This window comes from Micromonospora sp. DT228, assembly GCF_049841595.1.
In the GTDB taxonomy this organism is placed as follows: domain Bacteria; phylum Actinomycetota; class Actinomycetes; order Mycobacteriales; family Micromonosporaceae; genus Micromonospora.
The window spans coordinates 57,672-114,742 of sequence record NZ_JBNCKO010000018.1; the positions used below are offsets into that span (position 1 = coordinate 57,672).

The 57,071-nt window shown below is 71.3% G+C and carries 49 protein-coding genes (2 of these 49 cut by a window edge); 22 read left to right on the plus strand and 27 right to left on the minus strand.

Annotated elements, in window-relative coordinates; genetic code table 11:
• Together argG and ACLQ29_RS28595 are read left to right on the plus strand one after the other, a co-directional pair.
• A protein-coding gene (gene argG, locus ACLQ29_RS28590) for an argininosuccinate synthase (protein ID WP_393362751.1) crosses the window boundary here: on the plus strand, nucleotides 1-1,366 show its 3' portion. Its footprint begins 86 nt before the window's first position; only the last 1,366 of its 1,452 coding nucleotides appear in the window; the start codon falls outside the window, past its left edge; it ends in the stop codon at nucleotides 1,364-1,366.
• A 235-nt stretch (nucleotides 1,367-1,601) separates the two neighbouring features.
• Nucleotides 1,602-3,380, plus strand: a complete 1,779-nt coding sequence (locus ACLQ29_RS28595) for a PucR family transcriptional regulator (RefSeq protein WP_425774528.1) — start codon at nucleotides 1,602-1,604, stop codon at nucleotides 3,378-3,380.
• A 117-nt stretch (nucleotides 3,381-3,497) separates the two neighbouring features.
• On the opposite strand, the gene ACLQ29_RS28600 is transcribed toward ACLQ29_RS28595, so the two are convergent.
• Nucleotides 3,498-4,847, minus strand: a complete 1,350-nt coding sequence (locus ACLQ29_RS28600; protein ID WP_425774529.1) for a hypothetical protein — start codon at nucleotides 4,845-4,847, stop codon at nucleotides 3,498-3,500.
• Between the two features lie 82 nt (nucleotides 4,848-4,929).
• On the opposite strand from ACLQ29_RS28600, the gene murD reads away from it, so the two are divergent.
• The gene (murD, locus tag ACLQ29_RS28605) at nucleotides 4,930-6,276 is read left to right on the plus strand and encodes a UDP-N-acetylmuramoyl-L-alanine--D-glutamate ligase (RefSeq protein WP_425774530.1); all 1,347 of its coding nucleotides are present in this window, start codon (nucleotides 4,930-4,932) and stop codon (nucleotides 6,274-6,276) included.
• Nucleotides 6,277-6,362: 86 nt separating this feature from the next.
• Here murD and ACLQ29_RS28610 read toward each other — a convergent pair whose 3' ends face one another.
• Nucleotides 6,363-7,328, minus strand: coding sequence for a hypothetical protein (locus ACLQ29_RS28610; protein ID WP_425774531.1), 966 nt, complete (start codon nucleotides 7,326-7,328; stop codon nucleotides 6,363-6,365).
• A 73-nt stretch (nucleotides 7,329-7,401) separates the two neighbouring features.
• Between ACLQ29_RS28610 and ACLQ29_RS28615 the strand changes: the two genes are divergently transcribed.
• Nucleotides 7,402-8,271 carry a hypothetical protein gene (locus ACLQ29_RS28615; protein ID WP_425774532.1) on the plus strand — a complete coding sequence of 290 codons (870 nt, stop codon included), beginning with the start codon at nucleotides 7,402-7,404 and terminating at the stop codon, nucleotides 8,269-8,271.
• A gap of 85 nt (nucleotides 8,272-8,356) precedes the next feature.
• Entirely contained in the window at nucleotides 8,357-9,172 is an 816-nt protein-coding gene (locus ACLQ29_RS28620; RefSeq protein ID WP_425774533.1) for a hypothetical protein, read from the plus strand.
• 150 nt (nucleotides 9,173-9,322) lie between these two features.
• On the opposite strand, the gene ACLQ29_RS28625 is transcribed toward ACLQ29_RS28620, so the two are convergent.
• Both ACLQ29_RS28625 and ACLQ29_RS28630 read right to left on the minus strand, forming a co-directional pair.
• Nucleotides 9,323-10,147 (minus strand): SDR family NAD(P)-dependent oxidoreductase, encoded by an 825-nt coding sequence (locus ACLQ29_RS28625; RefSeq protein WP_425774534.1) that lies wholly within the window; start codon nucleotides 10,145-10,147, stop codon nucleotides 9,323-9,325.
• Between the two features lie 289 nt (nucleotides 10,148-10,436).
• Nucleotides 10,437-11,423: an N-acetylglucosamine kinase gene (locus ACLQ29_RS28630; protein ID WP_425774535.1), complete on the minus strand. Its 987-nt coding sequence runs from the start codon at nucleotides 11,421-11,423 to the stop codon at nucleotides 10,437-10,439.
• Between the two features lie 207 nt (nucleotides 11,424-11,630).
• On the opposite strand from ACLQ29_RS28630, the gene ACLQ29_RS28635 reads away from it, so the two are divergent.
• From ACLQ29_RS28635 to ACLQ29_RS28655, 5 genes are read left to right on the plus strand one after another with little or no spacing between them, the layout of a single operon-like run.
• Nucleotides 11,631-12,635 (plus strand): MurR/RpiR family transcriptional regulator, encoded by a 1,005-nt coding sequence (locus ACLQ29_RS28635; protein ID WP_425774536.1) that lies wholly within the window; start codon nucleotides 11,631-11,633, stop codon nucleotides 12,633-12,635.
• On the plus strand, nucleotides 12,632-13,381 hold the full coding sequence (locus ACLQ29_RS28640) for a sugar isomerase domain-containing protein (protein WP_425774537.1): 750 nt from the start codon (nucleotides 12,632-12,634) through the stop codon (nucleotides 13,379-13,381). Before ACLQ29_RS28635 ends, ACLQ29_RS28640 begins: the two co-directional genes overlap by 4 nt.
• 26 nt (nucleotides 13,382-13,407) lie before the next feature.
• Nucleotides 13,408-14,844, plus strand: a complete 1,437-nt coding sequence (gene ngcE, locus ACLQ29_RS28645; RefSeq protein ID WP_425774538.1) for an N-acetylglucosamine/diacetylchitobiose ABC transporter substrate-binding protein — start codon at nucleotides 13,408-13,410, stop codon at nucleotides 14,842-14,844.
• A gap of 18 nt (nucleotides 14,845-14,862) precedes the next feature.
• On the plus strand, nucleotides 14,863-15,771 hold the full coding sequence (locus ACLQ29_RS28650) for a carbohydrate ABC transporter permease (protein ID WP_393362721.1): 909 nt from the start codon (nucleotides 14,863-14,865) through the stop codon (nucleotides 15,769-15,771).
• Nucleotides 15,771-16,697 carry a carbohydrate ABC transporter permease gene (locus ACLQ29_RS28655; protein ID WP_425774539.1) on the plus strand — a complete coding sequence of 309 codons (927 nt, stop codon included), beginning with the start codon at nucleotides 15,771-15,773 and terminating at the stop codon, nucleotides 16,695-16,697. The genes ACLQ29_RS28650 and ACLQ29_RS28655 overlap by 1 nt, the downstream gene beginning before the upstream one ends.
• A 4-nt stretch (nucleotides 16,698-16,701) precedes the next feature.
• Here ACLQ29_RS28655 and ACLQ29_RS28660 read toward each other — a convergent pair whose 3' ends face one another.
• Both ACLQ29_RS28660 and ACLQ29_RS28665 read right to left on the minus strand, forming a co-directional pair.
• Nucleotides 16,702-18,399, minus strand: a complete 1,698-nt coding sequence (locus ACLQ29_RS28660) for an ABC transporter ATP-binding protein (protein WP_425774603.1) — start codon at nucleotides 18,397-18,399, stop codon at nucleotides 16,702-16,704.
• Between the two features lie 50 nt (nucleotides 18,400-18,449).
• Nucleotides 18,450-20,177, minus strand: a complete 1,728-nt coding sequence (locus tag ACLQ29_RS28665; RefSeq protein WP_425774540.1) for an ABC transporter ATP-binding protein — start codon at nucleotides 20,175-20,177, stop codon at nucleotides 18,450-18,452.
• A 120-nt stretch (nucleotides 20,178-20,297) separates the two neighbouring features.
• Here ACLQ29_RS28665 and ACLQ29_RS28670 point away from each other — a divergent pair, with 120 nt between their 5' ends.
• Together ACLQ29_RS28670 and ACLQ29_RS28675 are read left to right on the plus strand one after the other, a co-directional pair.
• Nucleotides 20,298-22,007 (plus strand): bifunctional 3'-5' exonuclease/DNA polymerase, encoded by a 1,710-nt coding sequence (locus ACLQ29_RS28670; RefSeq protein ID WP_425774604.1) that lies wholly within the window; start codon nucleotides 20,298-20,300, stop codon nucleotides 22,005-22,007.
• A 310-nt stretch (nucleotides 22,008-22,317) separates the two neighbouring features.
• Entirely contained in the window at nucleotides 22,318-22,911 is a 594-nt protein-coding gene (locus tag ACLQ29_RS28675; RefSeq protein WP_425774541.1) for a nucleotidyltransferase family protein, read from the plus strand.
• A 17-nt stretch (nucleotides 22,912-22,928) separates the two neighbouring features.
• Here the strand turns inward: ACLQ29_RS28675 and ACLQ29_RS28680 are convergent, their stop codons facing one another.
• Entirely contained in the window at nucleotides 22,929-23,375 is a 447-nt protein-coding gene (locus tag ACLQ29_RS28680) for a substrate-binding domain-containing protein (RefSeq protein WP_425774605.1), read from the minus strand.
• A gap of 83 nt (nucleotides 23,376-23,458) precedes the next feature.
• Between ACLQ29_RS28680 and ACLQ29_RS28685 the strand changes: the two genes are divergently transcribed.
• Nucleotides 23,459-24,778 (plus strand): collagen-binding domain-containing protein, encoded by a 1,320-nt coding sequence (locus tag ACLQ29_RS28685; RefSeq protein WP_425774606.1) that lies wholly within the window; start codon nucleotides 23,459-23,461, stop codon nucleotides 24,776-24,778.
• A 58-nt stretch (nucleotides 24,779-24,836) separates the two neighbouring features.
• Here the strand turns inward: ACLQ29_RS28685 and ACLQ29_RS28690 are convergent, their stop codons facing one another.
• The 11 genes from ACLQ29_RS28690 to ACLQ29_RS28740 all read right to left on the minus strand — a co-directional run bounded on the left by ACLQ29_RS28690 (nucleotide 24,837) and on the right by ACLQ29_RS28740 (nucleotide 41,138).
• Nucleotides 24,837-26,246: a GH1 family beta-glucosidase gene (locus ACLQ29_RS28690; RefSeq protein WP_425774542.1), complete on the minus strand. Its 1,410-nt coding sequence runs from the start codon at nucleotides 26,244-26,246 to the stop codon at nucleotides 24,837-24,839.
• Nucleotides 26,243-28,474, minus strand: coding sequence for an alpha-xylosidase (gene yicI, locus ACLQ29_RS28695; RefSeq protein ID WP_425774543.1), 2,232 nt, complete (start codon nucleotides 28,472-28,474; stop codon nucleotides 26,243-26,245). Before yicI ends, ACLQ29_RS28690 begins: the two co-directional genes overlap by 4 nt.
• Nucleotides 28,471-29,358 carry a carbohydrate ABC transporter permease gene (locus ACLQ29_RS28700; protein ID WP_425774544.1) on the minus strand — a complete coding sequence of 296 codons (888 nt, stop codon included), beginning with the start codon at nucleotides 29,356-29,358 and terminating at the stop codon, nucleotides 28,471-28,473. Before ACLQ29_RS28700 ends, yicI begins: the two co-directional genes overlap by 4 nt.
• Nucleotide 29,359: 1 nt before the next feature.
• Nucleotides 29,360-30,328 carry a carbohydrate ABC transporter permease gene (locus tag ACLQ29_RS28705; protein WP_425774545.1) on the minus strand — a complete coding sequence of 323 codons (969 nt, stop codon included), beginning with the start codon at nucleotides 30,326-30,328 and terminating at the stop codon, nucleotides 29,360-29,362.
• Nucleotides 30,329-30,395: 67 nt separating this feature from the next.
• The gene (locus ACLQ29_RS28710; RefSeq protein WP_425774546.1) at nucleotides 30,396-31,700 is read right to left on the minus strand and encodes an ABC transporter substrate-binding protein; all 1,305 of its coding nucleotides are present in this window, start codon (nucleotides 31,698-31,700) and stop codon (nucleotides 30,396-30,398) included.
• 77 nt (nucleotides 31,701-31,777) lie between these two features.
• On the minus strand, nucleotides 31,778-32,809 hold the full coding sequence (locus tag ACLQ29_RS28715) for a LacI family DNA-binding transcriptional regulator (protein WP_393364460.1): 1,032 nt from the start codon (nucleotides 32,807-32,809) through the stop codon (nucleotides 31,778-31,780).
• Nucleotides 32,810-33,202: 393 nt separating this feature from the next.
• A complete protein-coding gene (locus tag ACLQ29_RS28720) occupies nucleotides 33,203-34,012 on the minus strand; it encodes a metal-dependent hydrolase (RefSeq protein WP_425774547.1) in 810 nt (269 codons plus the stop codon).
• A gap of 102 nt (nucleotides 34,013-34,114) precedes the next feature.
• Nucleotides 34,115-35,743, minus strand: a complete 1,629-nt coding sequence (locus ACLQ29_RS28725) for a protein kinase domain-containing protein (protein WP_425774548.1) — start codon at nucleotides 35,741-35,743, stop codon at nucleotides 34,115-34,117.
• A gap of 119 nt (nucleotides 35,744-35,862) precedes the next feature.
• A complete protein-coding gene (locus ACLQ29_RS28730; RefSeq protein ID WP_425774549.1) occupies nucleotides 35,863-37,638 on the minus strand; it encodes a protein kinase domain-containing protein in 1,776 nt (591 codons plus the stop codon).
• A gap of 83 nt (nucleotides 37,639-37,721) precedes the next feature.
• On the minus strand, nucleotides 37,722-39,056 hold the full coding sequence (locus tag ACLQ29_RS28735; RefSeq protein ID WP_425774550.1) for a glycosyltransferase family 4 protein: 1,335 nt from the start codon (nucleotides 39,054-39,056) through the stop codon (nucleotides 37,722-37,724).
• Nucleotides 39,057-39,194: 138 nt separating this feature from the next.
• Nucleotides 39,195-41,138, minus strand: coding sequence for an amylo-alpha-1,6-glucosidase (locus ACLQ29_RS28740; protein WP_425774551.1), 1,944 nt, complete (start codon nucleotides 41,136-41,138; stop codon nucleotides 39,195-39,197).
• A gap of 42 nt (nucleotides 41,139-41,180) precedes the next feature.
• On the opposite strand from ACLQ29_RS28740, the gene ACLQ29_RS28745 reads away from it, so the two are divergent.
• Nucleotides 41,181-43,886 (plus strand): MGH1-like glycoside hydrolase domain-containing protein, encoded by a 2,706-nt coding sequence (locus ACLQ29_RS28745; RefSeq protein ID WP_425774552.1) that lies wholly within the window; start codon nucleotides 41,181-41,183, stop codon nucleotides 43,884-43,886.
• A gap of 8 nt (nucleotides 43,887-43,894) precedes the next feature.
• On the opposite strand, the gene ACLQ29_RS28750 is transcribed toward ACLQ29_RS28745, so the two are convergent.
• Entirely contained in the window at nucleotides 43,895-44,206 is a 312-nt protein-coding gene (locus tag ACLQ29_RS28750; protein WP_425774553.1) for a hypothetical protein, read from the minus strand.
• On the opposite strand from ACLQ29_RS28750, the gene ACLQ29_RS28755 reads away from it, so the two are divergent.
• A complete protein-coding gene (locus ACLQ29_RS28755) occupies nucleotides 44,205-44,657 on the plus strand; it encodes a hypothetical protein (protein ID WP_425774554.1) in 453 nt (150 codons plus the stop codon). The genes ACLQ29_RS28750 and ACLQ29_RS28755 overlap by 2 nt on opposite strands.
• 182 nt (nucleotides 44,658-44,839) lie before the next feature.
• Nucleotides 44,840-46,912 carry an IPT/TIG domain-containing protein gene (locus ACLQ29_RS28760; RefSeq protein ID WP_425774555.1) on the plus strand — a complete coding sequence of 691 codons (2,073 nt, stop codon included), beginning with the start codon at nucleotides 44,840-44,842 and terminating at the stop codon, nucleotides 46,910-46,912.
• Between the two features lie 110 nt (nucleotides 46,913-47,022).
• Here the strand turns inward: ACLQ29_RS28760 and ACLQ29_RS28765 are convergent, their stop codons facing one another.
• Nucleotides 47,023-47,679, minus strand: coding sequence for an HAD family hydrolase (locus tag ACLQ29_RS28765; RefSeq protein WP_425774556.1), 657 nt, complete (start codon nucleotides 47,677-47,679; stop codon nucleotides 47,023-47,025).
• Between the two features lie 87 nt (nucleotides 47,680-47,766).
• Here ACLQ29_RS28765 and ACLQ29_RS28770 point away from each other — a divergent pair, with 87 nt between their 5' ends.
• Nucleotides 47,767-48,570, plus strand: a complete 804-nt coding sequence (locus tag ACLQ29_RS28770) for a hypothetical protein (RefSeq protein ID WP_425774557.1) — start codon at nucleotides 47,767-47,769, stop codon at nucleotides 48,568-48,570.
• Between the two features lie 71 nt (nucleotides 48,571-48,641).
• The gene (locus tag ACLQ29_RS28775) at nucleotides 48,642-49,088 is read left to right on the plus strand and encodes a hypothetical protein (RefSeq protein WP_425774558.1); all 447 of its coding nucleotides are present in this window, start codon (nucleotides 48,642-48,644) and stop codon (nucleotides 49,086-49,088) included.
• A gap of 155 nt (nucleotides 49,089-49,243) precedes the next feature.
• On the opposite strand, the gene ACLQ29_RS28780 is transcribed toward ACLQ29_RS28775, so the two are convergent.
• A complete protein-coding gene (locus tag ACLQ29_RS28780) occupies nucleotides 49,244-50,446 on the minus strand; it encodes a low temperature requirement protein A (protein WP_425774559.1) in 1,203 nt (400 codons plus the stop codon).
• A 141-nt stretch (nucleotides 50,447-50,587) separates the two neighbouring features.
• Here ACLQ29_RS28780 and ACLQ29_RS28785 point away from each other — a divergent pair, with 141 nt between their 5' ends.
• Complete coding sequence (locus tag ACLQ29_RS28785) at nucleotides 50,588-51,205, plus strand: TetR/AcrR family transcriptional regulator (RefSeq protein ID WP_425774560.1); 618 nt, start codon at nucleotides 50,588-50,590, stop codon at nucleotides 51,203-51,205.
• Nucleotides 51,206-51,273: 68 nt separating this feature from the next.
• A complete protein-coding gene (locus ACLQ29_RS28790; RefSeq protein WP_425774561.1) occupies nucleotides 51,274-51,852 on the plus strand; it encodes a TetR/AcrR family transcriptional regulator in 579 nt (192 codons plus the stop codon).
• 12 nt (nucleotides 51,853-51,864) lie between these two features.
• Here the strand turns inward: ACLQ29_RS28790 and ACLQ29_RS28795 are convergent, their stop codons facing one another.
• A complete protein-coding gene (locus ACLQ29_RS28795; protein ID WP_425774562.1) occupies nucleotides 51,865-52,497 on the minus strand; it encodes a hypothetical protein in 633 nt (210 codons plus the stop codon).
• Between the two features lie 166 nt (nucleotides 52,498-52,663).
• On the opposite strand from ACLQ29_RS28795, the gene ACLQ29_RS28800 reads away from it, so the two are divergent.
• On the plus strand, nucleotides 52,664-53,374 hold the full coding sequence (locus ACLQ29_RS28800; protein WP_425774563.1) for an HAD family hydrolase: 711 nt from the start codon (nucleotides 52,664-52,666) through the stop codon (nucleotides 53,372-53,374).
• A 589-nt stretch (nucleotides 53,375-53,963) separates the two neighbouring features.
• Here ACLQ29_RS28800 and ACLQ29_RS28805 read toward each other — a convergent pair.
• From ACLQ29_RS28805 to ACLQ29_RS28825, 5 genes are all read right to left on the minus strand, one after another.
• Nucleotides 53,964-54,239 (minus strand): hypothetical protein, encoded by a 276-nt coding sequence (locus tag ACLQ29_RS28805; RefSeq protein ID WP_393362635.1) that lies wholly within the window; start codon nucleotides 54,237-54,239, stop codon nucleotides 53,964-53,966.
• A 47-nt stretch (nucleotides 54,240-54,286) separates the two neighbouring features.
• Nucleotides 54,287-54,718 carry a hypothetical protein gene (locus ACLQ29_RS28810; protein WP_425774564.1) on the minus strand — a complete coding sequence of 144 codons (432 nt, stop codon included), beginning with the start codon at nucleotides 54,716-54,718 and terminating at the stop codon, nucleotides 54,287-54,289.
• Between the two features lie 186 nt (nucleotides 54,719-54,904).
• Nucleotides 54,905-55,609, minus strand: a complete 705-nt coding sequence (locus ACLQ29_RS28815) for a VOC family protein (protein WP_425774565.1) — start codon at nucleotides 55,607-55,609, stop codon at nucleotides 54,905-54,907.
• A gap of 13 nt (nucleotides 55,610-55,622) precedes the next feature.
• On the minus strand, nucleotides 55,623-55,805 hold the full coding sequence (locus ACLQ29_RS28820; RefSeq protein WP_425774607.1) for a DUF397 domain-containing protein: 183 nt from the start codon (nucleotides 55,803-55,805) through the stop codon (nucleotides 55,623-55,625).
• The gene (locus ACLQ29_RS28825; RefSeq protein WP_425774566.1) at nucleotides 55,799-56,611 is read right to left on the minus strand and encodes a helix-turn-helix domain-containing protein; all 813 of its coding nucleotides are present in this window, start codon (nucleotides 56,609-56,611) and stop codon (nucleotides 55,799-55,801) included. Before ACLQ29_RS28825 ends, ACLQ29_RS28820 begins: the two co-directional genes overlap by 7 nt.
• A gap of 265 nt (nucleotides 56,612-56,876) precedes the next feature.
• On the opposite strand from ACLQ29_RS28825, the gene ACLQ29_RS28830 reads away from it, so the two are divergent.
• A protein-coding gene (locus ACLQ29_RS28830) for a flavin reductase (RefSeq protein ID WP_393362624.1) crosses the window boundary here: on the plus strand, nucleotides 56,877-57,071 show its 5' portion. 60 nt of this gene lie beyond the right edge of the window; 195 of the gene's 255 nt are visible here — the first part of the coding sequence; the start codon lies at nucleotides 56,877-56,879; the stop codon falls past the right edge of the window.

Here is a 57,071-nt window from a genome sequence, read left to right on the forward strand (position 1 = left end):
GTGGATGCGCGACAAGGGCGCCGTCCCCTGCGCCTACACCGCCGACATCGGCCAGTACGACGAGCCCGACATCGACTCGGTGCCCGGCCGCGCCCTCAGCTACGGCGCCGAGGTCGCCCGGCTCGTCGACTGCCGCGCCGCCCTCGTCGAGGAGGGCCTGGCGGCGTTGACCTGCGGGGCCTTCCACATCCGCTCGGGCGGACGGGCGTACTTCAACACCACCCCGCTCGGCCGGGCCGTGACCGGGACCCTGCTGGTGCGGGCGATGATCTCCGACGACGTCCAGATCTGGGGCGACGGCTCGACGTTCAAGGGCAACGACATCGAGCGCTTCTACAGATACGGCCTGCTGGCCAACCCGATGCTGCGCATCTACAAGCCGTGGCTCGACACCGCCTTCGTCACCGAGCTGGGTGGGCGTAAGGAGATGTCCGAGTGGCTGCTCGAACGCGGCCTGCCCTACCGGGACAGCACCGAGAAGGCGTACTCGACCGACGCCAACATCTGGGGCGCCACGCACGAGGCGAAGACCCTGGAGCACCTCGACACCGGCATCGAGACGGTCAACCCGATCATGGGCGTCCGGTTCTGGGACCCGTCGGTGGAGATCCCGACCGAGGACGTCACCATCGGCTTCGACCAGGGCCGCCCGGTGACGATCAACGGCAAGGAGTTCGGCAACGCCGTCGACCTGGTGCTCGAGGCCAACGCCATCGGCGGCCGGCATGGCCTCGGTATGTCCGACCAGATCGAGAACCGGATCATCGAGGCCAAGAGCCGGGGCATCTACGAGGCGCCCGGCATGGCGCTGCTGCACGCCGCGTACGAGCGGCTGGTCAACGCCATCCACAACGAGGACACCCTGGCCAACTACCACAGCGAGGGTCGCCGCCTGGGCCGGCTGATGTACGAGGGCCGCTGGCTGGACCCGCAGGCGCTGATGCTGCGCGAGTCGCTGCAGCGCTGGGTGGGCACGGCCGTCACCGGCGAGGTGACGCTGCGGCTGCGCCGGGGCGAGGACTACTCGATCCTCGACACCACTGGCCCGGCCTTCAGTTACCACCCGGACAAGCTGTCGATGGAGCGTACCGAGGACTCGGCGTTCGGCCCGTCGGACCGGATCGGCCAGCTCACCATGCGCAACCTGGACATCGCCGACTCGCGGGCGAAGCTGGAGCAGTACGCGAACCTCGGCATGGTCGGCGGGGGGACCCCGCAGCGGATGGTCGGCGCCGCCCAGGCGGCCTCGACCGGGCTGATCGGCGCGATGCCGGAGGGCGGCGCGGAAGCCATCGCCTCCCGAGGTGTCGCCTCCGCCGCCGACGAGGCACTCGACCGGGCCGCCATGGAGTTCGGCGTCGACTAGGGCGTGTGTCAAAGTCCTCGGTCGAGCCGAGGCGGAGTCCAGGCGGCGGTCCGGCAAGGCGGAGATTGGTCCGGATACCGGTGTTGTATCCGGACCAATCTCCAACGCGGCCGGTCGTCGTCTGGGCCCGCCGCAGGCCGGCCAGGGGCTTTGACACACGCCCTTAAGTGAACCCGCGCCGCCCCTCCGTGACGCCGCCCGGCGAATGTCGAGATCCGGCGTCACGGAGGGTAGCGTGTCGGCCGTGTTCCCTACCGTGCGTGAGGTCCTCGCCCTGGACCCGGTCCGCCACGGCGCACCGCGCATGGTCGCCGGGGACGCCGGGCTGGACCGGCCGGTCCGCTGGGTGCACGTCGCCGAGGTGCCCGACATCGCCACCCTGCTCGGGGGCGGCGAGTTGGTGCTCACCACCGGCATCGGCCTGCCCGGGGACGACGCCGGGCTCCGCGCGTTCATCGGGGACCTGGCCGACGTCGGCGTCTCCGGCCTTGTCGTCGAGTTGGGCCGCCGCTACGTCAGCGGGGTGCCCCGGGTGATGGTCGCCGCCGCCGAACGGCGCGGGCTGCCCCTGGTGGAGCTGCGCCGGGCCACCCCGTTCGTGCGGATCACCGAGGCCGTGCACGCGCTGATCGTCGACGCGCAGCTCACCGAACTGCGGGCCACCGAGGAGATCCACCAGCGCTTCAACGACCTGTCCGTCGAGGGCGCCGACACCGCCGAGGTGATCCGGCAGGCCGCCGAGCTGTCCGGTTGCCCCGTGGTGTTGGAGAACCTGTCCCGTCAGGTGCTGGGGTACGACCCGGCCGGGGAGAGCGCCGAGCTGCTGCTGGACGGCTGGGAGCAGCACTCCCGGCGGATCCGACCGGCCGGCCGGACCGCGTACGACCCGGACAGCGGCTGGCTGGTGACCGTCGTCGGCGCCCGGGGGCAGGACTGGGGACGGCTGTTGTTGCGCTGGCCGGCCAGCGGCGACGTGCCCAGCGCCCAGTCCAGCCAGCCGACCGCCGGCCCGCCCACCCGGTTGACAATCCTGATCGAGCGGGCCGCGTCCACCCTCGCGCTGGGCCGGTTGATCCGCCGCGACGCCGAAGGGCTGGAACGGCAGATCCACCGCACCCTGCTCACCGCGCTCCTCGACCACTCCCGACCGGTGGACGAGGTCGCGCTGCGGGCCAAGGCGCTCGGCGTGGCGCTCGACCGCCGGCACCTGGTGGGCGTGATGGTCCGACACCGGGCCGAGGACCCGGCCGGGGAGAGCGGTCCGGAGGCCGCCCAGGCCCGTCTGCGGGACCTGTCCGAGGCGGTCGGCCAGGCGCTGCGCGAGGCGAAACTGACCGCGCTCACCAGCGCGGTCGACGACAATTCGGTGGGCGTGCTGTTGGTCCTGACCGACCCGGCCGCCGAGGACCGCGCGCTGTCCGCGTTCGCCAGCGCACTGCGTCGAGTACGCCACGACGCCGGCGCCGGTCGCGCATCCTCCGGCGGCGAAGCCCCCCGATCAACGGCCGGCATCGACACGTCCCCGGTGCCGTCAGGTGTCGATGGAGCCCGAGGCGCTGGTCCGGGTGCCGTCATCGTGGCCGCCGGATCGGGGGTGGGCACCCTGCGGGAGGCCCGCCGGTCGCTCGTCGAGGCGCGGCAGATCGCCGAGGCGGCCACCCGGGACCGGCGTGACCTGGCGGTCTTCCGACTGCCGCACGTCGGCCTCGCGGGGCTGCTGCACCTGCTGCGCGACGAGCCACGGTTGCAGACCTTCGTGGAGCGCGAACTCGGCGCGCTGCTCGAGTACGACGCCCGCCACCCCCGGGAACGGCTGCTCGACACCCTTCGCACGTACCTGGAACAGGGCCGCAACAAGTCCGCCGGCGCCGCCGCCGCCCACCTGTCCCGACCGGCCTTCTACGAACGCCTGGCCCGCATCGCCCGCATCCTCGACGTGGACCTCGACTCGGTAGAGGCCAGCCTCTCCCTCCACGTAGCCCTACTAGCCCTACAAGCAGTCCGAACCCCCTAACCCCCCCGGGTACGCGCCCCCCACCCCCACGCCGGCCTCGTTGATCATGAGGTTATCGCCATGACACGCCGATGCGAGTGGCAATAACCTCATGATCAACGCGGGGGGCGGGGGGGGTTAGGTGAGGGAGGTGAGGGCTTTGGCGTAGGTGGGGGGGATGTGGTTGGGGCCGCCCGGGGTGAAGACGTCCGAGTGGGCCACCGCGGACCAGGCTGTTGCCGGGACGGCGTCGACCAGGGCCCGGATCACCGGGGCGTCGCGCCACTGGTCCTGTTCGGCGAGCAGACCGAGGGCCACCACCGACTCCTCGACCTCGCCCACGCACTCGAACGGCTTGTGCCCGTCCACGCCCAGCAGCTCGCGGTAGCCGGGGATCTGCTCCGGGTCGGCGAGCAGGTCCCTGCCGAAGATGTGGGTGATCCGCTCCCGCGGCATGAAGGGCGCCATGGCCAGGAAGACGAACCGGCACTTCGGGCAGTCACGACACCAGCGCTCGCTCGCGTCCCGCAGTTTGAACGCGGCGTTGCAACTGGTCACCACGTCGTCGTACCGGGTGAACTCGGCGAACAGTCGCGCGATGTGCAGCTCGGACAGCGAGCGCAGCAGCGAGAAGTACGGTTCGGTCAGGCCGGCGTGCTCGGCCAGCGACGCCCGCAGCAGCCCCTCCGCCTCGACACCCTTGGACCACTGGTGGTTGATCTCGTGACCGTCCCAGACCAGGTTCGGGTCGGACGCCGAGCGCTCGTTGGACATCACCACCGGGCCCAGCCCGTGCAGCACCGCGGTCGCCACCGCGATCAGCGAGTTGATCGCCGTCACCGGGATGTGTCCGTTCAGCGCACCGGCCGCGTTCAGGTCGAACAGCACCGGGTCGATCCGCCGACGGGCGGCAAGCGGGATCAGCCCGGATGCCTCGTTCACCGAGACGATCACGTGGTTCGGGTTGACCGAGAAGGGCACCGGGTCCAACTCGGCCCGGCGCAGCGCCTCCAGGCTGACGATCGAGTCCTTGCCGCCGCCGACCGCCGAGAGCGGACGACGATCGGAGTCGTCGTAGACGCGCGGCGCGTCCGGCGAGCCGGCCGGCACCTCCGGGCGCAGGTGGAGCACGTGCGGCAGGTGGTTGCGGTACGCGTACTCGGCGAGGCCCTTGGTGTAGACGGCCGTGACGTAGTCGACGGTGGCCGCGCCCAGCGGCGCCGGCAGCACCAGCCGGGGCGGCGCGGCGGTCTTGTAGTAGCTGACCCCGGCGACCAGGTGCAGCACCTCCAGCACCCGGCCGAGGGTCGCCACCGTCTCGTCCGACGGCGGCTCCGCCGGCAGCGGAAGGGTGATCACCTCGGTGAACCGCTGCTCACCTGTCGGACCGGTGAGCGCGTAGTCGAACAACACCTCGCCGGTGGCGAAGTCGATCGAGTAGGACGGGAAGGTGAAGGCGTCCATCCGCCGGAGCTGCTCGTTGGGCACACGCCATACTAGGCCCTGGTTCGTCCGGCCGTGTCCGGACCGGGCCCGCCCCGCTGCCGCCGCGACCCCCGAGGAGAGCCCAGTGCGCCTGTCCGACCTGCGCGGACGTACCGTCGCCGTCTGGGGCACCGGCCGGGAGGGGCGGGCCGCTGTGACCGCCATCGCCGCGCACGGTCCGGCCGGGCTGGTCGCCGTCGACGACAGCGCCAACTTCCTGTCGCTGCCCTGGGACGGCCCGCTGGCCGAGGCGGCGCCGCTTGTCACAGGTGAGGCGGGCTTCGAGCGGCTGGCCGCCGCCGACGTGGTGGTCCGGTCCCCGGGCGTGCCGCAAACCCACCCGTGGCTTGTCGAGCTGCGCCGACGCGGGGTCCCGGTCACCCAGGGCACCGCGCTGTGGATGGCCGACCACGCCGCGCGCACCGTCGGTGTCACCGGCAGCAAGGGCAAGAGCACCACCTCCAGCCTGATCAGCCACCTGCTCACCGCGACGGGCCGGCCGAACGTCTTCGGCGGCAACATCGGAGTGCCGACCCTGGACCTGCCCGAGGCGGAGCTGTACGTGCTGGAGCTGTCCAGCTACCAGTGCAGCGACCTCACCGACTCGCCCCGGGTGGCGGTCGTCACCGCGCTCTTCCCCGAGCACCTGGACGCGCACGGCGGGGAGCGGGAGTACTACCGGGACAAGCTCAACCTGCTCGCCCACGACCCGCAGACGATCGTGGTCAACGGCGGCGACCCCCGGCTCGCCGCCGAGCTGGGGGAGCTGCCGGCGGTCCGGGCCGGTCGGCCCGACACCACCCACGTCGCGGCCGGCATCGACGGTACGCCGTGGTTCCACCTCGGTGACCAGCCGCTCTTCCCGCGCGCCGTGCTGCCGCTCGTCGGCCGGCACAACGAGGGCAACCTGTGCGTCGCCCTCGCCGTGCTCGACGCGCTCGGCATCGACGTGGTGGCCGGCAAGGACCACCTCGCCGTCGCGGTCGCCGCGTTCCAGGGGCTGGCCCACCGGCTCACCGAGATCACCGACCCGTCCGGGTTGACCTTCGTCGACGACACCCTGGCCACCAGCCCGTACGCGGCCATGCACGCCATCGACGCGTACGACGGGAGGCCGTTGACGGTGATCGTCGGGGGCAACGACCGGGGTCTGGACTACACCCCGTTGGCCGAGCACCTGGCCGAGCGGGAGTTGACGGTCATCGGGATCCCGGACAGCGGGCCCCGCATCGTCGAGGTGCTCGCCGGCCTGCCGAAGGTGCGTACCGAACTGGTCGACGACCTGGTGGACGCGGTGCGGCTGTCCCGGGAGGTGACCCCGGCCGGCGGGGTGGTGCTCCTGTCGCCGGCCGCGCCCAGCTACGGCCGGTTCCGCAACTTCGAGCACCGCTCCGAGGTCTTCGCCCAGGCCGTCGCCGACACCGCCGGCTGAGCCCGGCTCAGGGGACGCCGCCGGCTGACTCCGGCTCGGCGGACGCCCGGCTGGCTGAGCCCGTCTCAGCGGACGCTGGCTGGCTGTCAGGGTGCGGGCAGCCGGGCGTGCAGGGCGCGCATTGAGCGGATCGCCGAGCGGATCTCCTGGAGGTAGCGCCCCGGCGTGAGGGTCTGCTCGGGGAGGACCGCCAGGTCGCCCAGGGCCGGGTCCACGCCGACGGTGTCGATGCCGCACCCGTACGGCAGGGCCAGGGTGCGCAGCGCGTCGCAGTGCTGGAACGGCACGTAGATCGGCGCGGTGACCATCAGTATCTCATCGCCCGGGGCGACCCGCGCGTGCCCGGCCCAGAAGCGCTGCGTGTCGGCGGTGTGCGCGCGCCGCCGCTGCGGTTCGCTGGACGGCGCGGCCAGCACCCGTACCGGTGGCAGGCTCGCCGGCCGGTAGGTCCGCGAGGACCAGGAGTGGTGCGGGTGACCCGCGTCGACGCCGGCCCGCTCGCTGGGGGCAGTCACCCCGAACAGCCGCCGGACCGCCGTGTCCAGCACGTCCACCTCGGTGGCGTCGGCGGGCAGGCCGGCATCGGCAAGCGTGCGCCGTTCCCAGTCCGACAGCGGCCGGAAACTACCCAGCACGGCGACCTCGCCGGTCACCCGCAGGCCGGCGCGCAGCAGGTGCGCGGCGTAGGCGACCCGGCGCACACAGGCGTGCGCCAGACCGCCGAGGACAACCAGGTGGGCGTACGCCGGTCGGGTGGGCGGCACCGGCCGGACCAGGCCGAGCCCCGCCGCCGCGGCGAGCACCAGCTCGGCCGTCTCGGGGTCGAGGTCCGGCTCCCGGGCCTCGGGCCGTTCCCGGCCACCCCGGAAGTCCCAGTGCGTCGCCGAGAACTCGTCGAGAAACCGCAGCACCTCGGCCAGGTCACCGTCGGGCCAGGTACCGCCGAAACGGGCGACCAGGGCGCGGATCGGGTCTGCGGCCACCCAGCGGGCGACGCCGGCGGCCGGGTCGCCCGGCGCACCGACAGGCAGCGGTACGGGCAGCTCGGGCACCGCAGGATCGTACCGGGGCGGCGTTGTCGTCCCGTCGTACGCTGACCTCAGTCGGCGCCCGGGAGGTACCTCGATGTCCGATCTGCTCCGCCGCCCCCGTGCCGGCCGGATCGCCTCGGCGGGTGGATTCGTCCGACTGCTGGCGCACACCGATCCGGTCGCGTTGGTCGGCATCCTGCTGTCCCTCTCGCTCTCCGTGACGCTGGACCTGACCAACGCGGCAACGGGGGTGGAGTCGCTGCTGGCGGGACTGATGGGCACCACCATCTCGCTGCTCGTCGACTCGTTGGCCCGCGCCGAACGCCGGTTCCACCTGCGGACCCTCCTGGAGGGGCCGCACTGGCTGGTCCACGCGGTGCCGGAGGTGGTCACCGGCAGCCGGGAGGCGGTCGAGCGGTACCCGGGCACCCGGGTGGCCGACGAGGCCCGGCGTCGCTTCGAGCGGTTGCGGGCCGAGACCGAACAGCTGCGCGTCGGCCGGATCATCCGGCCCGGCGGCGACTGCCAGGACCTGCTCGGCGGCACCCGCGAGTGCGTACGGCGGTTGGACGCGGTGACGAACGTGATGCCGAGAGCCAGCGGCGAACTGAGCTGGTGGCGCGGCGAGATCGGCCGGCACTACTGGGCGGCGAACACCGAGGCGCTGGCCCGGGGCGTACGGATCACGCGCGTGTTCCTGCACGCCGGCCTCAGCGACGAGCTGACCGAGTTGGTGCGGGCCCAACGCCGGGCCGGGGTGCGGGTGGGCCTGTTGCCGTGGGGCGTGGTCGACGCCTCCCGGCACGTCAACCTGACCCTGTGGGACGGCACGGCGTGCTGGGAGGGGCGGATGAGCGCGCACGGCGAGATCACCGAGAACCAGTTCTCCCTGAACGGCGGGGACCTGGCCCGGCTGACCGACGTCTTCGAGGCCTGCGTCGAGGCGGCGACCTTCCTCGACTGATCGCGACGTCGGCGGACCGCTGATCGCGGCGTCGACTGATCGCGACGTTGGGTGACCGTGACGACGACCGGAGGGTGGGCCGCCGATGACCGTCCAAGCCGTACTGCTGGTGACCGCGGTCGTCTGGGCGGTCAGTCTGATCCGGTCGGTGCGGATGCGTGCGCTGGTCTACAGTCTCCCGCTGCCGATGACGCTGGCCCTGGTCAGCACCGGGCACCAGGTGCAGGGCGCGCAACTGCTCGGGGTGCTCGGCCTCAACCTGTTCTTCGTCGTCGTGGCGGTCACGCACCACCGGCTGCACTGGCCGATTCTGATCGCCGACGCCGCCGGGATCATCGGGTACGTGGCGCTCAGCGCGGGACTGCTCGCCGTACCGGTGCCGTTCTGGCCGGCGCTGGCCGGCACGGTGGCGCTCTGGGCGGTGACGATGCTGGTGCTGCGCCGACAACACCCCGCGACGACAACGCCGCGGGCGACCGTGCCGCAGGCGGGGGCTGTGCCGCCGTCGACAGTGCCGCAGGTGAGGGCTGGGCCGCCGGTGGGGGAGGGCCCGCGAACCCGGCTGCCGGCGGCGGCCAAGCTGCTGGTGATCCTGGTGGGTGCGACGTTCACCGGGCTGCTCGGCGAGCTGCTTCGCGCGATGGTGGTGACCTTTCCGTACTCCGGGGTGCTGGTGGCCATCGAAGGCCGCCGCGACCTGGTGGCGTTCACCCGGCACTTCGCCCGCAACAGCCTGGCGCTCGTCGGCTTCCTGGCGGCGTACCACGTCTGGCAGGACACCTCGACGGCCGCCGCGCTGGCGGCCGGCTGGGTGGCGTTCGCGGCGGTGGCGGTGGCGCTGCACACGGCGACCGCCGGCGGCGCGGCCCGGGGTCGCGCGGCGTTGCCGGCCGTCGGATGAGCGGACCCACCGGACGCGGCGCAGGGCAGTCCGGCCGGGATCGGTGGGAGCGTGAGCTGTTGCTCCTGTCCGAAAATGAACGTCGCCTGCCGTGCGCGTCGGCACCGACCCGCAGGGCCGGCTCGGCACCGACGCCAAGCCGAGCTGTCCTCAGATCGCGAGGGCCCCGCCGTCCACGGGAAGCAGTACGCCGTGGATGTGTGACGCCTCTTCGCTGGCGAGGAAGATCACCGCCGCGGCGGTATCCTGCACGGTCCCCGTACGCCTGTCCGGGTTGCCCTCGGCAAGCTTCTCCAGGATGGGGCGGAGGTTCTCGTTCGCCTCCGTGATGGTGGGTCCGGGGGCGACGGTGTTCACCCGCACACCGTCAGCGGCCAGCTCCGCGGCCCACGACCTCGTCAGCGAGTGCAGGCCCGCCTTGCTGGCGCCGTACAGCGAGGTGAACTTGATTCCGTCGACGCCGCCGATCGAGCCCATGTTGATCACGGAGCCGCCGCCGTGCTCCACCATGCTGGGCACCAGGGCCGCCGTCAGCAGGTACGGGGCCTTGACGTTGACCTCCAGCACCAGGTCGATCTGTTCCTCGGTCGACTCCGTCATGGGGTGCGGCGGCACGAGGAAGGCCGCATTGTTGACCAGGATGTCGATCGGCCGACCCGCCAGGGCCGTCGCCTCCTGTGCGAGGCGGCGGACCGCGGAGCCACCCGCGGAGAGGTCTGCCTCGACGAAGTGGGCGATGCCGCCCGCCGCGACGATTCCGTCGACGATCCGAGCACCTTGCTCCGGGCCAAGTCCGGTCACGATGACGATGGCGCCCTCGCGGGCCATCGCCTCCGCCACGCCGCGCCCAATTCCGCTCGTCGAGCCCGTGACCAGCGCGGCACGCCCTTTGAGGCGATTCATGTCAGTACCTCCGGTTGTGACGATGACGTCGATGGACGCGGAACGGCTAACCCTCTCGTCGAACCGATCCATATTTGCTTGACCAAGCAAGCATATACCCTGATGTGTCAACCGCTAGCGGAGCCAGGTGCGCTGCCGAGACCGCATCCCCGTATCGGCCGTCCGGGCGACCGGCCGACGATCCCTCGCCGTGCGGACACGCCGCTGCCGTCGCGTGCCCCCGCCGCGATCGTGCTCGGTTCTGGCGCCGCGCACCGGCGATCGCGCTAAATCGTGGAAGGAGTCCCCTCGTCGCGGGCGGAGGGAACGACAACCTGGACCGAGTGCGATCATGCGCGCGGAGCGCCGCGCGGTCGGGGCTTCAGGTGGTGGGGAACAGGCGGGCGTGCAGGGCTGCCGGGTCGGTGACCTCGGGTAGGTCGCGGGCGGCGAGCCAGGCCGCGGCGGCGGCACCGTCGCCGGCGGTACGCAGTGGCGCGTTCGGCCAGTGCCGGGCGAGCTCGGTTCGGACGGCGGTGGCCAACGGGGTGTCCGCGGTGAGTAGTCCGCCGCCGAGCACGACCGGTGTCGTCGCGTCGGCGGGGCGGATTCGGCTCACGCTTTCGGCCAGATGGGCTGCGGCCTCGGCGATCAGTGCGACGGCTACGGGTTCGCCGTGGCCGGCGGCGGTGATGACACGTGGCGCGAGTTGGGCCAGTTCGATGGGGGCTCGGCGGGTGACGGTCTGGATGACGGCGTCCACGGTGGCCCGGGGGCGGGCGGCGATCTCGGCGCTGCCCAGCAGTTCGGTGAGCACCGCCGTGGCAAGCGGCCCGGGTGTGCGGCCGACGTCCAGGTCGGCGAGCAGTCGGCGTACCGACTCGCGGCCGAGCCAGAAGCCCGAGCCGGTGTCGCCGAGGAGCCAGCCGTGACCGTCGGCGATGCGGTCGAGCCGCAGGTCGTGGACCTGTGCGGTGATCGCGCCGGTGCCGGCGATGAGCACGGTTCCGTCGGGTGCGGCGCTGCCGGAGGCGTAGGCGACAAGTGCGTCGCTGTGCACCGCGTACGGGCAGCGAAGGCCGGCGTCGTGCCAGGCCTTGTCGAAGGCCGCCCGGCCGGCGGGGTCGGCGAGCAGCCGGCCCGCCCCGGCCAGCCCGATGGTGCCGGCGACCACACGTGTCGGGTCGAGATCGGCGAGCGCCTCGCGGAGCGCGGTCAACAGCTCGGCGGCGGCCCGTTCGGCGCCGTGACTTGTGGGGTTGCCACCGCCGGCGCGGCCGGTGCCGACACGGTCCCCGCTGAGGGTCAGGGCGGTCGCCCGGGTGGACGTGCCGCCGACATCGAGACCGATCACGAGGGTGTCGGGCATCGGCACGGAGCCTCCTTGGTTGGTACGGCGATTGGGCCTGTTCATGCTGGTCGGCGAGGTGTTGCGGGGCAAGTTTCGACGGGCGCAGCGGGCTGTGCACCAGGTAACAGTTTGAAAACTTCGCCCACAGTCTTGACACGGAGGGGCGTTCAGTAAGAACTTTTACCACTAACAGTTAACAGTCTTTTCGGAAAGCTGAGGCGACTCATGGTTGATCACGAGGTGGACACCGCCGCGGGGACCGCGGTGGTCGACGCCGACGCGATCGATCGAAGGAACTCGCCCTCCGACGGGGTGTTGGCGCGGGTTCGCAACGGGCTCGGCGAGTTGACCGGCGCGCTGCGGCGCGTCGCCGAGCATGTGCTGAGCGACCCGGAGGCCGCCGCCCGATCCACTATCGTCGAGCTGGCCGAGCGCAGCGGCACCTCACCGGCCACCATCACCCGCTTCTGCCGGGCGATGGGCTTCGAGGGCTACGCCGACCTGCGGCTGGGCATCGCCTCCGAGACCGGTCGGGCCCGCTCGGCCGGCTGGACCGTCGACATCGGACGGGAGATCCAGCCGAGCGACCCGCTCGCCCGGGTGCTCGACCAGATCATGGCCGCCGACACCCGGGCCATGCACGACACCGCCACCCTGCTCGACCTGAGCGAGGTGGAACGGGCCGCCGTGGCGATCGCCGGGGCCAGCAGGGTGAACATCTTCGGCGCGAGCGGCAGCGCGCTCGTCGGCGAGGAGATGCAGTTCAGCCTGCACCGCATCGGCGTGGCCGCGTGGGCGTGGAACGACATCCACGAGGGGCTGGCCAGCGCCGCGTTGCTGCGCAGCGGGGACGTGGCGCTGGGCATCTCGCACACCGGGCAGACCCGGGAGACGATCGAGATGCTCGCCGAGGCGGGCAGCCGGGGCGCCACCACGCTCGCGCTCACCGGCTTCCCGCGCTCACCGTTGGCCGAACTGGCCGACATCGTGCTGCTCACGGCCAGCCAGGCCACCACCTTCCGGCCGGACGCCCTCTCCGCCCGGCACCCCCAACTGGTGGTGCTGGACCTGCTCTACATCGCCGTCGCCCAACGTACGCACGACCGCGCCCACGCGGCCTTCCGGCGGACCGCGCAGGCCGTCGACGGCCACAAGGCAGCCAAGAGGTTGTCGGGAAACCCGCAGCCGACGCCAGGTTTCCCGACAACCTCTGAAGGGGTCCGGTCATGATCAGCGCCCAGGGGTACGCGGACGCCGTTCGCCCGGTGCTCGACCGACTGCTCGACTCGGAGGCCGACGGGATCAGCAGAGCAGCCGATCTCATCGCCGACAGCCTGCGCGACGGCGGGGTGCTCCAGGCGTTCGGCGCCGGGCACTCCGAGGCGTTCGCCGCCGAGCTGGTGGCCCGGGCCGGAGGGCTGGTCCCCACCAACCGGCTCTCGGTGCGGGACCTGGTGATGCACGGTGACGCCCCGCGTGACGTGCTCGCCGACCCGAAGCTGGAACGCGACCCCTCGATCGCCCACCAGATCTACGCGCTCGCGGCGCCGCAGCCGCGTGACGTGTTCGTGGTGGCGTCCCAATCCGGCATCAACGGCTCGGTGGTAGAGCTGGCGGCGCTGGTCACCGAGCGCGGTCATCCGTTGATCGCGGTCACCTCGGTCGAGCACACGGCACGGGTCGCTCCACGGCATCCGTCCGGTCAGCGGCTCGCCGACCTCGCCGACGTCGTGCTGGACAACGGCGCGCCGTACGGCGATGCACTGCTGCCGCTCGAGGGCGGCGGCGCGGTCTGTGCGGTCTCCTCGGTCACCACGGCGCTGCTGGCGCAGCTGCTGACCGCGGAGGTCGTACGACGGTTCCACCAGGCCGGAGAGGTGCCCCCTATCTACCTCTCCGCCAACGTCCCCGGAGGGGACGAGCACAACATCGCCCTCGAGTCGCGGTACGCCGGGCGACTCCGGCGTACCGCCTGACCCGAATTCCACAAGGAGAGACGACGATGTCGATTACCCCCGAACACCCGGCCGCGCTCGACCGTCGCACGGTGCTGCGTCGCGCCGCCGCCGTGGGCATGCTCGCCACTCCGGCCATCGGCCTGCTCAGCGCCTGCGCGACGAGCAGCGGTGACAAGGAGACCGAGCAGGTCGCCGGTGGCACCAAGAGCGAGAAGAACCCGCTCGGCGTCAAGGAGGACGCCGCGATCGAGGTGATCATCTTCAACGGCGGTTACGGCGAGAAGTACGCCACCGACGTGCACGAGCCGCTCTACAAGACCGCGTTCCCCAAGGCGGAGGTCAAGCACCAGGCCACGCAGGCTGTCTCCACGGTGCTCCAGCCGCGGTTCGCGTCCGGCAACCCGCCGGAGTTCGTGAACAACTCGGGCGAGAAGCTGATGGACTTCGGTGCGCTGGTCAACGACGGCCAGCTCCAGGACCTCACCGAGCTGTGGGACGCCCCGTCGGTGGACGACCCGAGCAAGAAGGTCCGCGACACCGTGGTGCCGGGCACCGTCGAGGCGGGTTCGTTCAACGGCAAGCCGTTCGTCCTTTACTACGTCTCCACCGTCTTCGGCATCTGGTACTCCGGCAAGCTGTTCAAGGACAACGGCTGGGCGCCGGCGAAGACCTGGGACGACTTCATCGCCCTGCTCACCAAGATCAAGGCCAAGGGCATCACCCCGTACGGCTACGCCGGGGCGAACGCGGCCTACTACCAGTGGAACGTCATCCTCACCCAGGCTGCCAAGATCGGCGGCACCGATGTGCTGAAGAACATCGACAATCTGGAGGACGGCGCCTGGAAGCAGGACGCGATCAAGCAGGCCGCCACGGCGTGGGCCGAGGTCGGCGCGAAGTTCAGTGACAAGAGCTTCGAGGGTCTCAAGCACACCGACGTGCAGCTGCGGCAGAACCAGTACAAGGTCGCCCTGTACCCCAGCGGTGACTGGCTGGAGGGTGAGCAGAAGCAGGACACCCCGGCCGGCTTCGACTACCAGCTCATGCCGGTGCCGAGCCTGACCGCGTCGGACAAGCTCCCGGCCACGGCACTGCGGGCCACCGCGGGTGAGGGCTACTTCGTCTCGGCGAAGAGCAAGAACCCCAAGGGCGGCCTGGAGTACATGCGTCAGATGCTGTCCAAGGCGGGCGCCAAGGGCTTCACCGAGGTGGTCAAGGCCCCGACCGTGGTCACCGCCGGCTCGGACGGCTTCGCCTTCCCGCCCGGTGTGGCCAGCTCGCAGGCCGCGCTCAAGGCGGCCGGCCAGGACGTGTTCAACCTGTACTTCGACGGCTGGTACAAGGAGCTCGACACGGAGGCGCGGACCGCCACCAACGAGCTGATGTTCGGCCGGATCAACGCGGACGCCTTCGTGGAGCGGATCCAGAAGCGCGCCGACGCGATCAAGAAGGACACCTCGGTCGCCAAGTTCAAGCGCTGATCGATCGGAGCTAGGGTCATGCGGCACGGCAAATACCCATTCGTGATCGGGTTCCTGTTCGCCCCGGTCGCGCTGTACGTGACCTTCGTGATCTGGCCGTACGCGCAGGCGTTCCAGATCTCGATGACCAACTGGCGGGGGCTGTCGGCCCCGCGGTACGTGGGCTTCGACAACTTCCGGAGGTTGTTCGACGACGGCGCCTTCTGGAAGGCGGTCCAGCACCACGGCGTACTGCTCCTTGCCCTGCCGCTGATCACCATCGCCATCGCGTTGTTCTTCGCCTTCCTGCTCAACGTGGGCGGCAAGAGCAGCGGCGGTCAACGCCAGGGGGTCTGGGGGTCGAAGTTCTACCGGGTGGTGTTCTTCTTCCCCCAGGTCCTGGCGGTGGCCATCATCGCGGTGTTGTTCCAGACCGTGTACCGACCGAACGAGTCCGGCCTGATCAACGGCGTGCTGATGAAGCTCGGGCTGGATCCGGTCCTGTTCCTCATCAAGCCGAACCTGGCGCTCTGGTCGATCATCGCGGTGCTGGTCTGGCAGGCCGTCGGCTTCTACGTGGTGCTCTTCTCGGCCGGAATGGCCTCCATCCCGGGTGAGATCTACGAGGCGGCGGAGATGGACGGGGCGAGCAAGGTGACCCTGTTCTTCCGGGTCACCCTGCCGCTGCTCTGGGACACCCTCCAGGTGGCCTGGGTCTACCTCGGCATCGCGGCGTTCGACTGCTTCGCCATCGTCTCGGTGCTCTCGATCGATGCCGGTGGACCGGACGGCGCGACGACCGTGCTGGCCGTGGAGATCTACCGCAACGCCTTCACGTACCAGAAGTACGGCTACGCCTCGGCCATGGGTGTGGCGCTGTTCTTCCTCACCATCACCTTCGCGGCGCTGACGCTGCGGCTCACCAAGCGGGAAAGCGTGGAGTACTGATGAACCCGCAGTCGACGCTGCCGCCGACACCGGCGGCGCTACCGCCGAAGACCGGCGACCCGAAGGCAACCGGCGGACGGGGAGGTCGGAGCCCTCGCTCGGAGGTGCGGCTCTTCGCCGGCCTGGGGCACGTCGCGCTCGCCGTGTGGGCGGTGATCGTGATCGTGCCGATCCTCTGGACCTTCCTCGCCGCGTTCAAGAACACCGGCGAGATCTTCAGCAGCCCGTGGACGCTCCCGGCGGAGCTGCGCTGGGAGAACTTCGGGCGGGCCTGGACCAAGGCGAGGGTCGGCCGGTACTTCCTGAACAGCGTGATCGTGGTCGGGGGCAGCACGATCCTCACCATGCTGCTCGGCTCGATGGCGGCGTACGTGCTGGCCCGCTACCGGTTCTGGGGCAACCGGGCGATCTACTACCTGTTCGTCTCCGGCTTGGCCTTCCCGGTCTTCCTGGCCCTGGTGCCGCTCTTCTTCGTGGTGAAGCAGCTCCACCTGTTGGACACCCACCTCGGCGTGGTGCTGGTCTACTCCGCGTACTCGTTGCCGTTCACGGTGTTCTTCCTGGCCGCGTTCTTCAAGACGCTGCCGTCGTCGGTGGCCGAGGCGGGGATGATCGACGGCTGCGGGCACACCCGGCTGTTCTTCCAGGTCATGATGCCGATGGCGAAGCCGGGCCTGATCAGCGTGGCGATCTTCAACATCATCGGTCAGTGGGCGCAGTACCAGCTCCCGTTGGTGCTGCTCTCCAGCGAGGACAAGTGGGTGCTCACTCAGGGCATCGCACAGATCTCGGTAAACGCCGGCTACGAGGCGGACTGGTCCGGGTTGTTCGCCGCGCTGACCCTCGCCATCCTCCCGATGATCATCGTGTACGCGGTCTTCCAACGCCAGATCCAGGCCGGTCTCACCGCGGGCGCCGTCAAGTAGCAGGTCACCTCGGGCGCTCGTCGGCCCGACTGTGCCAGGAGCGCCAGAGCGCCGAGTACGCCCCGTCGGCAGCCACGAGGTCGTCGTGGCTGCCGATCTCGGTGATCCGGCCCTCGGCCAGCACGGCGACCCGGTCGGCATCGTGCGCGGTGTTGAGCCGGTGCGCGATCGCGATGACGGTTCGCCCGACCAGCACGGCGGCCAGCGCCCGTTCGGTACGGCGGGCGGTGCTCGGGTCGAGCGCGGCGGTCGCCTCGTCGAGGATCAGCGTGTGCGGGTCGGCGAGCACCAACCGGGCCAGCGCGAGCTGCTGCGCCTCGGCGGCGCCGAGCTGCCGGGCCCCGTCGCCGAGCTGGGTGTCCAGGCCGTCGGGCAGCGCGGCACACCAGCGGGCGCCCACTGTGCCGAGCGCGGCGCGCATCTGCTCGTCCGACGCGTCCGGCGCGGCGAAGGCGAGGTTGTCGCGTACCGAGCCGATGAACACGTGGTGCTCCTGCGTGACCAGGGCGATGCGCCGTCGACGTTCGGCGGGGTCGAGGTCGGTGACCGGGCAACCGCCGATGCTGACCACGCCGTGGCGGGGCGCGTCGATCCCGGCCAGCAGCCGGGCCAGGGTGGACTTGCCGGCGCCCGACGGACCGACGACGGCCAGCCGCTCACCCGGCTGCACCTCCAGGTCGATGCCGTGCAGCACGTCCGGCCCACCGGAGTAGGAGAACCGCGCCCCGCGGACGACGACCTGTTCGCCACGTGACGTGGCCGCCCGACCGGGTGGCTCCGGCGGGACCATGCCCACGCCGAGCACCCGGGCGTACGACGCGAAACCACGCTGCGCCTGCTCGGTCCACTGCAACATCCGGTCCATCGGGTCGATCGCCCGTTGCAGGTAGAGCGCGGCGGCGACCACCGCGCCGAGGGTGACCTGGTCCCGGGAGAGCAGGTGGCCGCCGACGAGCAGGACCAGGGCGATCGGCAGCGGGTAGCTGGCCTCGACGACGGAGAAGAACACCGTACGCAGCCTCAGGGTCGCCCGCCGGGCCTGCCACAACCGGGTGATCCGGTCGGTGCAGTGCCGGATCCGGTCGTCGGTCAGCCGCAGCGCCTCCACCGTACGCGCGCCCGCCGCGGTGGTGGTCAGCGTCTCGGTCAACTCGGCCGCCGCCGCGCCTTCGGTCAGGTAGGCGGGACTGGCCCGGCGCAGGTACCAGCGGGCGGCCGCCACGATCGACGGGAGCCCGGCCAGCGCCGCCAGGCCGAGCAGCGGATGCAGCAGGAAGATCGCCCCGAACAGCAAGGTCAACTGCACCGAGGAGATGACGATCGTGGGCACGACGTCCCGCACGGTCGTCCCGACCGTCGACACGTCGACCGAGCTGCGCGTGGCCAGGTCGCCGGAGCCGGCGCGCTCGACGACCGAGACGGGCAGGCCGAGAGTCCGGGAGACGAACTCCTCCCGCAGCTCGGCGATGGCCCGTTCACCGAAGCGGTGGCCGGCGTACTGGGCGTAGCGGGAGAGCAACGCGCTGACCAGGACGCAGCCGGCGATGGCCAGCGCCAACCGGTCCACTGTGGCCACCGTGGCGCCCACGGTGACCCGGTCGACGATGGTGCCCAGCAGCCACGGCGGGGCGAGCCCGGCGACCGCGGCAGCGGCGTGCAGCGCCAGCACGACACCTACCGCGCGGCGATGCCGGCTGATCATCTCGCGCAGGGCACGACGGACGGTGCTCCGGTCGGCCACCGGCAGCCGGCTCACCGGTAGACCTCCTCGGTGTCGGTGGGCTGGTCGAGATCCGCGCTGCCCCGGGACACCAGACGCCGGTAGTCGGCGTCGGAGTCGAGCAGGTCGGCGTGACTGCCGGTGGCGGCGATCCGGCCGGCGCTCAGGTACGCGACCAGGTCGGCCCGGCCGAGCAGCAGCGGCGAGGTGGCGATCACCACAGTCGTCCGCCCGGCCCGCGCGGCGCGCAGCCGTTCGGCGATCCGCGCCTCGGTGTGCGCGTCCACCGCCGAGGTCGGGTCGACGAGGATCAGCACCTCCGGCTCGGCGAGGAGCGCCCGGGCCAGGCGGACCCGTTGGCGCTGACCGCCGGAGAGGGTCCGGGCCCGGGCGTCCAGCGGGGTGTCCAGCCCGGCGGGCAGGGCGTCGACGATGTCGTCCGCCGAGGCGGTCCGCAGGGCCACGCGGATCCGGGTGTCGTCGGCCCCGGGGCCCAGCACGTCCCGCAGCGCACCGGCGAAGAGGTACGAGTCGTAATCGGCGACCAGGATCCGGGAGCGGACCTCGTCCAGGGCGACAGCCGTCAACGGCACGCCACCCCAGGTGGTGTCGCTGACGGCGTACCTGCCGAGTCGGTCGGCCAGCGCCACGGCCGCCGCCGGGTCGTCGGCGGCCACCCCGGTCAGCCGGCCGGCGGGCACGGTCAGACCGGTCTCCGGGTCGTGCAGGTCGGCGGGGTCGGCCGGCGCCGGCCTGGCGTCCGGTCGGCGTGCGTCGGGCACCGAGCCCGACCACCGACGACCCGGGCCGCCGACCTCGTCCGGGGTCACCGTCAGCAGGTCGACGATCCGTCGGGCGGCGACCCGCCCCCGGATCAGCTGGTGGCTGCCCTCCAGCAGGAACCAGACCGGCACGATCAGGGTCGCGACGTAGCCGTAGACGGCGACCAGCTCGCCGATCGTGACGGCACCGGTCACCGCCATCCGAGCCGTCAGCCACACCACCGCGGCCAGGAACAACCCGGGGATGGCGACGCTCGCCGCGTCGATCCAGCTGTTCAGCGCGCCGACCCGGTAACCCTCGGCGCGCAGGTCCTGGGATCTGTCCACGTACCGCCGGGCGAACAGGTCCCGCCCACCCACCCCGGCGAGCACCCGCAGCCCCGCCACGATGTCCCCGGAGCGGGCGGTGAGCGCGCCCTGCTGCCGGCGGTAGACCGACTCGGCCCGCTCCAGGCGGCGCAGCAGGGGGCCGACGACCAGGCCGACCGCCGGCACTCCGAGCAGCACGCAGAGCGCCAGCAGCGGGGAGATCGACCAGAGCACCACGGCGATGATCCCGTAGGCGACGACCGCGCCGAAGCCCGGACCGGTAATCGTCAGCACCTGCGCGGACCAGTCGATGTCGGAGCCGCCGATGGTGGACACCTCGCCCGCGCCGACCCGGCGCGGCAGCACCGCGCCGATCCGGGACAGGTGGCGCAGCAGCACCTCCGCCGAGCGCGCCTTGGCGTCCTCCCGGATGAAGGTCATCGTGCGGTGCCGCATGATGCCGAGGTAGGACAGGGCCACCCCGGCGACGACGATCGCCGCGACCCAGAACGCCAGGGCCCGCGTGTCGCCCGTGCGCAGCCCGTCGTCGACGGCCCGGTAGATCAGGTAGGGCCGGGCGGAGAGCCCGATCATCCAGGCCGTGCCGATCAGGCTGCCGCGCAGCACCCGCCAGGGTTGGCAGCGGACCAGCCACCACAGGTATCGCATCGGACCCAGGGTGTTGGGGGTGCCAGGGTCGGAATGCGGGATCTGCGGGGGCACCTGACCACGCTACCGAGCGTCTCCGACACCCGGCCGACCCGACGCCGGTGAGGTGTGCCTCCGTTTCTGTCGCAAGGGGGAGGCAGAATCACGTTCGTGCTGGTGGCGGTGGTGTCCGACGAGCGAGGTGGCGGAGTGCTGTGCTCCCTCGGCGTCGACGGTCGACCGGCGGGCCCGGCCGAGGTCGTCGTCGACCTGGCCGCCGCGGTCGCCGCCCGCGAGGCCGCCGAGCATCCGCGGTGGGTCTGGTCCACCGCCACCTCCGTCTACCCGCCGCTGCTGCGCGCCGGGGTCCGGGTCGACAGGTGTCACGACGTGGAGTTGACCGAGGCGTTGCTGCTCGGGCAGGCCGGCCGCTGGGGTGAGCCGCGCTCGCTGGCCGCGGCCTGGGCCCGGCTCACCGGCGCGTCGGTGCCACCCGACCCACCGCCGCGCGCCGTCGCGCCCCCCGGGCACGGCCAGGGCGCGCTCTTCGACACACTGCCCGGCCCGTCGGGGCCGGGCATCGACGCACTGATCCGGGTGTACGCCGATCAGCTCGCCCGCATCGCCGCGACCGAGCACCCGGGCCGGTTCCGGCTGCTGGTGGCCGCCGAGTCGGCTGGCGCGCTGATCGCGGTGGAGATGGGTGCCGCCGGGCTGCCGTGGCGTGCCGACGTGCACGACAAGATCCTGCACGAGCTGCTCGGCGATGCGTCCCCGGTCGGTGGCCCGCCACGCCGGCTCGCCGAGCTGGCCGCCCGGATCGCCGACGCGTTCGGCGTACGCCGACTGCACGCCGACTCCCCGGCGGAGCTGTTGAAGGCGTTCGCTCGGGCCGGGGTGGAGCTGCCCAACACCCGGGCCTGGGTGCTGCGCGGGGTCGACCATCCGGCGGTGCCGTTGCTGCTGGAATACAAGGAGCTCTACCGGATCTGGACGGCGCACGGCTGGTCCTGGCTCGAGCAGTGGGTGCGCGACGGGCGGTTCCAGCCGGAGTACGTGCCGAGTGGGGTCGTCTCCGGCCGCTGGGCGACCCGGGGCGGTGGCGCGTTGCAGATCCCGAAGGTGATCCGCCAGGCGGTGGTGGCCGATCCGGGCTGGCGGCTGGTGGTCGCCGACGCCGGTCAGTTGGAGCCGCGGGTGCTGGCGGCGGTATCCGGCGACGCCCGGCTGGCGGCGGCGGGCGGGGCCGGCGACCTCTATGCCGCGCTGGCGCGTGACTCGTTCGGCGGTGACCGGGCCAAGGCCAAGGTGGCGCTGCTCGGCGCGATGTACGGCCAGACCGGTGGCGCGGCGCTGCCCGCGTTGGCGGTGCTCAAGCGCAGCTACCCGACGGCGTTCGGTTACGTCGAGGCGGCGGCGCGCACAGGTGAGGCGGGTGGGTTGGTGCGGTCGTGGCTGGGGCGGACGTGCCCGCCCGGCTCGGTGGGGTTCGGCGATCCCGACGACGCGCCTTCCGATCCGGACGGGGCGGCCGACCCCCACGGTCCCCGGGCTCGTGCCGCGCGTTCCCGGGGCCGCTTCACGCGCAACTTCGTCATCCAGGCGACCGCTGCCGAGTGGGCCTCCACGTTGCTGGCCACGCTGCGCACGGAGTTGGCCGGCACCGACGCGGAGTTGGTCTTCTTCCAGCACGACGAGGTGGTCGTGCACGCGCCCGCCGCGCAGGCGGAGGCGGTCGCCGAGGCCGTGACCAGGTGCGGCGAGCAGGCCTCCGCGTTGCTCTTCGGTGCGACGCCGGTCCGGTTCCCGCTTGATCTGTCCATCGTGGACTGCTACGCCGACGCGGCCTGACCGCGGGTCGTTGGGTGGCCCGACGGGTGCCCCGGCAGTGGGGCGGCTCGGCGGTCGCGCTGTCTCCGGAGGCGCGCTGATCGCGGCTCGACGGCGGGCGGGCTCCCGCTGGTCGACGACACGACGTCGGCCGGCGCTCGGCATCCTCCGGCTGCGGCGGGAGGTGCCAGGCGTGTAACGGTTGTGCTATTTCTCCTTTTCGCCCCGCTACTCTCGGCCGGCCGTCCTCGTTGCAGTGTCCGTAGGAGGGGGCGGATCGGTCGCGGTCGCTCCCACGCTTGAGGGGGCGCAGCTGAACGGGATCGCAGGAATGATCATCGCCGCGGGCGGGGGCCGACGGATCGGTGGTCCCGAGGCGCTGCTGCACCAGGGTGAGAAGCCACTGGTCAACCAGATGATCGACACGATGACCGAGGCGGGCTGCGAGCAGATCGTGGTCGTGCTGGGCGCCGCCGCTGAGCAGGTCCGGGAAACCGCCGACCTGGGCGGGGTCACCGTCGTCATCAACAAGGCGTGGGGCACCGGGGTCGGCTCGTCCATCCGGGCCGGCCTGGCCGCCATGGACGACAAGGGGATCGAGGCGGTGGTGGTGGTTCCGGTCGACATGCCCGGGCTGACCGCCGTCGCCGTCCGGCGGGTGGCCGCGTTGCCGTACCCCGATGTGTTGGTCTGCGCCACCTACGACGGGCTGCGTGGCTACCCGATGCTCTTCGGCCGGCGGCACTGGTCCGGCATCGCCACGCTGGCCAGCGCCGACGTGGGCGCCCGACCGTACCTGCTGGCGCACAAGGACCAGATCGTCGACATCGCGTGCGACTCGGTGGCCGACGGCAGTCGGGTCGACACCCCGGCGTTGATGGAGTTCTACGGGCTCACCGTCCCGCCGCAGCGCGTCGAGGTGTAGACCGCCGACCGGCGGTGTCAGCGCGGCTGGCGCGTGGTGGCCCGTGCCACGACGTGCCATCGGTGCCGCGTCGAGTCAGCGGTGGGGAGCCCGAGCGCCACGCGTGCGCAGTCGGTGCCCTGGTCGCGCAGGGACTGGGCCAGGGTGGTCAGCCCGGCGTCCGCCGCCGCGTCCGCGTCGTCCCAGCCGGTCAGGGTCAGGTCGTCGGGTACGCGCAGGCCAGCTCGTGCGGCGGCGCGCAGGGCACCGAGGGCGAGTTCGTCACTCATCGCGGCGATGGCGTCCGGTGGCTCGGTGCCCAGGAGCAGCTCGAGAGCGAAGGCCTCCCCTTCGCCGCCGCGATTGACCGCGCTCGTCGCGGTGGTGATTTCGGCACTAAATAACCTTTTAGGGTGATTCTGCGCCTCATGTAGCCCCCTGCTGCGAAGCGGCTCGTTACCGGTTCGTGATACTTGGTGAGACAGTGAAAACGAGAGCGCGCACCAGCGTGGGCGTTCGACGCCTCCTCTTGCCCCTGGTGGGAGGGGCGACCGCCGTCCTGCTGGCGATGCTGGCGACCACCTCCGAGGCCCAGCCCCGGCTAGCCGTCGATCCGGTGGCCGGTACGCAGGGCTTCCTGGTCATGACCGCCGGAGACGCGCGGCTGATCGGTGCCGAGAACGAGGGGACCATCGCGGTCGGGGGCAACCTCAGCTTCGGCAACTATTCGGTCGCCGGGAGCAGCGCCGGCTCGTTTGTGGTGCCGCCGGACAGTAACCCGACGGCCCTCCTGGTGGGCGGCCAGGTCGACTTCGCCGCCAGCGTCCCCGGGTCGCGACTGCAGGTGTTGCAGAACGGCTACGTGAAGATCGGCGACCTGACCGGCACGTTCGTCCGCGACACCGACAACAACAGCGCGGCGGTCAACACCCGGGTCCTGCCGGCGAACGACTACGAGGCATCACCCCGGGTCGAGCTCGTGACCAGGCAACCCGTGGCGAGTGTCGGGCCCTCCTCGCCGCTGGATTTTGGCGGCGCGTTCGAGGGTTTCCGCGCGACCGCCACCAGTCTGGCCACCTGTCAGCAGAACGTCGTGCTGACCACCCCGGAGGGTGCGCCGTTGCCCCGGCCCGTTCCCCCGGGCAGCAACGCCGTGGTCACCCTCGCCCCGGGTGTCACTAACGTGCTCAATCTGTCGGCCAGCGACCTTGCCAACATCTCGGTGCTCACCTTTGCCGACCAGCCCACCCCCGACACGCCACTGCTTGTCAACGTGGACACCAGCGGCGTCGGCGACGCGTTCGTCTGGCGGGCGCCGAACTTCGCCGGGATCGGCGGAGACCAGGCCAGATACATCCTGTTCAACCTCCCGACCGCCACCTCGATCACGCTCACCGAGGACAGCGCGACGCTGGAGGGCACGATCTACGCGCCCAACGCCGCCCTGAACGCCGCGACGAACGGCAACATCGAGGGAAGCATCATCAGCCGGACCCTGACGCACGACGGCGGGGAGATCCACGACTTCCCGTTCTCGACGCTGCTGAACTGCTCCCAACCGACGCCGACACCGACAGCGTCGACACCGACGCCCACACCGACGGGGCCGACGCCGACACCGACGACGACGCCTACACCGACGACACCGACGCCCACACCGACGGGGCCGACGCCGACACCTACCGGGCCGACGCCGACGCCTACCGGGCCGACCTCCGCACCGACGACCCAGCCGCCGGTGAGCCCGACGGGCTACCCGACCAAGCACCCGTTGCCGGTCACCGGCACCTCGTCCGGGCCGATGCTCGGGATAGGGACCGCCGGAGTCGGCCTCGGCGTGGGCCTGCTACTGCTGGCCCGACTGAGACTGCGACGTAACGAGAACTGACACTGGCGACGGTGGGCCCAGGACACGGTCCTGGGCCCACCGTCGCCGTGAGGCCGAGTCAGTCCTGTCCCTGGTTCAGCTCGCCGGTGGCGGCGAGCCGCTGGTACCAGTGGGCGCTGTCCTTCCAGGTGCGGACCTGGGTGTCGTAGTCGACCCGGATGATCCCGAACCGACGGTCGTAGCCGTAGCCCCACTCGAAGTTGTCAAGCAGCGACCAGACGAAGTAACCGCGCACGTCCGCGCCCTGCGCGCGGGCGTCGGCCATCGCGCCGATGTGCCGACGCAGGTAGTCGATCCGCCGGTCGTCGTGGATCCGCCCGTCGGCCGACACCACATCGTCGAACGCCGCGCCGTTCTCGGTGATCATCATCGGCTGGCTGGGGTATTCGCGGTGCAGGCGCAGCAGCAGCTCGGTCAGGGCCGGCGGGTCGATGTTCCACCCCATCGCCGTGTACGGGCCGGGCTGCGGCAGGAAGTCGACGGTGTCGGCGGCGACCCACGGCGTCGAGGTCGAGGCGCCGTGCCCGTCGGCGTCGGAGCGGGCCGACACCCCGTCCCACGCCCGGACCAAGGTGCTGGAGTAGTAGTTGACCCCGAGCACGTCCAGCGGCACCGCGATCAGCTTCTCGTCACCCGCGCGGACGAACGACCAGTCGGTGACGGACGCGGTGTCGGTCAGCAGGTCGGCCGGGTATTCCCCGTCCAGCATCGGGCCGAGGAACGCGCGGTTGGCCAACGCGTCGATCCGCCGTGCCGCGTCGGAGTCCGCCTCCGAGTCCGACGCCGCCCGGATGACGTGCAGGTTCAACGTCACCGACAGCTCGGCGGCCGGCGCCAGCTCCCGGACCACCCGACCGGCCAGCCCGTGCGCGAGGTTGAGGTGGTGCACCGCGGCCAGCGCCGCCGCCGGCTCGGTGCGACCCGGAGCGTGCACACCGGAGGCGTAGCCCAGGTACGCCGAGCACCACGGCTCGTTGAGCGTCGTCCAGGTGTGCACCCGGTCGCCCAGCGCACCCACGATGCCCGCCGCGTACTCCTGGAAGCGCAGCGCGGTCTCCCGCGCCGCCCAGCCACCGGCGTCCTCCAACTCCTGCGGCAGGTCCCAGTGGTACATCGTCGCCACCGGACGGATGCCGCGCTCCAGCAGACCGTCCACCAGCCGGGCGTAGAAGTCGATGCCGGCCTGGTTGAAGCCGCCCGAGCCGCCCGGCTGCACCCGTGGCCAGGAGACCGAGAAACGGTACGCGCTGAGCCCCAGGTCGGCGATGTGCCCGAGGTCGTCGGCCCACCTGTGGTAGTGGTCGGCGGCCACGTCGCCGGTGTCGCCGTTCAGCGTCCGGCCCGGCGTGTGGCTGTAGGTGTCCCAGATGGACGGTCCGCGCCCGTCCTCCGTGGCGGCGCCCTCGATCTGGTACGCCGCAGTCGCCGACCCCCAGACGAAGCTCTCCGGGAAGTGGTGTCGCGTCATCGTTCCGTCCCCTGGATCTCGCAGCTGTAGCCCGTCGAGGCGCCGGCAACCAGTTCGACACTGGCCGTCGCCGCCTCGTAGCGCACGTCGAACTCGGCGCCCGGCCCGTCCCCGGGTGACGGTACCCGTACCCGGGTCCGCTGCCCCTCGGCCGGTGCGTACAGCCGGAGCCGCACATCGTCGGCCCACTCGTAGTCCGGTCGGTCGGTGCGGGAGCCGAACGGAATCACCGCGCCGGGCCGGGCCAACACCGGCAGGCTGTCGACCGCGTGCTTCTCGGTGACCCACGCCGGGCCGGTGACCTGGGCGCCGCTGACCAGGTGCGTCCAGGCGCCGGCGGGCACGTAGTAGGTGACGGTGCCGTCGGCGCTGAACACCGGCGCGACGAGCACGTCCGGGCCGAGCATGTACTGCCGGTCCAGGTGCGCCGTGGCCGGATCGTCCGGGAACTCCAGGAACATCGGGCGCATCACCGGCGTACCGTCGCGGTGCGCCTCCTGCGCGGCGGCCGCCAGGTACGGCATCAGCCCGAGCTTGAGCCGGGTGAAGTGCCGCAGCACGTCCACGGACTCCTCGTCGTACGCCCACGGCACCCGGTAGGACCCCGAGCCGTGCAGCCGGGAGTGCGAGGAGAGCAACCCGAAGGCGACCCAGCGCTTGAACACCGCCGGATCGGGGGTGCCCTCGAAGCCGCCGATGTCGTGGCTCCAGTAGCCGAAGCCGGACGCGGCCAGGGACAGACCGCCGCGCAGCGACTCGGCCATCGCGACGAACGTCGACTCGCAGTCGCCACCCCAGTGCACCGGGAACTGCTGCCCGCCGGCGGTGGCCGAGCGGGCGAACAACACCGCCTCGCCCTTGCCGCGCTCGGTCTCCAACAGCTCGAAGACCGCCTTGTTGTAGAGGTAGGAGTAGTAGTTGTGCATCCGCTGCGGGTCCGACCCGTCGTGCCACACCACGTCGGTCGGGATGCGCTCACCGAAGTCGGTCTTGAAGCAGTCGACGCCCATGTCGAGCAGCGCCTTGAGCTTGCCGGTGAACCAGCGCACCGCGTCCGGGTTGGTGAAGTCGACAAGCGCCATGCCGGCCTGCCACTTGTCCCACTGCCAGACCGAACCGTCCGGGTTGCGGACCAGGTAGCCGGCCTCGCGGCCCTCCTCGAAGAGGTACGACCGCTGCGCGATGTACGGGTTGATCCAGACGCACACCTTCAGGTCACGCTCGTGCAGCCGGTGCAGCATCCCTTCCGGGTCCGGGAAGGTCGCCGGGTCCCAGACGAAGTCGACCCAGTGGAACTGGCGCATCCAGAAGCAGTCGAAGTGGAACACCGACAGCGGCAGCCCGCGCTCGGCCATCCCGTCGACGAACTCGGTCACGGTCTTCTCGTCGTACGAGGTGGTGAACGAGGTGGACAGCCACAGCCCGTACGACCAGGCGGGGATCCGGGCCGGGCGGCCGGTGAGCGCGGTGTAGCGGCGCAGCACGTCCTTCGGGGTGGGCCCGTCGATGACGTAGTAGGTGAGCGACTGCCCCTCGACGCTGAACTGGGTCTGCGCGACCACCTCGGAGCCGACCTCGAACGACACGTGCTCCGGGTGGTCCACGAACACCCCGTAGCCGGCGCTGCTGAGATAGAACGGCACGTTCTTGTACGCCTGCTCGCTGGCGGTGCCCCCGTCGGCGTTCCAGATGTCGACGGTCTGCCCGTTCTTCACGAACGGGCCGAAGCGCTCACCCAACCCGTACACCGTCTCGCCGACGCCCAGGGCGAGCCGCTCGTGCACGTGCCGGCGGCCCTCCGCGTCGGTGACGACGCCGATGCTGCGCCCGGTGGACGCGGTGACCAGCCGGTCGCCGTGCAGGAACTCGACCCGCCACCCGTCGACGAGCGCGACCCGCGCGGTCAGCTCACCTGTGGTCAGCGTCGCGCTGATCCCGGTGACGTCGACGGTGACCGGGTGCGTCTCGTCGGTGCTCAGCCCGAAGTGCGGCTCGCGGGGCAGCCCACCGGTGTGGTGGGCGATGGTCACCCCGACGACGCCGGGGGCGGGGGAGAAGAACCGGACGGTGACCAGGGGCCGGTTCAGGGTGTCGCCGCGCCCGGTGACCTGGCCGGCCGGCGCGAAGACGGTGACGCCGCGCTCGTCCGGCTCGACCGACTCCACGACGCCGGGGCGGAGGACGCTGACACCGGGGCGCAGTTGCCAGTACCCGTCGGTGAACTTCACTTCTCGGCTCCTGCCGTGATGCCGCGCGCCAGGGTGCGCTGGAAGATGAGGAAGAAGAGGATGGCCGGCACCAGGCTGATCAGGGCGCCGGCGTTCGTGGTCGGAGCGTCCATCAGCCGGTCGCCCTGCAACGACGCGAGCGCCACCGGGATGGTCTGCGTCTGGTTGTCGATGAGCATGACAAGCGGGATGAGGAACTCGTTCCACGTCCAGATGAAGAAGAAGATGAGCAACACCGAGAGGGTGGGGCGCAGGTTGGGGAAGACCACCCGCCACAGCACCGTCCACTTGCCGGCGCCGTCCAGCGCCGCCGCCTCCAGCAGCGAGCGGGGGAACGTGCCCAGCACCGAGGCGAGCAGGTACGTGCCGAACGCGCTCTGGATCACCGTGAAGATGATGATCACCGCAAGTCGGGTGTTGTAGAGCCCGACCTCCTTGGCCGCGTAGTACAGCGGGTAGATCAACGCCTCCTGCGGCAGCATGTTGGCCAGCAGGAAGAGGCCGACGATCCAGAGCCGGCCGCGGACCCGGCCGATGCCCAGTGCGTACGCGTTGAGCAGTGACACGACGACGCCGAGCACGGCCACGGAGCCGGCGATGAGCGCCGAGTTCCAGAGCTTGAGCGGGAAGTTCACCTCGGTCCAGTAGGTGCGCAGACCCTTCGTGTAGAACTCCGTCGGCCAGCTCAATGGGCCACCCGACGAGTAGTCACCCGGTGACTTGAACGCGTTGAGCAGCATGAACGCGAACGGCACGAGCATGACCAGCGCGCCGAGGACGACCAGGGCGAGCACCACCCAGCGGCTGACGCCGCGGTGGTGCCGATCGGGTACGGGCCGGGCCTGCTTCACCGGCGTGGGGATTGGTGTGAGCGTGACAGCCATGTCAGATCCCCCGGTCCCGGCGCTCGCTGCGCGCCTGCATCCAGATGAAGACCACTGCCACCAGTACGATGATCAGCGTCAGCACCGTGGAGATCGCGGAGCCGTAGCCCACCTGCAACTTCTTGAAGAACGTGTAGTAAGCGAAGTACGACGGCACGTTCGTGGCGTTGTCCGGGCCGCCCCGGGTCAGGGCGAAGATCGGCCCGAACACCTTCAGTGCGGCGATGGTGCAGGTCAGAGCCACCACGAACGTCTCCGGCCGGATCTGGGGGAGGGTGATCGCCCGGAACCGGTGCAGCCAGTTCGCGCCGTCGACCTCGGCGGCCTCGTACAGCTCGGGGTCGACCCGCTGGAGCGCCGCCATGAAGACGACCACCGGGTAGCCGATCTGCACCCAGATCATCACCGCCATCACGGCCGGCAGGGCGGTGCCCGGATCGCCGAGCCAGTCGTGGCGCAGCGCGCCGAGACCGACCGCGTCGAGCAGGCTGTTGAACGCCCCGTCGGGGCGCAGGATCCAGCCCCAGACGATGCCGGCCACCACGACGGGCAGCACCTGCGGAAGATAGAACGCGGCCCGTAGCGCGGCGGCGGTGCGGGGCTTGAACCGTCGACCGATGACGTCGAAGAGCACCGCGGCGAGCAGCAGCCCGAGCAGTGTGGGCACCACCACCATCGCCACGATCATCCAGACGGTGTTGCGGAACGACGCCCAGAACACGTCGTCCTGCAGCAACTGCTGGTAGTTGTCCAGGCCGACCCACCGGGGGTCGCCGATGCCCGACCACTTGGTCAGCGACAGGTAGAGGGTGCCGATCAGCGGCGCACCGATGACCAGGAGGAAGAGCACCGCTCCGGGGAGCAGGTAGAGCCAGTACGCCGCGTTGCGGCCGCGGCGTCCGCGGCGGGGCGCGGGCGGGGTGGGCGTCGCGGCCGGCGGTGTGGCGGCGACGGTCTCGGAGACTGCCATGGAAGATCCTTCCCGGCGGGGCGGGCGGACGCGCCGGTCGTGCCGGTCGCGCCCGCCGCTCGCCGTGTCACTTGCCGGTGATCTCCTTGACGCCATCGGCGTACGGCTTGGCGATCGTGTCGAGGACCTGGTCGGGAGACTTGGACCCGTTGATCAGGCCCTGGAAGCCGGAGACCAGCACGTCGTAGTAGCCGGGGACCGGCCAGTCCGGGTAGAAGGCGAGCCCGTCGGACTTGCTGACCGTGTTGAAGTCCTCGATCAGCTTGCGGTCCTTCGGGTCGCTGATCTTCGACGCGTCGGCGGCGATCGGGACACCACCGTTGTTGCCGATCAGGTCCTGGATCTCCGGACGCAGGGTGATGTCGATGAAGTCGTACGCCAGGCTCTTGGCCTTGCTGTTCTCCGGGACCACCCACAGGTTGCCGGAGGAGCCGGCCTGCAGGGTGTTGCCGGGGAAGAGGAAGGTGTCCCAGTTGGCCTTCATCTCGGTCTTGAACCGGCCGTACCACCAGCTACCCGAGACGATCATCGGGACCTTGCCGCCGATGAAGGCGGTGCCCATGTCCTCGGCCTTGAGGCTGGCCGAGTTCTTCGCGACGTAGCCCTTCTGCACCCACTGGGCGAAGGTGTCCGCGCCGTACTTGAGCGGGTCGGCCTTGAAGTCGACAGGGCTCTTGTAGAGCTGGTAGTTGTCGACGAACTGCCGGTCGCCCTTGGACAGGGCGAGTTGGTAGAAGAGCTGCCCGGCCGGGTACTCGGCGCCGGCCATGCCCAGCGGGGTGATGCCCTTACCGACGAAGGTGTCCATCGCGGCGGTCATCTCGGCCATGCTCGTCGGCACCTTGACGCCGTTGCGCTGGAACAGGTCCTTGTTGTAGTAGACCGTGACGTACTCGCCGTAGTTCGGCACGCCGAACCACTTGCCCGAGCCCATCACACCCTTGTCGCTGTAGCGGGCGGTGGTCTGCAGGCTGGGGCTGAGCTTGCCGGCCCAGCCGCGCTTGTCGGCCTCGGCGCTGAGGTCCGAGAGCAGGCCCTGGCTGGAGAGCAGACCGGCGGTCGCGTTGCCCTTGTTGTACTCCATGATGTCCGGGCCTTCGGACGAGTTGATGATCATGCCGGCGTTCTGCTGGATCTGCTCGAACGCCTTACGCTCGAAGCGCACCTCGACGCCCGGGTGCTCGTTCTTGAAGATCTCGATGGCCCGGTTCCAGCCGACCCCCATGGCGCTGTTCTCGCTCTCGTAGTGCCAGAGCTTGAGAACCTTGGCGTCGCTGTCGTCCCCGTTGTCACCACCGCCGCAGGCGGCCACGGTTGTCGTCGCGGTCGCCGCCAGGGCGAGCGCGGCGACGATCCGGCGGAATCGCTGCATTACTATCCTCCTCGTTGAGTATCTAGCGGTACTGCATCGGGCCCGTCGTCGCGTTGCCGCGCGGCGGCGGGCCGTTTCTACTGATCAGCCCCCATGAGGTGGCGGCTTCGTGGTGCGGCTGTCGAGCCCCGGATCTCCAGCGCGCACGGCAGCAGTTGTTGGTGGAGCCGACTGCCGGCGCCGTCGAGGTGGCGCACCAGCGCCTCGATCGCGATCCGACCCAGCGCCGAACCGGGCGACGTCATCGCGGTCAGCGCCGGAGTCGCCAGTTCGGCCACCTGCGGCGAGGTGACCATCGAGACGACGGAGACGTCGTCGGGCACCGACAACCCGCGGCCGGTCAGCTCGCCGAGAATGCCGAAGATCGCGGTCTCGTTCATGGCCAGCACGGCGGTCAGCTCCGGGGCCTGCGCGAACGCGTCAGCCAGCGCGGCACGACCGCCGGCGGCGCTGTCCTCGGCCGTGATCATCAGCGGGTCGAGGCCGTGTGCGGTCATCGCCGCGACGAAGGCGTCCCGGGTACGCAGCGCGGGCCCGTAACCGCTGGCGACCGTCGCGGCCGAGTGGTTGACGTAGACGATCCGCCGGTGCCCGAGCCCGACCAGGTGCGCGACGGCCTCCCGGACGGTCTGGTCGAAGTCGATGTCGACGTAGGAGAGCGCGCTGGTGTCGCCGGTCCGACCGATCAACACAAGTGGCACGCCGGCCTCCTGGACCACGGTGACCCGTTCGTCGGCGAGCTGGACCTCCATCAACACGACGCCGTCGAGCATTCGCTGGGTGGCCAGCCGCCGCAGGTCGTCGAGGTCGCCGCCGCCGACCGGTGAGAGCACCAGGTGGTAGCCGGCCGCGCTGGCCGCCGAGGCGGCGCCGGTGACGAAGGCGGTTTCGGTGGCGCCGAGGCCGCGCTCGTCCATCGGCATGAGCAGGCCGAGGATGCGGCTGCGCCGGCTGGCCAGGCCACGGGCCATCGCGTTGGGCTGGTAGTCGAGCTCCGCCATCGCGGCGAGCACCTTGGCCCGGGTGGCCTGGGAGATCGGCCGAGCGCCGGTGAGCACGTACGAGACGGTGCTGACCGAGACCTGCGCGAGGCGGGCGACGTCGTGCATGGTGGCCACGCGTACCTCCTTCGGCCAGGCGTGGAATCGCTCCCGCGTGATCGTCGAAACGCTTCGACGAAGCGGTTCGACAGGACGCTAGGCCACCTGTTACGGCGACGTCAATAGCAGATGTCGAAAACAATTCAGCGGTCACGCGACACCCCGCGCCCGCCCCCGAGCGCGCCACCGCTGCGTTCCCCCGCTGCGTCCCGGGGCGCGCCCCTCAGGAGCCCCGCACCCCGCACCGCGGGCACCGCACCGCGCCAGGATCCGCGCAACTTCACCGATGTTGCTGCCTCCGGCGCGCGGGAGGCAGCAACATCCCTGATGTTGAGCGGATCTTGCTGGCCGCGCAGGGCGCGCTGGCCGCGCAGGGCGCGGGGGTGGTGGGGGGTGGGTCGGTCAGATCTCGATGTCGAACCGGCTCAGCACCGAGGGCGCGATCAGGCCGACGGTGGCGAGCGCCGAGACGACTGTCAGTGCGATGCGCATCCCGACCACCTCGGCCTTGCTGCCGACCCGCAGGGCGATGCTGTTCGGTAGGCCGATCATCATCCACATCCGCCGCTTGATCGGGATTGGCCAGAGGATCGGCACGCCCGCTCGGGTGATCATGTCGCCGAGGATGTGCACGAAGCAGCCCACACCCAGGGCCGTGCCGATCAGCGGATAGCCGCGACCGCCCGGCAGGTTGGCGAAGGTGAACCAGGCGGCCCCGGCCGAGGCGAGGGTGATGATCACCCACCCGGCGCGTTCGGCCCACTCGTCGAACAGCCCCCGCATCGCCAGGCCGAACATGAAGAACAGGATGGTGATGACCGCCCACTTGCCGTACGCGGCGCAGAGCGCGGTGGTGCCCCAGCCGACCAGCAGGGTGAAGGGCAGCGTGTGGGTGAGCGTCCGGTGCCCGTTGTTGCGGCGGGGGTCCCTGCTGAGCTTCGTGGCGTAGTAGACCCCGAGAGAGATCTTCTCCATCACCTCGGCGGCGAAGAGCGAGAAGACGCCGAAGGTACGAGCCACCGTGGCCCCACCCTGGTTCTTCGTCACCTTGCCCGACATGTCGAGGTCGGGAAAGAGCGCGCCACCGGCACACACCGCGGTACCCACCGCCAACGCGAGCGGCGACTGGTGATAGTCGGCGAACTGGTCCAGTGCCCAGGACCCGGCCAACCACGCCGCCGCGCCGGACAGCGCGTGTTGCGGTCCCATCATCTCGGCTCACCCTCCCCAGGGATCTTGAGCGCCAAAACTACGCCACTGTAGTCAGCGTCGGCGCCGCAGGGGCATCACCCGGATGGTCCACATCGGACTGGGTCACATCGCGGGGGTGAAGCTCTGCCGGATCATCGGCAAGTATGCCGCGTTGACCTGCCAGTCGAACTCTTTTGTCAACCACGAGACGGTGTAGGAACGTGCGGCCGAGGTGTTGGCAAGCAACCGGAAACTGTGCAGCTGTTCGCCGGCGGCGTTCTTCCAGCCGCACTCCCAGACCGCGCCGCCCTCGAAGATGTCCATCGCGGAGATGTCCACCCGGAGGTAGCCGTTCAGCAGCGCGTCGCCGGTGGTGAGCCGCGCCTCCTCGGCCTTCCAGTAGGCCACCGGGTCCGGCCGCGGGGGCCCCGCCTCCACACTGAGCACCCGGGCGCCGTCGTTCTCCCGGAAGCAGGTCGTCGCCCCGTCGGTCCAGCGCGTCCAGCCCACCGGCACGGCAATCCGAAACCCGGTTGGGTCGTCGTGCCAGGTCCAGCCCTCGCGCAGTTGGTACGGCGCGTTCGCGGGGCGCGACATCGAAGCCACCGGAGTGGCCGACGATGGTGGCGGTGGCGCCGCGCAGGCGAACGCGGCCGGCCGGGCCGTCGGCGCGCCGCCTCCCGAGCCCGCCGGTGGTGTCCGCGCGCTGTCGTGGTCGACAAGTGCCAGCGTCACACCCGCGGCGACGAGCGCGGCGGTGGCCGCCCCGCCCAGGACGAGCAGACGCCGCCTGCCGGGCCGGGTCTTCGGCGGGCGAGCGGGTGTCGGCGGATCGCCGGGTGGGGCCTCCGGGGTGACCCGGTCGGGCAGGACGGACCGGCTCGCGTCGCGTACCGCGGCCACCGCCGAGGACCGCGTCGGCCCGGCCGGCGGGTCGTGGCCCGCCGCGGCACTGCGCAGCAGCGGCTCCACCTCGGTGGCGGTCAACCGCCGCCAGGGGTCACGTTGCAGCAGGCCGTTGAGCGCGGGGCGCAACGGACCGGCGCGACGCATCGGGTCCGGTGGGTCGGTGGCCAGCGCGCTGAGGGTCGCCATCGCGCTGGACCGGGCGTACGGTGACTGGCCCTCGACCGTCGCGTAGAGCGTCGCTCCCAACGACCACATGTCGGTACGCGGATCCGACACCCCCTCGCGGGCCCGCTCCGGCGCGACGAACTGCGGTGAGCCGAGCACCGTGCCCGGCCCGGTCATCGCACCCTCACCACCGTCGAAGGTGGCCAGCCCGAAGTCGGTGAGCACCACCCGCCCGTCGTCGGCGACGAGCACGTTGTGCGGCTTCACGTCGCGGTGCAGCACCCCGGCGGCGTGCGCGGCCCGCAGTGCGGCGAGCACCGCCAACCCGATCTGGGCGGTACGCCGCGGACTCAGGGGCCCCTCGTCGGTGATGATCTGCTGCACCGACCGGGACGCCACGTACTCCATCACGATCCACGGGCTCTCCCGGTCGTGCACCACGTCGTAGATCCGGACGACGTTCGGGTGATTGAGCCGGGCCGCCGTGCGTGCCTCGCGCAACGTCCGCAGCCGCGACTCCTCGCGCTCGGCCTCGGCCAGCCAGGACGGCGGCACGACCTCCTTCACGGCGACGTCGCGGTGCAGCATCTCGTCACGAGCCAGCCACACCCGACCCATCCCGCCGGTGCCGACCAGGTCGAGCAGCCGGTACCGACCCGCGATCAGCAACTGCTGCACGGTCGCTCCCCCTTGGTCACCCCGGGTTACACGATAGCCACAGGTGCCGGCATTCTCATCCGCTGAGCGGCCTCGATCCACGCCGGACGGTGGCCCGGATCATGGCCGTACGGTGCAGGTCAGCGGGGTGGTCGGAAACTCTTTCGCACCAGCGCCCAGTCGGCGTCGGCTGCCACCCAGTCCTCGTCGGCGGTGATCCACCCCAATGTCCAGGGAGCGGTGCCGACGACGAGTTGTCGGGCGTGCAGCAGTGGCCCGTCCGGTGCCGTCCAGCGGCACTCCCACTCCGCGCCACCGTCGCTCGCGGTGAGACGGATCTCGTCGTACTCCGGTAGTGCCCCGGCCTCGACCGCCGCGTCGCGGACCGCCCGCAAGCCGGCCAGCGGATCGGCGGCGCCACCCGCGGCGACGCTGAACGCCCGGCCGGTCGCCGGGTCCTGGAAACAGGCCACCATGCCGTCGCGGGAGTAGTGCCAGGTCGCCGGCACGGAAACCCGGAAGCCGGCGGCGTCGGCGTGCCAGACCCAGCCGGACGGGGGCCGGAACCGTTCGCCGGAAGCCGGCGCGCGGGCCGGCACCGGCGCACCGCCGATGTCCGGGCGGACACAGGCGAACGGTGGTGGAGGAACGCCGGGGCCGCCGGGCGGTGGTCGGCGACGGTCCGGGCCGGGACCGTACGGGTCGTCCCGGCCCCCGCCGCCCGGCGGGGCGTACGGCGGTGGGTTGGAGGGCCGGGCGACGGTGTCGGTGGGCTGGTCGGCGGTGACGGTCAGCGCGGTGCCGACACCGGCGGCCACGGCCACCAGGAGGGACACGGCGACCAGCGCGGCCCGCCGCGTCGTGCGCCGCCTCTTCGATCCGTCGGGCACCGCAACCGCGGTGCCCGGTTCGGCGGCCGGGCCGGGCTGGGGCAGCGGAATGGTCAGCTCCTGACCGGCCAGTTCGTCAGCCCCGGCGGGCGCTTCCCTCGTCGTCGGGTCGAGCCGGCCCGCCGACCCCGACCCCGCCGCCGCCGACCCCGACCCCGATCCTGAAGCCGACCCCGACGTGGGCGCGGACCCCGACGCTGACGTCGGGGATGGGTCGGTGTGGCCGGTCGCGGCGCGGACCAGCAACCGGCGGGCCGCGTCGTGGTCGAGGCGGTCGCGCGGGTCGCGGCGCAGCAACCCCGCGAGTACCGGCGCGAGCGCCCCGGCGTGCGGGGCCGGGTCCGGCGGTCCGGCGGCCAGTGCGCTCAGCGTGGCCATCGCGGTGCTGCGGGCGTACGGGGAGCGGCCCTCCACGGCGGCGTGCAGGGTCGCCCCGAGCGACCACAGGTCGGCGGCGACGGTGGACGCACCCTCGGCGGCGCGCTCCGGGGCGACGTACTGCGGGGAGCCGAGGACCATGCCGGGGCGGGTCGTCACGCCGTCGCCGCCGTCGAAGGTGGCCAGCCCGAAGTCGGTGAGCATCACCCGCCCGTCGTGCGCCACCAGCACGTTCTGGGGCTTGATGTCGCGGTGCAGCACCCCGGCGGTGTGCGCGGCGTGCAGCGCGTCGAGGACGGCGAGGCCGATCCGGGCGGCGTGCGACGGCTCCAGTGGCCCCTCGGCGTCCACCAGATCCTGAAGTGTGCGGGAGGGGACGTACTCCATCACGATCCACGGGCTGCCGTCGACCGGGATGACGTCGTAGAGCCGGACCACGGCGGGATGGTTGAGCCGGGCCGCGGCGCGCGCCTCCCGCAGGGTGCGCGAGCGCACCTCGGCCCGCTCGTGGTCGGCCAGCCACGTCGGCGGCACGATCTCCTTGACCGCGACCTCGCGGTGCAGCATCTCGTCGCGGGCCAGCCACACCCGACCCATGCCCCCGCGCCCCACCAGGTCGAGCAGCCGGTACCGACCGGCGATCAGCACCTGCGCACGCTCCTCCTCAGCCGCTGTCCGGGCTACACCCTAACCAGCGGATCGGAAGTCACCTATCGGTAGCCCGACTCGACTCAGCAGGCGGCGTGGTCGACGCGCGCCAGCAGGTTGCCCTCCGGGATGGCGATCCGGGCATGTGCGCCGGCCAGTCGGGCGGAGGCACGCCGGGCCTGGAGGGGGCCGTGCTCCCGGCGGGCCGCGGCGTAGCTGGCGGCGGTGCGGGCGGCGATCGTGGCCCACCCGTACTGTTCGCCGACCATGGTGCGGGCTCGGCGGGCCACCCGGCGGGCGAAGATCTCGTCGTCGAGCAGTTGACCGACCGCGCCGGCGAGCGCGTCCGGGTCGCTGTGCGGGAACGTCACCCCGGTCACGCCGGACTCCACGATCTCGGCGAGGCCTCCGGTGCGGGCCACCGCCAGTGGCGCCCCGGCGGCTGCCGCCTCCAGCGCCACCATGCCGAACGGCTCATAGAGGCTGGGCACCACTGTCGCGTCGGTGGCCCCGAGCATCGCCGGCAGCTGGGTGGAGTCGAGGAAACCGGTGAACCGGACGGTCGAGCCGAGCGCCAGGCGTCGGGCCTGGGCCTCCAACTCGGGCCGGTACGGGCCGTCGCCGGCGATCACCACGCGCAGACCCGGGTGCCGCTCGCGCAGCCGGGGGATCGCGTGCACCAGATGCTGGACGCCCTTCTCGTAGACCAGCCGGCCGGCGTACCCGATCAACGGGCCGTCCCCGGCGAACCGTGCGCGGGCCGACGCGACCGCGCGTGGACGGGCCCGCCAGGCCCGGCCGTCGACTCCGTTGGGCACCACGTCGACCTGGGTGGCCGGTGTGTCGAACAGGGCCTTCACCTGCTCACGCATATAACCGGAGCAGACGATCACCCGGCCGGACTCGCTGCTGAGCCACTGCTCGACGCCGTGGATGGTGCGGTTCATCTCGTCGGGCAGCCAGCCCTGGTGCCGCCCCGCCTCGGTGGCGTGCATGGTGGTGACCAGGGGCAGGTCCAGGTGCTCGGCCAGGGAGATGGCGGTGTGGGCGACGAGCCAGTCGTGGGCGTGGATGACGTCGTAGGCGCCGGCCTGGGTGGCGCGTAGTGCGGTGCGGGTGAGGGTGTGGTTGAAGGCCATGGTCCAGGCCAGTAGGGAGCTGGTGGCGAGGGGGAAGGCGACCGGGTCTTCGGGGGCGCGCAGGATGCGGACGCCGTCGGCGTACTCCTCCATGGGTGCGCCGTCGGTGTGGCGGGTGACGACGGTGACCTCGTGGCCGGCGGCGGCGAGGGCGACGGAGAGGGCGTGCACGTGGCGGCCGAGGCCGCCGACGAGCACCGGCGGGTATTCCCAGGACAGCATCAGCACCCGCAGTTGCCGGGCGGCGTGAATGTCGATCACGTGGGCGTCGGGTGACATGCGGCCCCCTTTGAGTTGTCCCCGGGCGCGCGCCGACCGACACCGGAAGTGGATGTCGCCGTCGCGTCTGGATCGGGGCCAATCCTGCCGGGATCGAGATAACCGGCGGCGACACCACCGTTGCGGTCGTGTAAAGCGCTACTGGCTCTTTCGGCGCACCCGCAGCAGCTCGGCCACCGACCACGCCTGGAATGGGCAGCCGGTCGCGGCGTGCGGCGCGAGGCCGTCGGCCGTCTCGCTTACCGAGCCTAATCCATATTCGGTCAGATGAGACTCAATCCCAACGAACGTGTCATCGACCGACATCTTGCCCCGGCGGGCGGCGTCCACGTACGGGCCGAGCAGCCACGGCCACACCGTGCCCTGGTGGTAGCCCCCGTCGCGCTCGGCGGGGCCGCCCCGGTGCCGGCCCACGAACTCCGGCGAATCCGGTGCGAGGCTGCGCGGCCCGAGTGGAGTGAGCAGCCCGTCCGCGACGCGGCGCAACGTCGCCTCGTCCGGCTCCAGCGGCGCGAACGGCAGAGACCAGGCCAGCAACTGGTTGGGACGCAACGCGTCGTCGTCGTGCAGGGCCGCGCCACCCAGCGGGTACGCCGGCGCGGGCGCGTCCAGCACGTCGTGCAGCCAGCCGGTCGGCGCCGGGAAACGCTCCCGGAACGAGGCGGTCGCCTGCCCGTGCCGTCGCCACAGCTCGTCGGCGTCCTGCCCGGCCAGCTCGGTCAGCTCGGCGAGCCCGGCCAGCCCGTTGATCCACAACGCGTTTACCTCGACCGGCTTGCCGGTACGCGGGGTGACCGGCACCCCGTACACCCGGGCATCCATCCAGGTGAGCGCGGTGCCGGCGGCGCCCTGGCCGAGCAACCCGTCGGCCGGGTCGACGGCGATCCCGTACCGGGTGCCCGCCACGTGGGCGTCGATCACCGCACGCAGCGCGGGCAGCAGCTCGTCGCCGAGATCGGTGTCACCGGTGACCGTGACGTGCCGGCTCACCGCGTGCAGGAACCACAACGTGCCGTCGACGGTGTTGTACTCCACCCGACCGGTGTCGGCCGTGTTGGCCAACATCCCCTCGGACAGCGTCGCCGCGTACGACCGCAGCAGCGCCCTTCCCAGGTCAGCCTGGCCGGTGCAGAGGAACAACCCCTCGTACGAGATCATCGTGTCCCGGGACCAGGCCCCGAACCACGGGTAGCCGGCGACCACGTCCGCCGCGGCGTCGTTGGTGCGCACCACGAACGCGTCGGCGGCCAGCACCAGGGTGGCCTCCACGTCGTCGGCCGGCTTTGCCGCCGCCACCACGTGCCGGTTGCGCCGCCGGGCCGCCGCCACGATCTCCTCCGCCGACGGTGGCTCCTGGTCGAGCTGGCCGGCCCAGGCCCGCACCGACACGGTGTCGCCGGGGCGCGTCAGCTCGCCGACGAAACGCCCCGCGTACCAGAGGTCCTCGTCCGCGTTCAAACCCCGGTTGGCCTCCTCGCGGTGGTGCACGCCCAGCCACCACTGCCCCTCGGGCGTCCACCCGGGACCGGCCAGCCGGTACGCGCCCTCGACCACCGCACCGTCGGCAACCGCCTCGACCTGCGGGGTCGGGCCGTCGGCCCGCCGTTCGCCGTGCGCGTCGCGCCAGGTGCAGGCGGCGGACAGCTCCAGCCGGACGGGCCCGCCGGCGATCAGCCGGTGCACCACCGCCACGCAGGAGCGGCCGGGCAGCGTGGCCACCTCCCGCTCGATCACCACCGAGCCGATCCGCCACCGCCACCGGGGTAGCCCGTCGACCAGGTCGAAGCGTTCCAACAGCTCGAAGCCGCGCGGGTCCACGTTGCCGGAGGACCACTCGTGCGCGCCGAGCCGCACCCGCGCCCCGGACGGCAGGGTGACCGCCGGGTCCAGACTGACCAGTCCCACTTGACGGGACGCCGGGGTTTCGCCGGGGACCACGAGCAGACCGTGGTAGCGGCGGGTCCGCAGCCCGGCGACGGTGCCCATCGCGTAGCCGCCGAGACCGTCGGGAACCAGCCACTCCCGGCTGGCCGCGCTGGTCAGATCGCCGCAGAGCTGCGGGCCGAAGTGAATGTCAATCAACTTTCCTCCACCGGCGGCAAGGTGTAACACGCCACGACGAGAATGGCCGCTGTGGTCAAGTACCGTGGCGACGTCAAAGATGTGCACGTGATCACTGACCGATCGTCCTCCGACGCCTCGCCACCCGACGCCGAGCGGCTCCGGCTCGCCCAGGCTGACTCGGGGGAGCAGGACTGGCGCGCATGGGGTCCCTATCTGTCCGAACGGGCGTGGGGGACGGTACGGGAGGACTACAGCGAGCACGGTACGGCCTGGGACTACTTCCCGCATGACCACGCGCGGTCCAGAGCCTACCGTTGGAACGAAGACGGGATGGCCGGCGTCTGCGACGAACGACAGACGTTCGCCTTCGCCCTCGCGCTGTGGAACGGCAAGGACCCGATCCTCAAGGAGCGGATGTTCGGCCTCGGCGGCGACAGCGGCAACCACGGCGAGGACGTCAAGGAATACTGGTGGTACGAGGACTCCACGCCCACCCACTCCTGGATGCGCTGGCGCTACCACTACCCGCAGGCCGCCTTCCCGTACGACGAACTCGTCGCGGTGAACGCGTTGCGCGGCCGCGACGACACCGAGTACGAGCTTGTCGACACCGGGATCTTCGACGACGACAGGTACTGGGCGGTGACCGTCGACTACGCCAAGGCGTCCCCGACCGACCTGTGCATGGTGATCACCGTGGCCAACCGGGGCGACCGGGCGGCGACCCTGCACGTGCTGCCCACCCTGTGGTTCCGCAACACGTGGGCCTGGGGCCTGCCCGGTGGTGACCGCATCCCCACGCTGACCGGGCAGGGCACCCGGCTCGTCGGCGAGCACCGCGTGCTCGGTCAACTGCTGCTGGAGGGTGACGGCGGCCCGGTGCCGCTGCTCTGCGACAACGACACGAACGCCGAGCGGCTCTGGGGCCTGCCCGGCCGCTCGCCGTACCCCAAGGACGGCATCAACGACCACGTCGTCAACGGCGCGGCCACCGTCAACCCCGCGCGGGAGGGCACCAAGGGCGCGCTGCACTACGTGCTCGACGTGCCGGCCGGCGGGCAGCGCCAGATCCGGTTGCGGCTGACCCGCACCGCGTCGCCGCCGGCCGCCGCGCCGCCTCCGCCGGCCGACCTCAGCGAGGGCTTCGAGGCCGTCGTGTGGGCGCGGCGGGCCGAGGCGAACCGGTTCTTCGCCGGGGTGATCCCGCCGGCCGCCACCGCCGACGAGGCGCTGGTGGCCCGGCAGGCCATCGCCGGGCTGATGTGGGGCAAGCAGTTCTACCACTTCGACGTCAAACGCTGGCTCGAAGGCGACCCGGGCTCCACGCCGCCGGCCGGGCGCCGACACGGGCGCAACAGCGCCTGGTGGCACATGACCAGTTTCGACGTCATCTCCATGCCCGACCCGTGGGAATATCCCTGGTACGCGGCCTGGGACCTGGCCTTCCACTGCGTGAGCATCGCCCGGGTCGACCCGGGCTTCGCCAAGGAGCAGATCCTGCTCCTGCTGCGCGAGTGGTACCTGCACCCCAACGGGCAGATCCCGGCGTACGAGTGGGCGTTCGGTGACGTGAACCCGCCCGTGCACGCGTGGGCGGCGCTGAAGGTGTTCGAGATCGACGGGGGGCAGGACTACGAGTTCCTGGCCCGGGTGATGCACAAACTGCTGCTCAACTTCACCTGGTGGGTCAACCGCAAGGACACCGGCGGCAACAATCTCTTCGAGGGCGGGTTCCTCGGGCTGGACAACGTCGGGCCGTTCGACAGGTCGGCGGCGCTGCCGGTGGCCGGCGTGCTGGAGCAGTCCGACGGCACCGGCTGGATGGCCATGTACGCCCTCAACCTGCTGGACATGGCGATCGTCCTCGCCGAGCACGACCGGACCTGGGTGGACACCGCCACCAAGTTCTTCGAACACTTCCTCTACATCGCCGCCGCCGCGTACGAGCAGGGGTTGTGGGACGACGAGGACGCGTTCTTCTACGACGTGTTGCGCCTCGCCGACGGCACGAAGGTGCCGCTGAAGGTCCGTTCGGTGGTCGGCCTGCTGCCGTTGGCCGCGACCACCCGGCTCACCGCGAAGACCCTGCACCGCCTACCGGAGCTGGGCGCGCGGTTGCGCTGGTTCCTCACCAACCGCCCGGAGTACGCGGAGGTGATCGGCACCCGCCGGCTGGGCCCCGACGGCCGGCAGCAGCGGCTGCTGTCCATGGTGGGCCAGGAGCAGGTGGTCCGGTTGCTCGCCCGGATGCTCGACCCCGACGAGTTCCTCTCCGACTTCGGTCTGCGGACGCTGTCCCGCGCGCACCTGGACAAGCCGTTCTCCGTCACCCTCGGTGGGCAGGAGTTCTCCGTCGGCTACGAGCCGGCCGAGTCGACGAGCGGACTGTTCGGCGGCAACTCGAACTGGCGTGGACCGATCTGGATGCCGACGAATTTCCTGCTGATCAGCGCGCTGCGCGACTACGCGGCGTTCTTCGGCGACGACCTCCAGGTGGAATATCCGACCCGCTCCGGGGTGAAACGCTCGCTCGACGAGATCGCCGACGATCTCTCGGCCCGGCTGATCTCGCTGTTCACCCAGGACGACTGGGGTCGACGGCCGATCTACGGCGCCGCTCAGATGTTCCAGACCCACCCGGACTGGCGGGACCTGATCGCGTTCCCCGAGTACTTCCACGGCGACAACGGGGCCGGCCTGGGCGCCTGGCACCAGACCGGCTGGACGGCCCTGGTCGCTGACCTGATCCTCACCCTGCGCCGCTGACCGCAGGATCAGCAATCTGGCGGACGCCGGGCCCATTGGCGTACGGCTATGGTTCGTGATCGAAGGATCCTTGCCGCCACACGGGGATGAGGTGAGGGTGTCGCCTCCCGGCCACCGATCGACGCGAAGGCCGCTCCGAGGACGACGACGATGACGAGCGCCGTCGCCCAGGTGCCGCCATCGAGGTCACCGTCGCGCGGGACGGCCAGCAGGATCGGCAGGGCCAGGGCGAAGACCGCCAGGAACCGTAGGCCACGTCGGCGCTTGATCATGGTGTCGACTCCGTTCTCGTGGGCAGACTTCTCGACAGGAGGAATCATGCAGAAGTTTCGTACCGGCGTCGTGACGACGATCGCCACGCTCTCCCTGGTCGGCGTCGCCGCCCCGGTCGCGGCGGCTCCGGTCCAGGCCGTCGCGGCGCCGACAGCGGTGCCGTGGTCGGCATCGCACGGCGCGGCCACCGCGAGCGGTGAGCGCTGGTTGGAGACCCGGCCCGGTCAGTTCATTCCCGACGTGGTGGTCGAGGGACAACTGGCGACGACAGGTGCCGGTTGCCATGCGGTCTGGGTGCAGTGGCGGCGCGACTTCTTCCCGTTGCCCTGGACCCAGGTCGCCAGTCGGTGCGGTGCCGGGACCACGCCGGTGGCCACCCGCTTCTACGGCTACCTCCCGACGGTGACCGGCCAGCTCAAGGTCTGTCGGGGTCAGGCCGATCAGCAGGACTGCGGACCGTCGACGTCGCTGACCACCTGGCCGGTGGCGCGGCAGTAGGGGGCCTCGGTTCACGGGGGTGAAATGCACTTAATGCCATAACTTGTCCTGTTTGTTCTCGTTCAGTCGTTGACGGGTATCGACCGCCGAGCACGCCCGTCAGTCGAACTGAACGGGGGAAATTGGTGAGCTCTGTCCTGCGAAGAATCACGACCGCATCCACGGCGATGCTTGTCGTCGGGGTGGCAACCCTGGGATTGGGGACGCCGGCCTGGGCGGCGCCTGGGGACGCGAGTGCCCGAGGAGTGGTCGTCGACCTGTCCGCGGAGGTGCTCGGCACGCCCGTGATCAGCGCCGACGCGACAATCGGCACGGCCACCGCCCCGCCCGCCGGTGGCACCGACACCGACAACCAGGCCGTCTCGCTGCCCGGGTCGATCGGCATGACCGCCACCGGCACCGTCGAGGTGTCCGCCACCCGTGCGGCGGCCTCCTCGTCGGCGTCCGCCCGCGTCACCGACTTCAACCTGGGCGTGCTCAGCGTCGACGTGCTGGGCCTGACCGAGGCCACCGCCACCGCGACCTGCCCGCAGGCCGGTGCGACAAGCGCCGCCACCACGCTTGTCGGGCTGGAGCTCTTCGGCTCGGCGGCGACGCCGGAGCCGAACGGCCCTCCGGTCGTGGCGAGTGTGCCAGTGGTGGTGCCGGGGCTGGTGGGCGCGAGCCTGAGCGCCTCGTTGACCCGGACCGAGACGACGACAGCCGACGGTGCCGCCGCGGTCGCCCTCCGGGCCGCCCTCACCCTGTCGGGCCTCCTCCTCGGCGAACAGACGACCATCCCGATCGGGACCGTGATCGTGGCCGAGGCCACCTGCGCGCGTCCGCCCGCGGCGCCCACCGCCGCGACGATCACGCCGGACGAGGGCCCGCAGTCGGGCGGCCAGACCGTGACGATCGCCGGTACGGGCTTCATCCAGGGCGGCACCACGGTCACCGTCGACGGCGTGCCGGCGACAGGTGTCACGGTGGCGCCGAACGGCACGTCCCTCACGGCAGTGACCCCGGCCGGCGCGGTCGGCCCCGCATCGGTGGTGATCAGCACGGTGAACGGCACGGCACCGCCGCTGGGCTACACGTACCTGGCCGGTGGCGGTGTGGTCACCGGACTCTCACCGACCTCCGGGCCGACCACGGGTGGCACGACGGTGACGATCACCGGTACCGGCCTCACCGGCGCGACAGGCGTGACCTTCGGTGGCACACCGGGCACCAACCTCGTCGTCGCCCCGGGCGGCACGTCGCTGACCGTGGTCACACCGCCGGGGCCGGCTGGCACCGCGGACGTCACCGTGCTCCTCCCGGGTGGGAACGCGGACGCGCCGGACGGCTTCACCTACGTGGCGGCCGCTCCGACGGCCGGGACGATCGCGCCGAACCAGGGGCCGCAGGCCGGCGGCCAGACCGTGACCATCACCGGTACGGGCTTCGTGCCCGGGAGCACGACTGTCACGTTCGACGGTGCCCCGGCCACCGATGTCACGGTCAACGCGCAGGGCACGTCGTTGACGGCGGTCACGCCGCCCGGCGCCGTCGGCCCGGCGGTCGTGGTGGTGAGCACCGGCGGTGGCGCGTCCGCGCCGCTGGACTACGCGTACCTGGCCAGCGGCGGTAACGCCACCGTGACGGGGCTGACCCCGACGACCGGGCCGACCTCGGGTGGCACCACTGTGACGATCACCGGGACCGGCCTCACCGGCGCGACCGGCGTGACCTTCGACGGGGTGCCCGGCACCGGGTTCACCGTCAACCCGGCCGGCACCACGATCACCGTGGTCACCCCACCCGGCCTGCCCGGCCCGGTGGACGTGATCGTGCAGGTGCCCGGTGACGACGTCGTCAGGGCGGACGGCTTCACGTACCGGATCGCCCCGCCCGTCGTCGACGCGCTGACCCCGGCCGAGGGACCGGCCGCCGGCGGGAGCACGGTGACGGTCCGTGGCTCCGGCTTCGTTCCCGGTCGGACCGTGGTCACCATCTGCGGTCAGGCCATCCCGGCGAGCGGGGTCACCGTGGCGTCGGGCGGGCGTTCGTTGACCTTCCGTACCCCGGCCTGCGCGGCGGGGAACACCACGCTCACCGTACGTACCGACGGCGGGGTCTCCGGTGGCCTCGCCTTCCGCTACCTACCGCGGAGTCTGCCGGTGACCGGTGACGCCCTCACGGCGCCGTTGGCCGTCGGCGCGCTGCTGGCTCTCCTCGGCATGGTCCTCGTGCTGGTGACCCGGCGCAGGCGGCCCGCCGACCGGATCGGCTGACCGGCGGTCCCGGTCAGGACCCAGTCCGGGTCCTGACCGGGACGCACGGCACGAAAGGCCGACCAGCGGGTGTACCGGTGTCGCGGCGTGCATCGGACCGTCGCTCGGAGCTAACCGCTCGCGGCGTTGTGTTTCGCGACCAGGCTCGGCAGCTCGTCCAGCGAGTCGATGCGGAACAGGCAGTGCGCGGCCACGTCGGGGAGGTCGAGGATGTGACCCCACGGGCCACGCCGGATCAGGCACGTCGGCATCCCGACCTCCTGGGCCGGGCGTACGTCGTTGTCGGGCCGATCGCCGACGTACAGGATCGACGACGCGTCGCCGCCGCCGGCGCGGACGACCCGCTCGAAGAAGGCAGGTGACGGCTTCGCCACCCCCCATCCGTGCGACGTGCCGATCACGTCCACGGGAAGGCCGAGTGCGCGGAGGGTCGCCTCGGCGTGCGCGGGTTGGTTGCCGGCCAGGCCCAGGAGCAGGCCCTGGTCCTTCAGGGAGGTCAGGCACCGCCGCGCGTCGGGGTAGAGATCCTCCTCGCCGAACGACTCCTCCCGGCCCGCGGCGGCCCGGCGCTCAAGCTCGGTGTCGAGGTCGAAGTCGGGCCGGAACGCCCGGAACGTCTCCTGGTAGTCCAGACCTCGGGCGATCACCGAACCGAGGACGGCCGAGAGCGTGTGCCGTGGCACGCCGAACCAGTCGGCCCAGGCCTCGAACTCACGGGACTCGTCGAGAATCGTCCCACCAACATCGAAGAATACCGCCCTGATCACTGTGCCCCCCGGTCACGGTCGTGCTGTCGGTGGAGCATAGACACACATGTCTTATGTGGACATCCGACGAAGGCGTACCGTGTGCCGGTGCATGTGCTCGACGACCCGACGGTGTCGGCAAGGGTTGCCCGTTTCCTCGGCACGCACGGGGAGCGCTGGCCGAGCACGCCGGCCGAGCGGATCCGGCGGTCGGCGAGTGCCGACGGACCGGACGGCCCGCTGGCCGTGGTGCCCGACGAGCTGGTCGCGGTCGCCGTCGCGTTCGAGGAGCGCTACGGCGGGCTCGCCTATCGGCTCAAGACAGGCGGCAACCACATGGAGTACGGCCTGGAGGGCCCGGCCTACTTCCGGTGGACCGCCGACCTCGGGTGGATGTTCCCGGCAGCCCTCGACGGAGCCTGGACGTGGAGCGTCGACGTCCTGCTCGACGGGCGGACGGCCATGGCCCCGGGCAACTGGCCGTACCGACTGATCGACCGCACCGTCGAGCAGCGGCTCGAGAAACACGCGCTCCTGGCGGAGCTGCGGCGTTGGCCGCACGTCACGCTCACCTACGAGACCGCGACCCTGGTGTCGCCGACGGTCACCCTGAGCGGAGTCCCGGAGGTGCGCGAGGCCACCGGCCCGGCCGATCGTCTGTGGTACGACGGCACGGTGGCGGCACACCTCTCTCTTCATGGCTGGCCCGCCGGGAGGGACCGCTGGGTGTTGCGGTGCTTCGCCCGAACCAGAGCCGGGTTGTCCGGCGTGCTCGACCAGCTCAGTGAGATCGGCGAGCTGGACGAATGGTGCTCGATCTGTGGCCGCGCCCTGGGGCCGTCGATGCCGTCCTACGTCCCGCAGGGCGGCGAACCGGGCCTCTGTCTACCCTCGCCCTCGGATCACCGGTAGTGCGCCGCCCGGGTGTCGCGGCGCTCCCGGCCCCCGGCGAACGTGTCACCCATTCACTATCCTGGTCGTCCATGGGGGCGGAGCCGGTGGGTGAGCTGCTCGTGCTCGGGCAGTCGCGGGTCTGGCCCGCCGTCGCGGTGCCGTCCGCGATGGTGGTCGGCCTGGTCGTCGTCGCGGTGCTGCTCGACTGGGTCAGCTGGGGCGGGTTGGTGCTCAGTGCCGCGTCGATGGTCCTCGCGTTCGTCCGCTGGCGAAACGCGGTGTTGGCTGACGACGCCGGGCTGCTGGTACGCGACCGTGGCGGCCTGCGACGCTCGTACGCGTGGTCGGAGATCGAGCGGATGGGCTGGCAGGGGAATTCCCTTGTGGTCTATCCCCGCGGCGGCCCCTACGACGTACCGGGACCCAACGCGTCAGTCACCGTGGCACGCATCTCGCAACCGAGACGCGCGCACCTCGCCGACCCGATGCCGGCGCTGCTCCAGACACATGGCATCAAGGCGCTAAGCGAGCCCTGATTCGCTCAACGTCGTCGACAACTGTCAGCCGCAGCGTCCGAGCGGCGGTGGGTGCGAAGCCCAGGGCCCGGTTGATGGACTGTCAGTCCTCACCAGCCTTCATGAACTGGCCGCCCGGCCTCGGCCTCGGCTCGGCCGCCCTGATGAAACAGGCCTTAGTAGGGCGGGGTGGGCATCTCCGGTGCGCGCCGGCGTGACCGTCGGGAGTCCGCGCCCGCCACCGCGAGCAGCACCACCGCGGCGGCGGCACCGGCGGTGAGCGCATTGAGGCGCATCGTCGCCGGCACCAGCAGCCCGAGGGCCAGAAGGCCGGCCAGCCGGGAGCGGGAGATCCGGGCGAACACCTGGTATTCGAGGGCTGATCGTCCGGCGAGGAAGACGACGGGGCCGCCGAGGATGGCGATGAGCCACGCCGCTGGCAGGTGCCCGAGCGGCTCGGTGATGAGCAGTTCGAAGCCAACGCCGGTGAGCACGATCCCGGCGATCATGACCAGGTGGGCGAACGCCATCTCGGTCGCCAGCCGATCGGCGTGGCAGGAGCGGCTGACGGCGGCGTCCATCACCTTCCCCGCCAGGTGGAAGTAGATCCGCCAGAGCAGCACTGTGGTCGCCAGGGCCAGGACGAAGCCGGCCGTCTGGTCGGCGTGGAAATCGCTGCCGCTGAACGCCAGACCGATGACGAAGATCGCCTCACCGATCGCGATGAGGAGGAACTGTTGGTAGCGCTCGGCCAGGTGCCCGGCCGCGATCGCCCGGCCGCCGATCCGTTGCGCGCCGATGCGGGGGGTCGGCCACCCGAGGTAGAGCCCGGTGTAGTCGATCAGCACGGCGATGATCCAGAGTGGCCCACGGATCGTGCCCTCGTCGGCCAGACCACCGATGATCCAGAGCGGTGCGCTCAGAGCGAACCAGACCAGGACCCGGGTGGTCTGCCGGGGATCGGGCCGGCCGTGCCCGGCGATGTGGAAATAGACCACGCGGCCGATCTGGAGGCTCACGTAGGTGATGGCGAAGAGGGCGGCGCGCGCGCCGAAGCCGTCGGGCACCGCGACCGCCATCGTCATGGCGCCGACCGCCGTCATCACGATGACGACCTGGACGATCGGTGCCTCCGGGTCCAGCCAACTTGTCGACCAGACGGTCAGCGACCAGACCGCCCACAGCGCCAGGAACAGCAGGAGTGCCTGACCGAGGCCCGCGACCACGCCGCGTCCACCGTCGGTGAAGTCGCTGATCACGCGTGCCGAGATCCGGGTGAGGGCGAAGACGAAGACCAGGTCGAGAAAGAGCTCCAGAAACGTGGCTCGTTGCCGGCTGGCGGCGTCGCGCACCAGCCCTTCGTCGCGCTGCTCGCTCATCCGTCCGCCACGGGCCGGTGCCGTCGAACGACCACGTGGCCTCCCGTCGTGATGATCCCCTCACCTAACGAGCGACGGTCGGCGGTGGCACGTGGGGCCGGAGGAACGGACTCGTTCGCCTTACGGCTGTAAGGTCATACGGTGACCACACCGAGAACGCGCGCTCGCAACAAGCGTGGCGAAGGCGCCCAGTTGCGCGAGGAGATCGTCCGCGCCGCCGGCACGCTGCTGGACGGTGGCGACCCGCAGGGCGTGACGCTGCGGGCGGTGGCCCGGGAGGCCGGCATCTCGGCGCCGTCGATCTACGCGCACTTCCCGGACCTGGACTCGATTCTGCTGGTGGTCGCCCAGCGCGCGTTCGCCGCCCTGGAGCAGGAGTTGGCCGAGCCGGACGACAGGGATCCGGCCGAGCGGCTACGGACCATAAGCGCCGCCTACCTGACCTTCGCCGAGCGTCAGCCGCACCGGTACCGGCTGATGTTCGGGGCGGTCTGGGATGCCAGCGAGGCCCGCGATCGGACGCCGGCGTTGGCGGACGACCTCGCCGTGCTCGGCATGGGCGCCTTCGAGGTCATCCATCGCACCGTCGCCGAGTGCGCCGCGAAGGGACTCTCGACGAGCGCCGATCCCTTCGCCGACGCGACGGCACTCTGGGTGGGGCTGCACGGGCTCGCCCAGCTCCAGGTGGCGACTCCGCTGTTTCCCTGGCCACCCCACCTGCGGGAGGCCCTCATCGGACGGCTGGCACTGCTTGTCTGACCGACGCGGACAGTCGCCAATCCGTCACCAGGCGACTGCTGTCGGTGTCCGCCCTTACGCTCAACTGCGTGCCCGGACCTGCCGAGAAGGCCACCGAACAGGACCGGCGTGACCTCATCGTCACGGTCGCGCGCGAGCTGGCCGAGGCGGAGGGCTGGGCGGGGGTGAGCACCCGACGCCTCGCCGAGCGGACCGACATCGACGTCGGCGACCTCTACCGGCACTTCGCGGATCTCGACGCTCTCCTCGCTGCCGTGGCCGTCTGCGCCTTCGCCGACCTGGCCGCCGATCTGGCGGAGGCGCACGCGGAGGCCGCCGGCAGCCCCGAGGGGGCCTGGCCGGCTGTCGCTTCCGCGTACCTCGACTTCGCGTACACGAATCCGGAGGTCTATGACGCGATGCTCGCGCTGACCCCCGACCTGGCCCTCGGCGTCGGTGGGGTCCCGGCCGCGCCGCGGGCGGTCTTCGCCGAACTGCGCGCGGCCCTGACCCCGCTGGCCGAGGGGCGCGACCCGGACACCCTCGCCGAGGTGGGTTGGAGCCTGCTGCACGGCGTGGTGATGCTCACCCGGGGCGGACGACTCCGACCCGAGGGGCAGGAGGAACGCGAGGTGTTGATCGCCAAGCGGTTGTTGCGGTGGCCGTGACGGGCGCCCTGCTCAGTTGAGAGGCTCGCGGTCGGACGGCCCCTTGTCGACGAACCGGAACGTGCTGTCCAGCGGCGCGGTGCTCAACTCCTTGAGGATCAGACCGTTGCCGGCGGCGTACAGAAGGAGCCGGGTCTCACTGCCGATCGCGTACGTGCCGGCGTCCATGGGAGTGATGCTGAACCGCTGGATCGGGTTGTCCGGATCGCAGACGGCGGCCTCGACGGTCAGCTCGGGCTCGATGTCCAGAGCGTTCACCTGCCAGCAGGACGGATCGTCGTTGGCGGGGTGATCGTCCTTCGTGCCGAAAGCCTTGATCACGTACTGGTCGTTGCCGATCGGCGTCGGAACGAACAGGACGCGTCCGCCGGTGTCGCCGCCCTCCTCGAGGCGGCCGCTGAGTTCCAGCGCGTTCCCTGGTCCCTGCACCCGCGCCATGGTGACCTCGCGCTTGCCGGACAGCAGGGGGTCGGTCGCGAGTGCCGCCGGTGACGGCGTTCCCCCCGGTGGCGTCGACGGGGACGCCACGGCACCCGACGGCGTCGGCGTGGCCTTCGGCGCCTTGTCGGCGTCGCTCCCGCACGCCACAAGCGCGCCGGTGCACGCCAGCAGCGCCGCGCCGGCACCCCAGTTCATCGTGATCACGTCGTACTCCTCATGAGCTGTCCCGACCTCTCGGCCGCGAGGAATTCTCCCACCCACCAGACGAAAGTCAGGCCGAGACGGTTCACGGGAAAATCCGAAATTCACAGCGGATCTCCCGCCTATCCTGTCCCTTCGACGGGGCGGCGAAGGCATGGGAGGGGACGGGATGACGGACGGCGCGGCGGCGCGGCGGCAGGCGCAGGTGCTGATCTTCGATGCGGACGACACGTTGTGGGAGAACAACGTGGTCTTCGAGCAGGTGATCGACGACTTTCTGGAGTGGCTCGACCACCCCACGTTGGATCGCACCGAGATCCGATTGATCCTCGACGACATCGAGCGGGCCAACACGGTGGCGCACGGGTACGGCAGCAAGGTCTTCCTGCGCAGTCTGGCGGAGTGCCTGGAGCGGCTGCGTGAACGGCCGGCCACCGACTCCGAGCGCCAGGAGATCGAGCGCCTGGCGGTCGCCCTCGTCGAGCACAAGGTGGAGCTGATGCCGGGGGTGGCCGACGCGCTCGACGAGCTGGCCGGCCGGCACGAGCTGCTGCTGCTCACCAAGGGCGACCAGGCGGATCAGCAGCGCAAGCTGGACGCCTGCGGGCTGCTGCACCACTTTCGGGCCGCGCACATCGTCGCCGAGAAGGACGTCGAGACGTACCGGTGGCTGGTCCGGGAACACCGGCTTGATCCGACCCGGGCCTGGATGATCGGCAACTCCCCGAAGTCGGACATCCTGCCGGCACGTGCGGCCGGGTTGAACGCGGTCTTCATCCCCAACGAGAACACGTGGGTGTTGGAGAACGACGACCTGGACCCCACCGACGGCGGGGTGTTGCGGCTCGCCGCGTTCCGCGACCTGTTGCAACACTTCTAGGGCGTGTGTCAAAGTCCTCGGTCGAGCCGAGGCGGAGTCCAGGCGGCGGTCCGGCAAGGCGGAGATTGGTCCGGATACCGGTGTTGTATCCGGACCAATCTCCAACGCGGCCGGTCGTCGTCTGGGCCCGCCGCAGGCCGGCCAGGGGCTTTGACACACGCCCTAAGGCCAGTGCCGAAAGCGAACAGCGTCGACGATCATGGTCGCGTTACGCCGGCTTGTCTGATTTTCACCCTGAGATCAGTCACGCCGTCGGTCGCCCGGCGCGGCTTGTCCGCCCGGCCCGGGCCGGCCTAACCTGGCCCGGCGCTCACGGCCTTCGGGGTGTCTGCCGGGAGCGCGCCGGCGTTCGGCGGCTGGCACCGTGGAGCTGAGTGCCGGAGCTGTCCGCTCCCATCCGGACGGCCGAGGGTCAGGGTCGGGTAGTTGCGGACCCGATCCTGACCCGGCCACCGATCGACCGCGCCCGGCCGTGCGGCGCAGACCAGGCGGCGCAGGCCGGGCGGTCGAGCGGCGCGGGCCGGGCGGTCGTGCGGCGCAGGCCGGGCGGTCGAGCGGCGCAGGCCGGGCGGCCTGGTGGGTCGCGACCTCAGGAGGCCCCGCCCCGGACGATCGACACGGCCACCCGGCAGAACTCGTCCATGTCCGGGTTGAACCCGGCCGCGATGTCGGGATGCAACCCGGAGCGGGTCTCCTCCAACAGTCGCTGGCAGACCTGCTCGACCGGCTCGCCACCGTAGCCGGCGCGAACCCGGTCGGTGGCCGCCTGAAGCGCCGAGGTCAACTGCTCTTCCAGCGGGCCCCGTAGCTTCTGTTGCACAGGGTCGAGCCCGCGAGGGTCGAGCGTGACATGTGGCTCCGACATCGGTGCTCCCTTCGTCGGCGTCCGCGATACCCCACCGCGGTCGTCGGTCAAACCCCGTCCGGTACGGCAGCGACCCGCACCTGGTACGAGAAGTCCTCGGCCGGCTCCTCCTGGTACGACAATCGGCGGATCTGCCGGTCGTCCTGGTAGAGCGCGACGTCCACAAGCACACCGAGGTGGGTGAGGCCGATGGACGACACCCGTTTCTTGTCCTGCAGCACCGCGCAGACGCCGCCGAGCAGGGTGCTGGCGTCGCCCGTGCGGTGTCCGGGCGGACACCGCAGGACCATTTCCACCGCGATCGGCCCGCCCAACGGCGTCCAGCCGGTGCGTTGAGCCGCGATGAGGGCGGCCTGGAGCAGGGTGCGGACCCTCGTCGCCTGCCGATGCCCGGCCGCGAAGATGGACAACGCTTCGGTCTTGACCGGTGGCAGGCCGCTCACCTCGAATGTCAGGGCGAGAGCGCGGGTGTCCTGCACGACGGCACCTCCTCGTTGGGACGATCCTGCCGAACCGGGGGAGCGGCGGTGGGACGTTCCCGCGATTACCAACCGATCGGGCAGGACGGGGGTCGGCCGGAGGCGTGTCGACGGCGGCGGCGAGCGCCCTGGCTGCGGCGTGAGGAAAACGCTAGTCGACGCCGGCCGCCCCCGGTAGTCGGCCAGTCACCCGATGGGGCGCGGCGGAAAGGCGCAGAACTCGTTGCCCTCCGGGTCGGCCAGCACCCACCACCAGTGCGTCGCGTCGAGCGGCTCCCGCAGCAGCGTCGCGCCCGCGGCGATCAGCGACATCGGCTCCGGGTCGAGCAGGTCGACGTCCCAGTGCAGCCGGTTCTTGACCGTCTTGGGCTCGGGCACCCCGGCGAAAACCCAGTAGTCCCAGGGGAACCCGGCCGCGCCGGTGACCCCCGCGTGGGTCGACTCGTCCTCGACGACGCCGCCGACCACACCGGCCCACCAGGTCGCCTGCGCGAGCGGGTCGGCCGAGTCGACGACCAGCTCGAACGGGCCCGGCCCGGTGCCCTCCCGAGCCGGGAAGGCGCAGAACTCGTTGCCCTCCGGGTCGACGAGCACCCACCAGGTGGCCTCGCCGGCCGGCTCCCGGACCAGCCGCGCGCCGGCCGCGAGCAGCGCCGCCGGGTCCGCGCCGGCCAACCGCAGATCCAGGTGTACGCGGGTCTTGCCGACCCGGGGTTCGGGAACCTTGTTCACCCAGATCGACTCGGCGTTCGAACGCGCCGAGCGGGGATCGACCCGGGTGTCGTCGTCGCCGGCATCGGCCACGTCACCGTCGAGCATCCGGGCCCAGAAGGCGCCGAGTGCGAGCGCGTCCGTGGCGTCCAGACAGAGATCCTTGAAGCGCGCGATCATCTGTCGATGGGGCTCAGTGCTGTTTGGCGTACGCGATGAAGGCATTCCAGGCCGTGGGGTCGACGCGCAGGGTGCCGCCGTCGCGGTCCTTGGTGTCGCGCACCAGCACCACGCTCGGCAGGTTGTCGGCGACCTCCACGCAGGACCCGCCGTTGCCGCCGGACCTGGTCGACTTGCGCCACTGTGGGGTCAGCATGTCCATGACTTGGCCACTTCCTTGATCAGCTCGGTTGACTGCCGGCGGGGGAGCGCCTCGTTTCGCACGATCTCCCATGTCTTCGCCAGCTTAGCAACGTCGGTCGGCGTATCGACGATCTGCGCGGTGAGCTGGTTGTCGGCGTGAGCGACCCGTCCACCGTCGGGCATCTCGGCGATGATGAACTGCCCGGCCAACCCCAGATACATTCCCGCATCCACCGGCACGATGTGCACCTGGATATGCTCCGCCGTCGCCAACTGTGCCAGGTGCTCACACTGCTCGACCATGAGCCCCGGCTGGTCGAGCACCGGCCGGCGCAGCACCGCCTCGTCCAGGACGGCGATGAGCTGCGGCGGGCGCGGGCGTTGCAGGATCGCCTGCCGCTCCAGCCGGGAGGCGACGATCCGGTCCACGTCCTCGGCGTCGAACCGACCACCGGCCAGCGTGGCCCGCGCGTACCGCTCGGTCTGGAGCAGACCCGGCACGTACGCCAACTCGAACCAGCGCAGCGTGGTCGCCTCCCGCTCGAACTCGATCCACTCGCGCAGCCAGGCCGGCTCGGCGTCGAGCCGGGTCAACTTCTCCAGCATCCGTTGGAAGCGTCCCGCGGTCGGGTGGTGCGTGTCGATGGCCCGCATGTACTCCTTGGTGGGCGCCCGGCCGCCGGTCTCCACCGAGCTGACGTGTGAGCCGGAATAGCCGATGCCCCGGCCGAAGTCGTCCTGACTGAACCCGAGCCCCGTGCGGAACAGGCGAAGCTCCTCCAACACGTAGTCGGTGACGTTGCCCCATCGAATCCCCAATCCCTGCCCAACCTGAACCGGCGTGTCCTTCGTGGCTGCTCGACCGGGCCGCTGAGCTGCACGGATGCCGCGAGCACGTATCGACCGTAGTCGGGTCCTCGCAAACTGTCACCAGTGGCGGGCTCGCCGGTGGCCGAAACGGCGGCGGCGGGCTCTGCGCCGGGGTCGCTCCCGTCTCCCCCTTGCGGGAGCGGCCCCTTCCCCACCCCGAGGAGGTCACTGTGCCGAGCCCGACCGAGCACCCCGACGAGACGAGGTGGCGGTGATGGTGGTCCGGCCGCCCGTACCGCACGTCGCCATGCGTCCGCTGTGGCGGTGCCGCAACTGTGGCCGGGAATGGCCCTGCCAGCCGGCCAAACTCGCCCTGCTGTCGGAGTACCGGACCAGCAGGACCACGCTGCTCATCTACCTCGGCACCCTCATGAACGAGGCGACGGCCCAGCTCACCCAACTGCATCCG

What these genes read in the sequence shown, in the direction of transcription:
- ACLQ29_RS28615 (WP_425774532.1), top strand. Translation starts at nt 7,402, where the DNA reads ATGTCCGATCTGCTCCGCCGCCCCCGTGCCGGCCGGATCGCCTCGGCG.
- ACLQ29_RS28620 (WP_425774533.1), top strand. Translation starts at nt 8,357, where the DNA reads ATGACCGTCCAAGCCGTACTGCTGGTGACCGCGGTCGTCTGGGCGGTC.
- ACLQ29_RS28625 (WP_425774534.1), bottom strand. Translation starts at nt 10,147, where the DNA reads ATGGATCGGTTCGACGAGAGGGTTAGCCGTTCCGCGTCCATCGACGTC.
- ACLQ29_RS28630 (WP_425774535.1), bottom strand. Translation starts at nt 11,423, where the DNA reads ATGCCCGACACCCTCGTGATCGGTCTCGATGTCGGCGGCACGTCCACC.
- ACLQ29_RS28635 (WP_425774536.1), top strand. Translation starts at nt 11,631, where the DNA reads ATGGTTGATCACGAGGTGGACACCGCCGCGGGGACCGCGGTGGTCGAC.
- ACLQ29_RS28640 (WP_425774537.1), top strand. Translation starts at nt 12,632, where the DNA reads ATGATCAGCGCCCAGGGGTACGCGGACGCCGTTCGCCCGGTGCTCGAC.
- ngcE (WP_425774538.1), top strand. Translation starts at nt 13,408, where the DNA reads ATGTCGATTACCCCCGAACACCCGGCCGCGCTCGACCGTCGCACGGTG.
- ACLQ29_RS28650 (WP_393362721.1), top strand. Translation starts at nt 14,863, where the DNA reads ATGCGGCACGGCAAATACCCATTCGTGATCGGGTTCCTGTTCGCCCCG.
- ACLQ29_RS28655 (WP_425774539.1), top strand. Translation starts at nt 15,771, where the DNA reads ATGAACCCGCAGTCGACGCTGCCGCCGACACCGGCGGCGCTACCGCCG.
- ACLQ29_RS28660 (WP_425774603.1), bottom strand. Translation starts at nt 18,399, where the DNA reads ATGATCAGCCGGCATCGCCGCGCGGTAGGTGTCGTGCTGGCGCTGCAC.
- ACLQ29_RS28665 (WP_425774540.1), bottom strand. Translation starts at nt 20,177, where the DNA reads ATGCGATACCTGTGGTGGCTGGTCCGCTGCCAACCCTGGCGGGTGCTG.
- ACLQ29_RS28675 (WP_425774541.1), top strand. Translation starts at nt 22,318, where the DNA reads ATGATCATCGCCGCGGGCGGGGGCCGACGGATCGGTGGTCCCGAGGCG.
- ACLQ29_RS28685 (WP_425774606.1), top strand. Translation starts at nt 23,459, where the DNA reads ATGCTGGCGACCACCTCCGAGGCCCAGCCCCGGCTAGCCGTCGATCCG.
- ACLQ29_RS28690 (WP_425774542.1), bottom strand. Translation starts at nt 26,246, where the DNA reads ATGACGCGACACCACTTCCCGGAGAGCTTCGTCTGGGGGTCGGCGACT.
- ACLQ29_RS28700 (WP_425774544.1), bottom strand. Translation starts at nt 29,358, where the DNA reads ATGGCTGTCACGCTCACACCAATCCCCACGCCGGTGAAGCAGGCCCGG.
- ACLQ29_RS28705 (WP_425774545.1), bottom strand. Translation starts at nt 30,328, where the DNA reads ATGGCAGTCTCCGAGACCGTCGCCGCCACACCGCCGGCCGCGACGCCC.
- ACLQ29_RS28710 (WP_425774546.1), bottom strand. Translation starts at nt 31,700, where the DNA reads ATGCAGCGATTCCGCCGGATCGTCGCCGCGCTCGCCCTGGCGGCGACC.
- ACLQ29_RS28715 (WP_393364460.1), bottom strand. Translation starts at nt 32,809, where the DNA reads ATGCACGACGTCGCCCGCCTCGCGCAGGTCTCGGTCAGCACCGTCTCG.
- ACLQ29_RS28720 (WP_425774547.1), bottom strand. Translation starts at nt 34,012, where the DNA reads ATGATGGGACCGCAACACGCGCTGTCCGGCGCGGCGGCGTGGTTGGCC.
- ACLQ29_RS28735 (WP_425774550.1), bottom strand. Translation starts at nt 39,056, where the DNA reads ATGTCACCCGACGCCCACGTGATCGACATTCACGCCGCCCGGCAACTG.
- ACLQ29_RS28745 (WP_425774552.1), top strand. Translation starts at nt 41,181, where the DNA reads ATGGCCGCTGTGGTCAAGTACCGTGGCGACGTCAAAGATGTGCACGTG.
- ACLQ29_RS28755 (WP_425774554.1), top strand. Translation starts at nt 44,205, where the DNA reads ATGCAGAAGTTTCGTACCGGCGTCGTGACGACGATCGCCACGCTCTCC.
- ACLQ29_RS28750 (WP_425774553.1), bottom strand. Translation starts at nt 44,206, where the DNA reads ATGATTCCTCCTGTCGAGAAGTCTGCCCACGAGAACGGAGTCGACACC.
- ACLQ29_RS28775 (WP_425774558.1), top strand. Translation starts at nt 48,642, where the DNA reads ATGGGGGCGGAGCCGGTGGGTGAGCTGCTCGTGCTCGGGCAGTCGCGG.
- ACLQ29_RS28780 (WP_425774559.1), bottom strand. Translation starts at nt 50,446, where the DNA reads ATGAGCGAGCAGCGCGACGAAGGGCTGGTGCGCGACGCCGCCAGCCGG.
- ACLQ29_RS28800 (WP_425774563.1), top strand. Translation starts at nt 52,664, where the DNA reads ATGACGGACGGCGCGGCGGCGCGGCGGCAGGCGCAGGTGCTGATCTTC.
- ACLQ29_RS28805 (WP_393362635.1), bottom strand. Translation starts at nt 54,239, where the DNA reads ATGTCGGAGCCACATGTCACGCTCGACCCTCGCGGGCTCGACCCTGTG.
- ACLQ29_RS28815 (WP_425774565.1), bottom strand. Translation starts at nt 55,609, where the DNA reads ATGATCGCGCGCTTCAAGGATCTCTGTCTGGACGCCACGGACGCGCTC.
- ACLQ29_RS28820 (WP_425774607.1), bottom strand. Translation starts at nt 55,805, where the DNA reads ATGCTGACCCCACAGTGGCGCAAGTCGACCAGGTCCGGCGGCAACGGC.